Below are 57,671 nucleotides of genomic sequence, written 5' to 3' on the forward strand. Positions count from 1 at the left end.
AATCTCACCAGTGTGAGTGGTTGCGATTCTATTGCTACATTGGTATTAACAGTGAGCCCAACACTCACCAGTACTACCAATACCGCCATCTGTACGAACCAATTGCCATATATATGGAATGGCCAAACTATAAATGCGACTGGTACTTACACTGCTAATCTCACCAGTGTGAGTGGTTGCGATTCTATTGCTACATTGGTATTAACAGTGAGCCCAACACTCACCAGTACTACCAATACCGCCATCTGTACTAATCAGCTACCATACAGTTGGAATGGACAAACAATTAATGCACCTGGTACATACACCGCAAATCTCACCAGTGTAAGCGGTTGCGATTCTATCGCCACATTGGTATTAACAGCGACCCCAACACTCACCAGCACAACTAATACAGCCATCTGTACTAATCAATTGCCATACACCTGGAACGGACAAACCATTAACGCGGCTGGTACTTACACTGCTAATCTCACCAGTGTGAGTGGTTGCGATTCTATAGCTACATTGGTATTAACAGCGAGCCCAACACTCACCAGTACCACCAATACAGCTATCTGTACTAATCAATTGCCATACACCTGGAACGGCCAAACTATCAACGCGGCTGGTACTTACACCGCCAACTTAACCAGCGTAAGCGGTTGCGATTCTATCGCCACATTAGTTCTAGCAGTAAGTCCAACACTCACCAGCACCACCAATACAGCCATCTGTACGAACCAACTACCATACACCTGGAATGGTCAAACCATTAACGCGGCTGGTACTTACACCGCCAACCTGACCAGTGTAAGCGGTTGCGACTCTGTCGCCACATTAGTTCTGGCTGTAAACCCAACTTTAACAAGCACCACTAATACAGCCATTTGTACGAATCAGCTGCCATACACCTGGAACGGACAAACTATTAATGCTGGTGGTACTTACACTGCCAACCTGACTAGTGTAAGCGGTTGCGATTCTATTGCCACATTAGTTCTGACTGTAAGCCCAACCTTAACCAGCACTACCAATACAGCCATTTGCACGAATCAGCTGCCATACACCTGGAACGGACAAACCATTAACGCGGCTGGTACTTATACTGCTAATCTCACCAGTATGAGTGGTTGCGATTCTATTGCTACATTGGTATTAACAGTAAGCCCAACCTTAACCAGCACTACCAATACAGCCATTTGTACGAATCAGCTGCCATACACCTGGAACGGACAAACCATTAATGCGGCCGGCACTTATACTGCTAATCTCACCAGTGTGAGTGGTTGCGATTCTATTGCTAAATTGGTATTAACAGTGAGCCCAACACTCACCAGTACTACCAATACCGCCATCTGTACCAACCAACTGCCATATACCTGGAATGGTCAAACTATTAACGCGGCCGGCACTTATACCGCTAACCTGACCAGCGTAAGCGGTTGCGATTCTATTGCTACATTGGTATTAACTGTAAGCCCAGTTTTAAGCAGCACTACGAATACCGCCATCTGTACAAACCAATTGCCATACACGTGGAATGGCCAAACTATCAACGCGGCTGGTACTTACACTGCTAACTTAACAAGTATAAGCGGTTGCGATTCTATTGCTACATTAGTTCTAGCGGTAAGCCCAACCTTAACCAGCACTACCAATACAGCCATTTGTACTAATCAGCTGCCATACACCTGGAACGGACAAATCATTAACGCGGCTGGTACTTACACTGCTAATCTCACCAGTGTGAGTGGTTGCGATTCTATTGCTACATTAGTTCTAGCGGTAAGCCCAACCTTAACCAGCACTACCAATACAGCCATTTGTACTAATCAGCTGCCATACACCTGGAACGGACAAATCATTAACGCGGCTGGTACTTACACTGCTAATCTCACCAGTGTGAGTGGTTGCGATTCTATTGCTACATTAGTTCTGACTGTAAGCCCAACCTTAACCAGCACTACCAATACAGCCATTTGTACGAATCAGCTGCCATACACCTGGAACGGACAAACTATTAATGCTGGTGGTACTTACACTGCCAACCTGACTAGTGTAAGCGGTTGCGATTCTATTGCCACATTAGTTCTGACTGTAAGCCCAACCTTAACCAGCACTACCAATACAGCCATTTGCACGAATCAGCTGCCATACACCTGGAACGGACAAACCATTAATGCGGCTGGTACTTACACTGCCAACCTGACCAGCGTAAGCGGTTGCGATTCTATTGCTTCATTAGTTCTGACTGTAAGCCCAACCTTAACCAGCACTACCAATACAGCCATTTGTACGAATCAGCTGCCATACACCTGGAATGGACAAACCATTAACGCGGCTGGTACTTATACTGCTAATCTCACCAGTGTGAGTGGTTGCGATTCTATTGCTACATTGGTATTAACAGTAAGCCCAACACTCACCAGTACTACCAATACTGCGATCTGTACCAATCAACTGCCATATACTTGGAACGGCCAAACTATTAATGCAGCTGGAACTTACACCGCCAACTTAACTAGTGTGTCAGGTTGTGATTCTATTGCTACGTTGGTATTGACTGTGAGCCCAACGCTGACTAGTACTACCAATACAGCCATCTGTACCAACCAATTGCCATATACTTGGAATGGTCAAACCATTAACGCGGCTGGTACTTACACCGCCAACTTAACCAATGTATCAGGTTGTGATTCTATTGCTACGTTGGTATTAACAGTGAGCCCAACACTCACCAGTACTACCAATGCCGCTATCTGTACCAACCAATTGCCATATACTTGGAACGGCCAAACTATTAACGCGGCCGGTACTTATACCGCTAACCTGACTGCGGCCAGCGGTTGCGACTCTATTGCTACATTAGTTCTAGCGGTAAGCCCAATGATAACAAGCACAACTAATACAGCTATCTGTACCAACCAATTGCCATACACCTGGAATGGACAAACTATTAACGCAACCGGTACTTATACTGCCAACTTAACCAGTGTATCAGGTTGCGATTCTATTGCTACATTAGTTCTGACTGTAAGCCCAATGATAACAAGCACAACTAATACAGCTATCTGTACCAACCAATTGCCATACACCTGGAACGGACAAGCTATTAACGCGGCCGGTACTTATACCGCTAACCTGACTGCGACCAGTGGTTGTGATTCTGTCGCTACATTGAATTTGACTGTGAACCCAGCTGTAACCAGTACGACTAATACGGCTATCTGTACAAGCCAGCTGCCATATACCTGGAACGGTCAGACTATTAATGCTGCGGGCAATTATACCTCTAACCTGACTGCGGCCAGCGGTTGCGACTCTATTGCTACTTTAGTACTGACTGTAAGCCCAGCTGTAACCAGCACCACCAATACAGCCATCTGTACCAACCAACTACCATACACCTGGAACGGACAAACCATTAACTCTGCGGGCACTTATACCGCTAACCTGACTGCGGCCAGCGGTTGTGACTCTATTGCCACATTGGTATTAACAGTAAGCCCAACACTCACCAGTACCACCAATACGGCCATCTGTACAAATCAACTGCCATACACCTGGAACGGCCAAACTATTAATGCGGCTGGTACATACACCGCTAATCTTACTAGTGTGAGTGGTTGCGATTCTATTGCTACATTGGTATTAACAGTGAGCCCAACACTCACCAGTACCACCAATACAGCTATCTGTACTAATCAATTGCCATACACCTGGAACGGCCAAACTATAAATGCGGCTGGTACTTACACTGCCAACCTGACCAGTGTAAGCGGTTGCGACTCTATTGCCACATTGGTATTGACAGTGAGCCCAACACTCACCAGTACTACCAATACAGTCATCTGTACTAATCAGCTGCCATACACCTGGAACGGCCAAACTATAAATGCGGCTGGTACTTACACTGCCAACCTGACCAGTGTAAGCGATTGCGACTCTATTGCCACATTGGTATTGACAGTGAGCCCAACACTCACCAGTACTACCAATACAGCCATCTGTACTAACCAGCTGCCATACACCTGGAATGGTCAAACCATAAATGCAGCTGGTACTTACACCGCTAACTTAACTAGTGTAAGTGGTTGCGATTCTATCGCCACATTGGTATTAACAGCGACCCCAACACTCACCAGCACAACTAATACAGCCATCTGTACTAATCAATTGCCATATGCCTGGAATGGTCAAACCATTAACGCAGCTGGAACTTACACCGCCAACCTGACCAGCGTAAGCGGTTGCGATTCTATTGCTACATTAGTTCTGACTGTAAGCCCAACCTTAAACAGCACTACCAATACAGCCATTTGTACGAATCAGCTACCATACACCTGGAATGGCCAAACCATTAACGCGGCTGGTACTTATACTGCCAACCTGACCAGTGTAAGCGGTTGCGATTCTATTGCCACATTGGTATTAACAGTAAGTCCAACACTCACCAGTACTACCAATACGGCCATCTGTACGAATCAACTGCCATATGCCTGGAATGGTCAAACCATAAATGCAGCTGGTACTTACACCGCTAACTTAACTAGTGTAAGTGGTTGCGATTCTATCGCCACATTGGTATTAACAGCGACCCCAACACTCACCAGCACAACTAATACAGCCATCTGTACTAATCAATTGCCATATGCCTGGAACGGTCAAGCCATTAGCGCTGCCGGTACTTATACCGCTAATCTGACTGCGGCCAGTGGTTGTGATTCTATAGCTACATTGGTATTGACAGTGAGCCCAACACTCACCAGTACTACCAATACAGCCATTTGTACGAATCAGCTGCCATACACCTGGAACGGACAAACCATTAACGCGGCTGGTACTTACACTGCTAATCTCACCAGTGTGAGTGGTTGCGATTCTATTGCTACATTGGTATTAACAGTGAGTCCAACACTAACCAGCACTACGAATACCGCCATCTGTACAAACCAATTGCCATATACTTGGAACGGCCAAACTATTAACGCGGCTGGTACTTATACTGCTAATCTCACCAGTGTGAGTGGTTGCGATTCTATTGCTACATTGGTATTAACAGTAAGTCCAACTTTAACCAGCACCACCAATACAGCTATCTGTACGAACCAACTACCATATACCTGGAATGGCCAAACCATTAACGCGGCCGGTACTTACACCGCTAATCTGACAAGTATAAGCGGTTGCGATTCTATTGCTACATTGGTATTAACAGTAAGTCCAACACTCACCAGTACTACCAATACGGCCATCTGTACAAATCAACTCCCATACTTATGGAACGGACAATCCATCAATGCTGCCGGTACTTACACTGCCAACTTAACCAGTGTTAGCGGCTGTGATTCTATTGCAACCCTCATCCTTACTGTAGTAACCACTCTTACCAGCACTACCAATACAGCCATCTGTACCAACCAACTGCCATACACCTGGAACGGACAAACCATTAATGCCGCTGGTACGTATACGGCTAATCTCACCAGTGTATCGGGTTGCGATTCTATTGCGACTCTCATTCTTGATGTATCAACAACGCTCACCAGTACCATCAATACAGCCATCTGTAGCAACCAACTACCATATACCTGGAACGGGCAGTCTATCAACACTGCCGGAACTTATACGGCTAATCTTATAAGCATCAGTGGTTGCGATTCCATTGCTACATTAATTCTAACCATTAACCCTGTTTCAACAAGCACCACCAATACTACAATTTGCAGCACCCAACTACCCTATTCATGGAATGCTCAAACGATCAATACCGCCGGTACTTATACTGCCATGCTCACCAACTCCGTTGGCTGCGACTCTGTTGCAACCCTGGTATTGACGGTTAATCCGGCCGCAGTCAGTACTACCAATATCACGGTCTGCGCCAACCAGATTCCTTATACCTGGAATGGCCAGGTTATTAATTCGGCTGGCACATATACTGCTACCCTAACCAGTCAAAACGGTTGCGACTCCATTGCCACATTGATATTTATAATAGTACCAACTGTGACCAGCACTACGAATATTACCATTTGTAGCAATGAACTCCCGTATTCCTGGAACGGACAAAGTTTAGTTTCCAATGGTACATACACTGCTTTTTTGCTAAGTGCAGCCGGTTGTGATTCTATAGCTACATTAAACTTAACAGTAACATCAACACTCACCAGTACCACTAATACTACTGTTTGCGCAAACCAATTGCCATACAGCTGGAATGGTCAATCCATCAATGCAGCAGGTACTTATACTGCCAATCTTACCAGTGTCGGTGGTTGCGATTCAATAGCTACATTAATATTAACCGTTACTCCGGTATTAACCAGCACTACCAATACCACCATATGCACCAATCAGCTGCCTTATACGTGGAACGGACAGAGTATTAACGCTGCAGGAAATTACACAGCCAATCTGATCGGTGCCAGCGGTTGTGACTCCATCGCTACCCTGGTATTGACTGTGTCTGCAGCGCTTTCAAGCACAACAAATACAATAATCTGTTCAAGCCAATTGCCTTATTCCTGGAACGGACAATCTATTAATGCGGCAGGATCTTACACTGCCAATCTTAAGAGTATTAGTGGTTGTGATTCTATTGCCACACTGGTGCTGAGCGTGAATCCGGTTACAGCAAGCTCATCGAGCGTCACTATTTGTTCTGATCAGTTGCCGTATAGGTGGAACGGACAAACCATCAATTCAGCTGGTTCTTATACCGCTCATTTAACCAATGCAAATGGTTGCGACTCTATTGCTACCCTGGCATTAACAGTTGAACAAAGTTTGCAAGGGCTCCGCTATCCCGCTGTTACCACTCAAGTTAATGTTCCGGTTCAATTATCTGCAAGGAATTTAGGAATCAATTACACCTATAACTGGAACCCGGGTGTTGGTTTAAATACCTATACTATTTATAATCCAATTTTCACTTACGATAAACAAACCGAATATAGGATCACTATTACATCGAACGCCGGCTGTACCACAGTAGATACATTGCTTGTGAGAATACCGACACCTACGGCCCGAATTGAGTCTGCCATATATGTGCCTTCAGCCTGGTCGCCTAATGGAGACGGATATAACGATAAACTTACACCGCTGCCCGTAAATATTCAGGAATTGAAATACTTCAGGGTATTCAACCGCTGGGGACAACTGTTGTTCGAAACAACTATACTTAACGATGGTTGGGATGGCACATACAAAGGAGCTCCACAGGTTTCTGATACCTATACATGGACGCTGGAAGCTGTTGGCATGGATGGAAAAGTGTATAAAGAAGCCGGTAATGCAGTTTTACTACGTTAAAAGGTATGAACATGAAAACACTTAATTCATATAGTATTCTTATCGCTTTAATGATAACGGTACATGTTGCAAAAGCACAGGACCCGAATTTTTCTCAATTCTTCTCCTCGCCATTAAATATAAACCCGGCATTAACAGCCAATATCAATGCCGACTGGCGCCTTATTTCAAACCTTAGAGATCAGTGGATTGGTCCGGCCAGCCCCTACATCACCGGAACGTTGTCATTCGATACTAAACTGATCCAGAATCGAATGGAAAATGTACCGGAAGATAATTATATGGGAATTGGCGGCATGCTTATGTTCGATCATAGTATGAATGGTGTGGTGAAATGCTCGTATGGATCTTTGAATTTATCATATAGTATAAAACTTACCGAAACGGATTATTATACAGAAAGGCTGGGCATTGGTTTTGGAACAACTTATTGCAACAGGCGTATTGATTTTAGCAGGATCGATTTTGAACATCAGTTCACAGGGGTAGGATTTAACAGAAACCTTCCTACCGGAGAGTCGGGTATGAATAATATGAAATCCTATTTTTCAACAAATGCCGGCATTGTTTATACAGCCACAACTGAAAGAACAAACTTCGATCTGGGCGTAGCTGCATTTCACTTCAACAAACCCAGGCAAACGTTTTTGAAGGATGAAAATCAATTTGTGCCAATAAGAGCAGTAGTGCATGCAAATTTCGAATCTATAATTAATGATCAGGTGGTATTTAACACCAATGGTGTTTATCAGTTCCAGAAAAAGGCACAATACTTCTCCATTGGCGGCGCATTAGGTTATTATTTAGGAAGCAATGAGGCCGAAACTTTGGTAACAGGGGGTGTTTGGTATTGGTCGAAGAATGCAATAGTGCCTTATATTGGCATTTCTTATCAAAGTTTTCAGGTCGGTTTTAGCTATGATTTCACCATTTCAAAACTTAGCCAGGCAGAAAGAAAGCCCAATACATGGGAATTGTCAATGATCCTTAGGGGAGATAGAAAAGCAAATGGGTATATACCATGTCCATGGAAATAAACTGGCTCAGAGCTTAAACATCACCTTTAGCAGAACGATCCTGCCGGGAAGCGTATATGAGCTGGCCGTAAATGTATTTGCGGAAAGATTAAACGACCTGTAGACTTTTACATTCAGAATATTAACAGCACTAAGTTCGAAGCTGGTTTTCCATTTATAGGGCTTGAATTTTATTAAGCCATCGGCAAAAAAATACTTCAGGTTGGGGTTGCCTGTTCGTTGTGTAAGATAATGCTGGCCCAATAGTTTGAATTGCACATTGGTTAAGGGATTGTATTCAACCGAGGCTTGCTGTTGTAGCTGGTTGATATGATTGTCAGATGCGTCTGCCGAAGAATGACTGGTGGTTTGAATAAATGTGGTCATATAATCAAGAGCCATATGTTCTCCCACTTTAATGTTAGCGCCGAGTGAACCGGTTTTTGTGATGGTATTGTATGGCAATAACTGACCATTCTGCAATTGTATTGACCGGGTGCTTTGCCATTGCAAACTGGTGCTAAAGGTGGTCTTCAAAGCAAAGGAATATTTGCTTGCCGTGCTGCTTACAGACCATGAACCGGTAGCATTGGTATAAGGCAGCAGTATCTGTCGCTGCAAGGTATTTGTAATGATCTCTGATGCAATCTTATTCGCGGTAAAGTGGTCATAACTAATATTCAGGCTGGCAAACAACAGGAGAAGCGATTTGCGGTAACTAAAGCCTGCTGAGACTTTCTGGTTGCCTTTTTCAGTCAGTTCTGCACTGTTTGCATAAAGCGTGAGGTAGTCTTTTAAAATATAGCCCTGGTAAATGTCTTCTATGGTCCCCGGTTGATTTCGGTAATAGTATAAGAGATAAAGATGATTTTCGGCGCTAACCTGGTACTTTATTTTTAACTGCGGGTTACAATATAAACGCGTTAACTGTTTGTTCAATGTAAAGCGGCTATCGGAATATTTGATCTGCTGCAGGCTTAAAGGCAGGCTAAGACTTGCCTTTAGGATAGTTCCCGGTAGGTCATAGTCAGCTTCCGCATATATTTTCGTCCGGTTCCAGCTCAAATTATTCATGGAGCTGTCAGATACCTTATCTATCATGTTATCAAGCTGGGCTACGCTAAGGTCTGAACCTAACTTTTGAGATTGTACGCTAAATCCCACCTTGAAGCTTTGGGTGATGAGGTTAGATGGTATTTTAAGCGATACATAATTAGTAGTGAACCAGGTTGGGGTATTTACTTGCTGAATCAGTTGCGCATATGGGTTATTGCTGTTAAAAATGGTCGGTTTATAATTCCGGCCAATGGTCCTGTATTCCGGTTGGGCCGAATGAATGATATAGGAATAGGCCTGTATGATATGTTTTGACTTTAATGTTCTTATCAGGTTAAATTCATTGGAGAAGCTTTTCGGCTTATCATGAAGTACCTGTTCCACCGTAGCATTATTCGTGTTCAGGTCCGAATAATAAGCAGTCAGGTTGCCATCGATCACTAAAGCATTATTAAGATAATAATTGTCTCTGTTAATGTTCAATGTAAGCTGGGTATGCAGCAGATCGGAGCGGGAACGGTTGTGTTGGGTCTCGTAATACTCAACGGTATCGCCCGGTAAAAAAATGGTGTTTAACCGGCTGTAATTCTGCTGCTGATTGTCATGAAAATACCAGGCGTTTATCCTTAACTGTACGTCGTTACGTAATTTCAAGAGGTTATTGAGGTTGAGAAGCCCGCTTTGATTGAACAAATACCGGCTGCGCAATAAGGCCGGGTTGTTTACCGTACCCAGGGACAGCTGCGCAGCCGGCATATAGTTATCGATAAGTTGTTCGTGATTGCTTACGTTGTGGGCAACCAGTTCCTGCTTCAGGTCGAACCCGGAATTGTTGCCTTTCAGGTAATTAATGGCCTTGTAATTGTCCTTAAACATCATTGCGTTCAGGTCAACGTCATAATTGTGCGGCAGGCCCCCACCTATACTCTCCTGCCCTACCATTTGCATTTTTGCATCTTTTTTTATGGTCAGGTTCAGGGCCACATCATCGCTCATTACCTTGTTTCGCAATACTTTTACAGGCTGGTCATTTTGTATAACCTGCACCTGCTCCACAACGCCTTGCGGAATAGTGTTAGTAGCGATATTGTATTTATCATCGAGCAGGTTATCGCCATCAATATACAGGTTAGAGATCGCTTTGTTATTATAATAGATCGCTCCATCGGAACCTACCGTTATGCCCGGCAGTTTTTTTATTACATCACCTATCACCATATCCTGGGCGCCTGCAAAGGCCGACACCCTGTAGGCAAGCGTATCGCCATGTGTTCGCAAAACAGGCCGGCTGCTTTTGATCTCAACAGTCTGCAGCTGGTTTGCCGAAACGCTCAATGTAAAGTCATAGGCAAGGCGTACGTCTGTTATTGGCCGGCTCATGGCTTTGTAACCGATACTCGTTACTTTTATTATCAGTTTAGTTAAAGGCGTGTTTGCAGGGATAGGTAACGTATAAGCGCCGCCTGCATCCGCAACAGCATAACCGATAATACGATCGTTGTCGGAATTTATGAGGTTCACGCTGGCATAGGCAACAGCCTTTCCGGCATTATCCGTTACCCTACCCTTTATATTTTGCGCCTGGCCTGAAATTGAAAACAATAAGGCGATAACCAGCAGGTGCAGGACCTTTATGCTTCTTTTTGTCATTTCTCGGGCAGTTCTATGGGATTATTCATTACAGGGCCGCTATCCCCTTTAGGCGGCTTTCTCACTATAACATGATCCTGTTTAGGTCCATCGGTTCTGTTATTGGCCGCGTTAATGGCCTGAGCAAATGCTTCAGGATCTTTTTCCATGACTGCCCGTAGCTTATCGAATTCCTTTTGTGTGGTTTTGATCGCCTTAGCCGGTGGCTGAATCAAATTGTGATCAACATTCAATCCCTGCAATATGGGTGGTAGATCTTTTTCATCGGTATTGTTGCCTACCCCATGGCCTTTTGGTAGCGACGGAACTGTTTTCTCTACCCCATCAAAGGCAAACACCACTTCGTTTTTCGTATCACGGGCATCTACAATAACGCCGGGTAAGCCGTTTAATTTCCATGGGCCGGTATGCACCGGCAGATCGGGGCAGAACCATACTATGTAATCGCGGCCCTTGAAATGACTGGTGGCTTTCTGACAATGCAAACCACCAAAGGTTGCCGTGTCGTTGCTTATTGTCCAGTTTATGACGGGCATTGTTCCTTCGATCAGGTAGGCGTTAACCATCACGTAATCCTTTGTGATGATTTTCTGCTCAGCCGGATATTGAAAATATTGGGTGCGTGAACCTCCGAAACTCCGGTTGATCCCTCTTGGTTGCCCGTCCGGACTGCTGGCTACCGCCTCGGCATACGCCTTTTTAAATTGTTGATTGGCTACTATCTCATCATAGCTTTTGTAAGCGCTTGCGCTTTTTCCTACAAAAAGCACCATGTTTTCCGTGCGGGTGAGCGCCCGTTTTGTAGTGTCCATTATATGTATAAATTTATAATGCACCATCAACCACGCCGTATCGGTTTTTTGCGCTTCAGCGCCAATATATGCCGCCAATAAACTTACGGCCAATAGTAATTGCTTTTTCATGGTTCGTGTTATTTTCAACAATACTATTCCCGGGGCGCCACTTTATGAAAACTTTGGTATGAATGAGGGTTAGGGAGGCCTGAAAACCGATTATTTGTTATCGGGGATTTCAAAAACGCTTCGTTTGGTCATCAATCTGACCCATTGATCACCTTGTGTTTTGATGGTAAACCTGATCTTTTATCTTTGTCAATATGCATTCAGCCAAAAAAAGACTTTGGATAGAAATATTGCTCCATCTGATGTTTTGGGCAGGCGTTTTTTATGTGCTTACCTCAATGGACAATTCGCATATCCAGATATACGCCAGGCGACCGGGGCCCCATATTGCCAGTGATCACGTTGGTGAGGCCGGCGTCTCCGCCTACGTGTATATTATTCTGCTTTCCCTGGCCGTACTTTTTTATGGCAATGTATTTTGGGTGTTCAGGAAAGTTATCCGGTATAAAAGTGGTGTCATTCGGCTGGCCATCTGCGCCGGATGGTTTGCGGTAGTTTTTGGTGCCAACTACCTTATCGATGGCCCCTTCTTCGCCCGGGCTAACCCAGACCCCGTGCCGCCGCCCCCAAAAATGAGAGCAAGAATAGACAGCTTAATGAAGGCTCCTCATGCTGATACTGTTTTCACCCGTCCCCCTTTCAATGCCATTAGCTTCACCGTTGGTAACTGGCTGCACATGCAGCCCTATATAGCGTTTGCTTTTCTTGTTATTCAGGGTTTAGCTATCGCCTATTTCTTTCTGAAAGCATGGGCAAAAAGCGAGCTCATGCAAACCCAGCTACAGGCCAACCAGTTGAGCACCGAGATCAAGTTCCTTAAATCGCAGATCAATCCGCATTTCCTGTTCAATACGCTCAATAACCTGTTTTCGATGGCGCAAGCCAAAGAAAACGACGAGCTCGCCGACGGTATTTTAAAACTTTCCGGCATGATGCGTTATATGCTGTACGACAGCAATGAGGAAAAGGTGCCGCTTGCCAAGGAGATCGCTTATCTTGAAGAGTGCATCACGCTTAATAAATTACGTTATGCCGATGACGAAGTGTTAGTAAAGTTCGATCATCCCGGGCACACCACCGATGCAAGCATAGCACCGATGCTGTTTATACCCTTTGTAGAGAATGCTTTTAAACACGGTGTTGCCATAGGGCAAAGAGCGACAATACACATCGGCATAGTTGTTATAGAGCAAAAGCTCATCTTTGATTGTGTAAATACAGATTATAGCTTTATCAAGAAAATGGAAATGGAGATAAACGGCATCGGGCTTGAAAATGTTAAACGCAGGCTGCAGCTGGTTTATCCGGGGAAACACCAGTTAAGAATTAAGAATGAATCCGGTAAATTTATGGTTAACCTTGAAATCGATATGTAATGATAACCTGCATAGCCATAGACGACGAACCAAAAGCCCTGGAGGTGATAGAACGGTATTGTCAAAAGATAGGATCAGTAAACCTCAAGGCTACCTTTCGGGAACCACTCAAAGCGATCGAGTTTTTAAATCGCGAAAAGGTTGACCTGATCTTTCTCGATATCAATATGCCAGACATCAACGGAATGCAGCTGCTGCAAACCTTGTCGCCGCGGCCCCTCATCATTTTTACTACCGCCTACAGCCAATACGCCGTAGAAAGTTATGATCTGAACGCGGTGGATTATTTACTGAAGCCAGCGACTTTTGAGCGTTTCCTTATGGCAGTAAATAAAGCCATAACTGTATTGGCGTCAAGAAATACTGCAGCTATAAATGAAGGCGCTGCTGTATTTATTAAAAGCGGTCCGCAAACCTACCGGGTTAACGTAAACGAGATACTATACCTTGAAAAGAACGGCAATTACCTTACCGTTCATCTGAAAAACGGGACTATACTTATCCGCGAAAATATGGCTGACGTTTTTGATCTCCTTCCTGCTTCAGATTTTATCCGGGTACATAAATCATATGTGGTTGGCATCAGGCATATCAGCATGATCGAAGTTCATCAGCTTATTGTAAATGGCGAAAAGATCCCTATTGGCAGCACCTACCGCGATTCGCTCCGTGACCGGCTTGGTATCAAATAATTGTTTGTATTGTGTAATTTTACATTATGAACAAACGGGAAGATATTTCTGGCTTTTATGCACGTATCGATTATTCGGCGGCGGAAAGGATCCGGGCAGACATGCCTCATATTAATGTTTTTGAGCGGGCATCCTGCATAAAAGCAGTTCCATTTCGTCGTAGAGATTATTATAAAGTGACTTTGATATTGGGCACCGGAAGGCTTGATTATGCCAGTCAGTCTATTAATATCGATCGCCCGGCGCTCGTGTTCTCAAATCCCATGATCCCTTATAATTGGCTTCCGCATTCAACTGATCAGGAAGGATGGTTTTGTATATTCAACCAGGCTTTCGTTCAACAAAGGGATGGATTGCTTAATGATCTGCCGATGTTTCAGCTTGACACAGACAAGGTTTTTTTCCCCGATGCAGATAGTGTAAACCAAATAGCGACTTTCTTTAAAGCTATGATGAGAGAGAATAGGGAGACCTATGTTCACAAACATGATGTATTGCGAAACTACCTTCATCTAATTGTTCACCATGCGTTAAAGTTGCAGCCGAGCCGGGATTATGACCGGGACCTGAATGCTGCTGCCAGAATAGTCAGTTTATTTTTAGAGCTTTTGAACAGGCAGTTCCCTATCGATTCGCGTCAGCATGTGCTGCAACTCCGCTCTGCAAAGGATTTTGCCAAACAACTTTCACTACATACAAACCATTTGAACAAGGCGGTAAAAGACATTACCGGCAAAACAACTACCGAACACATAGCTGCGAGAATATTGTTGGAAGCCAATGATCTGCTGCGCAATACAGACTGGCCTGTTTCGGAGATCGGGTACAGCCTTGGGTTTCAGTATCCGGGCTATTTTAATAGTTTTTATAAAAAACATGCCGGCACAACGCCAAATGAACTAAGAAAGCATGCCCTTTGAATTTTAGAAGTATCCGTTTGAATAGTTTTATTGGGTCATTGTTCGGCTCACTAATTTTGTTTCCTGATTGTAAATATAAAACACATGGAAACTACAACAAACAAGACCGTGGAAAACCAGGCGATCCTTATTCCCATAAACGATTATCTTGAAGGCCGTCCTGTTAAAGACATTGAACGACTCCGGCGCGCCTTCCACCCAGATGCCTTTATTAGGGCGGTGGTGGAGGGAAAACTGGTTCAGTGGACGGTGCCGCAATATCTCGATGCAGTTGCAACGGCTGCGTTACAGGAATGCCAGCCCGAAATCCTTTCTTATAGCTGGGATGGAGACACCGCTTCAGCTCACGTACAATTGACTTTTGCCACTTTTCGGTTTATTGACCGGTTTAACCTGGTAAAATTAGACGGCAAATGGCTGCTTATGGATAAGATCTCTTATCGCCAACCGCTGTAATATATTGTTCGTGGTGATTTGCTGTGGGCGGTTTATCTTTGACCGTAAACCTGCCATATGATCACTACTTTACATAAATTAATATTTTGTTCCTTCCTGTTGGCACTGTCATGCCTTACGCAGGCTACTGTTATTGGGGCCTACCCAGGCGGTGATCGTTCACAAGCGATAGAAATAGTATATGGAGCTGCTGCACACCCCGATATCAAAAAGTTAAAAGACTTTTGCAGGAGCCTTCATATTCCCCAATCGTCGGTTTACCAATGGCAAAACCGGGCGGTCATATTTGGTCAAATACCCGATGTTCGAAATAATCTGCAACGTTTGCAGCGGCTGTTCCCCAACGCAACGGTTAAATTGTATGAAAATCCTTTTTACATCTTCAGTAGTCAGAACAACTGCAAGGATAAAATAACACAGACCGGGGAATGGGAGCATATTATACTTACCGCCAACCTGGTGTCTGATACTATAAAGCAGCGGGAGTATTTACAGTATCATGCTACGCAATTTGAACAATGGCCCGAGGTGTCGAAGGGCTTTTGCAATGCCGATTTTCAACAGTTGTTGATCTATAAAAACGGCAGGCAGTTGATGCTTGTTATCAGCATTTCCAAGGGCGCTGATTTTCAGAAACTGAATAGCAGGACCACTGAAAATAATCCACGTGTAAATGACTGGAACAAGCTGATGGCCCAATACCAGGAAGGTGTTAGCGGTACGAAGCCTGGAGAAACCTGGGTGTTTTTTGAACATGTGAAATAGGTAAGTCATAAAAAACTGATCTCAACATATCATCAACAATCTATACTGTCCGGATTTTTCTGTTGGTGCACGGTGAAGACAAGGCGGAACCTGACTTTCGGGATGATCAACTGCCAGCCTCCACAGATGGCCAATTCCTAAGCTTATTAAATGTGCATTAGGTTCAGCCTGATAGTGGAGATCAAAAAAATGTTCACTTAAGAATGTTTCAAAACCTTCTTCTGTCCCATGATATAGTTTTTTGAGTTCTTCACGTATTTCCGGAATAAGTATTTTTTGCTTGCCTTCAGAATTGGACAGTATTTCACTTGAATCGCCATAGTAAGTACATAAGAAGGTATCGGTTGGTACAGGAGACCGATCTACATGAAAGGAATAAACATCGGTTGGAAAAAACGGGTAAGTTTCATCCCGATCGTAGTTTTTGATCACATTAAGAACCGGCGATGCGCCATGGGCTTGCAATAGTTTAAAATCGTTTAAAATAATTTCACGGGCAAAATGCCCTTGTTCACTCAGTTGAAGTTCATAAAGGTCTTCCTGTTCAACTACCGTTATATTTCCACTTAGCTCTACCTTTTTTACAATCTCAGAAAAATCGCCTGTTAGGTTACGAGTCCAACAAATGGCATTAATTATTCCACTAAATGGCGTAGAAACAAGATCATGAAAATTAGTGACATATTGGATCTGATTGTCGGTATGAGGTAAATCTGTCATAATACTAAATTAAATATAAGGGGCTTTCAACGAAGATCATAAACCGGGATCAACGAAGTTTTCCAGTTCAATTTCATGCAGTTCTCCAAATTCAGCATAAATTTTTTTCCCCAATACAATTTGCGTAATATTCTCAATAGTGTCACAAACATCCTCAAATGGATTTTTGGGTTCGAATGGATATTCATCTGGTAAAACATCGTTTTCGTTTTTTGCTAACTCTGCCCACAGATACATTTGATTCTTATTTTTTTGGATAATTAGTTTTGCAGGCCCAAAATAAAGACAAAGAGTGGTAAAAAGAAACAGGGAGCACAACCAATTTTGTGCTCCCTGTTTCTTTTTAAATCCAATATTATAGTTTCACATTCAAGGTAAGACGATAGGCTGCGCCCTTACCTTTTGTATAACTATCATTAAATGCACCCCACTGCGAACGGGCAGTGAAATAGTCTTCATTGAACATATTTTCAATACCTAAGTTCAGCGATGTAGTTTCACTGAAATTGTACCCAACCGATGAGTTGAACAGGTTATATGCTTTTACGGGTGCTTTGTAAGGGTCGTACGAGTCGCTGCTATTTCTGGCAAAGCGGTTTCTCTTCATTATCCCTGTATATTGTAATAATACATTTAGTTTGCCGGGGATCACGGTATAATCAACATGACCGGTAAGTTTAGGAGGTGCAATACGCTGGCCGGGCAGGTATTCATCTTTCTCGCCGTTATATTTTCCATCGTTGTCAGCATCAACTTTACCTTCCGTATAAGTGTATGAAACACCAGCCTGTAAATATTTTGTCACCTGCATATCCGCAGCCAGTTCATACCCGTAAATGCGCTCGGGGGTTCTCACCACTACAAACTCACCATTGTCATATACACTGTTTGCACCCAGGCTCGACTTACTAATATACCCCGTAGCTTCAAAACGGAAGTTCTTTATTTTACTTACAAATCCTGCTTCGTAGTTATCTACAATTACAGCTTCTGTATTGATCTTTGCTATATCATTCACTCTTGCCGAGCGCAATACCAGCCCTATATCAGAAACACTGAACCCTTGTGAAAAACTCACGTAAGGAGAAAAATAATCGGAAAGATTATAACGAAGTCCAACATTCGATACTACAGCGTTGTACTTAATATCACCGCCTTTTACATTCATGGAGGGCGTTACGGCTCCTGTTGTTGTATTTCTGCTTGGAAGTGTGGCATAATCATCAACGCCGATATTTATCTTTTCATACCGCACCCCACCTTTAAGCACTATTTTATCGAATAATGTAAGTTTTGCCTGCGCAAACGGAGCCAGGTTAAACATATCCATTTCGGGAACCCAAATGCGTCCATCTACCAAAGGTTGTGAGGTTACATCTCTTTGCGCATCTAACCCATAGGTAAAATTGAAAGCCATGTGGTCCATCGTAAAGGGGGTATTCAATACCAGACGGGCACCGTTCTTTTTGGAAAGTATGCGGGAGATCCCTCCATCAACAAATGCTTCGGAGTAGAAAAATACATTGTCAACACTCTGATAATAAACATCGGCATCATAACGGGTATTGGCAACCCCGGTTTCACCTGAGAATTGCACACCAAGGTTATGATTGCCTTTTACACCTTGCGGAACACCTTTGTTTTGACCTAAAGCGGCCGTAGTTTTTATTCCATTCTTATAATCTCCATTTACTGTAAGGTAATTGGTCGTTTGGCGGCTGCTATAAAAGTTATAGGTAGCCTGCACCTTATGACGGGCATTTATATCGTACGCAAGTTTTACAAATCCATTATAAGAATCGGTTTCGCTTAAACCATATACCGGGGGCAATACATCGCCATCAGCATCTTTTTGCTCGCCTGTTTGTTCATATACACCGCTTACTACATAGCTGAATTTCCCTTTATCGCCATAAAAAAGCTGGCTTAATCTTCCGCCCATGCTGTTGGCGCGTTTTATAAGCGAACCCGTTGTTCCCACCGAAGTGTGACTATTCAATAGTTTATTGGTTTTCGGATTACGGGTAAAATAATTAATAAGTCCCCCTGCTGCCCCATTTCCATATATGGCGGTAGCTCCTTTAACTACTTCAATTCGCTCTATAACAGCCGGGTCCAAAGCACGCAGGTCCATGGCACCGTTGCGAAGCGGTGTACTTTGTGGTACTCCATCTACCATAATAAGCAGGCTGCGGCCGCGAAGGGTTTGGCCAAAATTGCTACTAAGACCTGTGCTTGGAGCAAGGCCCGGTATCCGGTTTTCAAGAATATCTCCCAGATTGGTGGTAATATTAATGTTTTGTTGTAATGTCTTTATGCCTACAATGGAAACGGAAGAAGGTACCTGGTCAATAGATTCCCTGGTGCGCCCGGCTGAAACAACTACTTCTGTGAGTTGGGTCTTTGCCTGAGATAATTGAACGGAGACTTCGGTTGAACTACCAGCTACAACCACTACTTCCTTTTCCTGCAGCTGATGCCCAACGCTTGATATGCTGAGCGTATAATTACCCGGTTGAATATGTTCTATAGTGAAAAAGCCTTCATTGTTTGTTAAGGCAGCCTTTTTGGTCCCTTTTAATCGTACAGTTGCGGATACAGCAGGGGTATTATCGCTGCCTGTGATCGTTCCTTTTATACTTCCTGTTTGTACATCACTTTGTGCAAACAAACGGGCCGATACTACAAGCAGAAAAAAAATCATAAACAGTCTGGTCATCTCCTATTGGTTTTTATTTCGTCTTTTGGCCGCAAAATTGGTCAGGTAACGACTGTTTATTTGCTTTAATCGGGAAAATAAGTTGCGAAAAGCGGAATTTTACCCGTTATCGTTTTGTTGTAATGACAGCTTTACCCCCCTTTTTTGGCATTTACCACCCCTGTCTTCTTTTGCAGGGTCATCTAACTTAGTCATTTATAAAACCGGAAACTAACAGATGACACGATGCTTGCCAACTCCAATGCTATGGGTAGTTATTTTTACCCTTTTGGTTTGTAATAATGTAAATGCACAACGCTTCACACATCCGGGTATACCTTTTACCAGGTACGACCTTGACCAGTTAAAGGCTAACATTACAAAAGAACCCTGGTTATCGGCCTATAATGCCTTTGCCGCTGACGATCACTCAAAGCTTTCTTACTTTACGCCGGGGCCGTCTGCAACGGTGACCCGTGCTCCCAACCTGAACAACACACGATGGATAAGTGATATGATCGCAGTTCGTAACCTGGCGTTCATGTGGGTGTTTACCGGTGATTCGGCCTATGCCCGTAAAGCCACCAACCTGCTGGATGCCTGGGCTGTGACCAATACCGTGTGGGGTGGCAATGAATCGATGCTTGATATTGGCGATTATGCCGACTACTGGGCCACAGGGGCCGACATTCTTAAGTCTACTTTTCCCGGCTGGTCAGATTCCAATACGGTGCATGTAAAAAATTATTTCCTCAATGTGCTCTACCCTACTTCCTGGGTGCCCTATCAACTACGCGATGCCAACAAAGGCGCCCTGCAGTTGAAAATAGCGCTGGCGGCGGCAGCTTTTTGCGACGATGCTGTAAGGTTTAACCAGGCCATAGATGTGTATCGTATGGATGCCGGTGGTGGTATGCGCAACTCATTGGCCAATGGTGAAGTGGGCGATGCCGGCCGCGATGATCACTGGCGGGTACAGGCTGCAGCCCTTGCATGGGGCGCCGAAGTAGCATACAAGCAGGGTATAGATATGTATGAAGAACTGGACAAACGCGTACTGGCCATAGCAGAAATGTATCACCGGTACAATTTCGAAGGCGATACCATGGCCTTCATTCCTTTTGGCGGTTATGCATCCTTTTGGACAGGCTGGGGCATTCCAACCAATTACGCCAAAGGTGATATGACAAATATCATTCTTGGCGCTTACAAATTACGCAAAGGCATTCCAACACCGTATACCGATAAATTACGAACAGTTCTTGGCGGAGCAGGCGGTAGTTTCCTATATCTTAAATCTTCCGACACTTCTACCGCTACCGTATTACCGCCGGTATTTTACCCTGCCGAACATACACAGCCGGTGAGCTATTTGACCAATACAGATATTGGCAGCCCCGGTATTGCCGGCAGTGCTACCTATAGCAACGGCGCCTGGACCATAAAGGCGTCGGGCAATTCAAGAAGCAATGCGGTTAATTATACTTTTAAGAAAATAAGCGGCGATGCGGGCCTGGTGGTGAAAGTGAACAGCATGTCTCTCACTTCCGCCGGCAGTGGTGTGATGATCCGTCAGTCGCTGGCGCCGGGTGTGCCCTATTGGGACATTTACCTGGCGGCTACAGGCGGTGTTGGCCCGCACTACCAGGCAAAGGCTCCCTGGTGGTTGAAGATAGAACGTGTGGGTAAACGCATTTTTACTTATCACTCGCAGGATGGAGTGAACTGGACCGGTCTTAATTGTTTTTATTCCGACAGCGGGTACCCTACTGATCTCTATTATGGCTTCTATACTATTTCCAACAATACGTCGGCGCTGAATACCGCCGTTTTTACCAATGTAGGTTTCAGCCAGGCATCGCCTGCCGGTTCTCCGGAGATCAGCAGTGCCACTACGGCTACAGTTAAAACCGGTACTTCTTTCAGTTACAGCATAACGGCCAGTAATAATCCTGCAACTTATAGTGCCAGCGGGTTACCTGCAGGGTTGACCTTAGACGCTGCCACAGGTATTATTACCGGTACACCCTCCACCCTGGGAAAAACTGAAGTAACCCTGGGCGCCACCAATGGCAACGGTACAGGAACTGCAACCTTAATACTCAATGCCACCAGCAGTACGGCGCCAACAGCGCCGGATTCTGCAGTTGCTGCAGTTGTTAATACCACACAAATTAAATTAACGTGGAAGCCATCTGTCAATGCAACCAGTTATTCGGTAAAACGTTCTCTTTCTTCCGGCGGGCCATATTCCACGCTGCAAACCGGTATTACCGGCGCCAGCTTTACAGATGCCGTTCCTGCTCCGGAGGTGAAAAACTATTATGTGATAACCGCTCTTGCCAATGAACTGGAGAGTGGCATCTCTAACGAGGTATTTGCCACAGTGCCGCCAGCGGTACCGGGCAAACCCATTGTAACTAATAAGAATGCACAGGTTGATCTGAAATGGGATACAGCGTATGGCGCTTCATCGTATAAGGTGAAACGTGGTACTGTAAGCGGTGGCCCCTATACGACTATCGCTACGGTAACTTCAAACAGTTACTCTGATATGAACGTTACCAATGGCAGTCCTTACTATTATGTGGTTGCTGCTGTGGGCGCCACCAAAGAAAGCGCCGATTCGCCGGAGGCTTATGCCGTACCGGGATCCAATTCTAATACATGGAGTGCAGACCCGGATTCTGTCATTTGGAGCCAGGCATCTGGTTGGATAGAGAACAGTGTACCGCAAAGCCCTGCCATTCTCACATTCAGATCTTCTGCCGATACTTTGATCACCAATGATCTTACCAACCTGGCAGTTTCGCGCATACAGTTTGATACTGATGCCAGCCAATATACAATTGGTGGAAACAGCATGGCCATAAACAATGACCTGGTGAACAATTCTGCCAAATTGCAAACCATTACTACACCGCTTGTTTTAAACAGCCAGTTAAGTGTAGCTACCAATACGGCAGATGTTATATTGTCCGGCGCAATAAGTGGAACAGGTAGCCTGCGCAAAACAGGAAGTGGCATTCTTACCCTTTCAGGAAACAATACCTATTCCGGCGGCACCACTATTGCCGGATCAATAGGCGCATGGCCGCCAAGCAATGGTATTGCTGTTAGCGGTAACGGTACCGGTACACCTTCTAATGCTACCTCAGGCCCCCTGGGCGCCGGTAAGATCACTTTCAACGGTGGCGGTTTATGGGCAGTAGGTGGCGATGTAACTATATACAATGATGTAGAAGTGCCTGCCGGACAAAGCGGCTGGTTCTTTGAATGCTGTAATGCGCTTAACCTGAGAGGAAAGTTAACCGGCACCGGTACTTTTATTCACGATGGAAACGTGTACGCTGGTTTGCATCTGTTTGCTGATAATAGCGACTTTAGAGGCACCTTTATTTCCAAGCTGCGCAGCGGCAACTCCCGTACGTGTTTTGAAGTGCCGGAGTCGGGCAGCGCAAAAGCTCATTGGTTGTTAGATGCTAACGGTAATGACTGTCACCGCATTCTTTTTAGCTCCGGCACCCTGAATTTTGGCGGGTTAACCGGCAGAGGTTTTCTTCGCAACGATGCAGGCGGCTCACCGGTAGTTAGCATTGGTGCGCTCAATACAGACTGCAACTTCTCGGGCATCTTTGATAAATATTTCCTTATTGAAAAAGTGGGTACAGGCACCCTGTGGTTTTCAGGCAACCATACCTATGGCGGTACTACTACTATTAAGAACGGAACATTCATGGTAGTTAACAACCCCACCAGTGGTACGTTCCCCAGCCCGGTGATAGACAGCAGTGGTACATTCGGTGGTACTGGTCTTAGCCAGGGCTCCGTTACCATTGGTACAGGAACAGCAGCAACCGCTATTCTGGAACCAGGTAATAATGGTATTGGAACATTCACTACTACAAGCAGCCTTACAATAAACAGTAACGGTATTTATAAAGCGCAGATAAGCACCAAAAATGCCACTGCCGATAAAATGAAAGCTGCCGGCGTTAGCCTGGTGGGCAATCCTGTGTTATCGGTTGTTGATATCGACTCTGGCGCATTGGCCCTGGGAGCTAACCTTACCATTATTCAAAATACCGGGGATGCGGCTAATAGCGGTACTTTCAAAAACCTGCCCGAAATGAGTGTTGTTAAAGTGGGTAGTTATGATCTTCGCATTACTTATAAAGGTGGCGATGGTAATGATGTTATGCTAATGGATGAACGGACCACACCTATGGTCATAACCAGCGCCAAAACTGATACGGCGCTTATAGGAAAATTGTATCAATACACTATAACTGCTATTAAATCTCCTGCCCGTTTTAATGCATCGGGATTGCCTGGCGGATTAAGTGTTGATACAACAAACGGCGTAATATCGGGCGTACCTGCGGTATATGGCAACTTCAACGTAGTTGTAATGGCAGCGAATGATTCATTATCGGCAACAGATACCCTTCACCTGGTGATATTGAATAATGTAACGGGCAATATTACCGTAGCAGAAGGTGACGCAAAGGTTGTGGTTGAATGGAATTCAATATTGAACCTCAGCTACAGGATAAAACGTGCCACATCGCCATCAGGTCCGTTTACTGTTATAGGTAATACCACCACCGCAAAGTATGCAGATTCACTGCTTATAAATGGTACTACGTACTACTATACAATAGCAGCTGTAAACGGAAGTACCGAATATTCCGAAAGCGCTCCTGTAGCAGCTACGCCTAAATTGGGCCAATGGGATTATTGGAAATTTAACGACAGCTCCGGCACAAAAGCAATTGATTCCTGGGGCGCCCGTCATGGTGCACTTACAGGCGGAACCAGCGTTGTAACCGGTCTTCAGGACAAGGCTGTACAATTAAACGGCAGCAATGGATATGTAGCCCTTCCATTGGGGTTAATGGTGTCAGTGAACGATTTCACCATCGCCGGCTGGGTAAAATTAAATACCGCCTCCTCCTGGTCAAGGATCTTCGACTTTGGCACCGGTACAACTAATTACATGTTCTTAACACCTGTGAGTGGTAACAATACAGTACGCTATGCCATTAAAGTGAATGGTGGCACCGAGCAACAGATCAACAGCGCTTCGCCACTGCCGGCGGGTGAATGGCACCATGTGGCAATAACTTTATCGGGTACTACAGGTACGCTTTATATTGATGGCGTGTCGGCAGGTACCAACAGCAGCATGAGCAACAAACCATCTGCCCTGGGCGCCACTTCACTGAATTATATTGGTAAATCGCAATTCAGCACAGACCCTTATTTGAATGCGATAGTAGATGAATTCAGGATCTACAACAGGGCGCTGAGTGCAACGGAGGTTAAATCAGTGTACACTCAATATGCTCCACCGCTGCCACCAACAAACCTGGTGGTTACAACAAGCAATAGCAAACCGGTTGTAAGCTTTACTGCATCTGCCGGCGCCACCAGTTATAATGTGAAGCGGGCAAACACGCTGGCGGGGCCTTACACCACTATTGCTACAGCCGGCGCAACAAGCTTTACCGATTCCTCCGCTGTAAGCTGTGCTACATACTTTTATACGGTATCGGCCGGCAACAGCAATGGAGAAAGTGCTAATTCTTCTGTAGCAACGGCTGTAAGTAAGAAGCTAACGGGGACACTTATTGGAACCGATGGTTCGTGGAATAATAACGCCGCTGTAACAAAGGCAGCCGCGGTGGATGGCAACATAAATACTTTTTTTGACGGCCCCACCGCAAACGGTGTTTGGGTGGGCTATGATCTAGGCGCAGATAGTACACAAGCTGTTTACAAAGTGCGGTATGTGCCACGTTCAGGTTTCGGTTCACGTATGGTGGGCGGTGTTTTTCAGGGTTCTAACGTAGCCGGTTTCAGCACGGCAACTACCCTGTTCACCATTACCGCAGCACCTGCCAATGGTGTTTATGCAGAACAAACGATCACAAACACTGGGGCATACCGTTATATTCGTTATCTATCGCCAAACAACGGATTTGGCGATGTGGCCGAAGTTGAATTTTATGGAATACCTGCCGCTGCCGTACCACAAATAACAAGTAAGGCTGGAATAAAAAAACTTCCCTATGGAGCAGCGTTTAGCTATACCATTCAGGCCACCAATGTAAACAACTTCAGCGCTGCCGGTCTTCCGAACGGATTAAGTTTGAACTCGTGCACAGGTGTGATATCGGGCAACCTGAACGCTGCAGGAACATTCCCCGTTATTCTTACGGCTTCCGGTACGCTGGGCTCGGTAAAGGATACCATGCAACTGATCGTATATCAACTGCCAACGGTTAAAACAAAGAACATTCAGGTGTTATTGGATGAAAGTGGAAATGCATCTGTTACGGCCCAACAGGTAGACGATAGTTCTGTAAGCTATTCCGGAGCCCTGAGCTTTAGTTTGGATAAAACCAACTTCACCTGTGCAGACATTGGTACGCCGGTTGTTGTAACGCTAACAGCAACAGATGCCGATGGACATTCAGGCACAGAAACGGCACAGATAACAGTTGTTGACAATCAACTACCCGTGCTAACTGCTCCTGCAGGCCAGTTTTTTTGCTATGATCCTTCTGGTTCTTACGCCGTGCCGGTGCTCAATGTTTCGGATAACTGTGGCATAGCGGTTATAAGTTATATTGTAAGCGGAGCCACATCCCGAAACGGTAATGGCGCCGATGCCAGCGGAACGTTTAACGCCGGGCAATCGACCATTACCTGGACTGTAACGGATGTACACGGTAATCAAACAACTGCCGGCACGGTGGTTACTGTTAATTCGCCCATCATTGCTTCCATTGCCGATGTATATGCAATGAACCCGGCGGTTGACGCTAAAAATACCATCTACATTGGCTATGGGCCAGCTTCTTTAAGTGTTCAGGCTACAGCAAATGGTGGTACGTTACCTTACAGCTACCAGTGGAGCACGGGTGAAACTACGCAGGCAAAAACGGTGAGTGCGGGCAGTACATATTCGGTTATTGTAACCGATACCAGGGCTTGCACGGCTACAGCTTCGATCGTTATGCAAATCCTGGATGTAAGATGTGGCAACAACAACGATAAAGTGAAGGTCTGTCACAATAACAATACCATCTGTGTAGCTTCGGCTGCGGTGCAGGAACACCTTAATCACGGCGATTACCTGGGCACATGCGGTACTGCTGCTACAGCCCGGGCTGGTGAAATACCAACGCTAAGTGCTGAAGCTTCTGTGGCTGCGGTTTATCCCAATCCATCTAATGGACAGTTCGTGGTGGAGCTAAACAATTTCAAGGCTGGAAAAGTGGCGCTCATCGTTGTGGACCAAAACGGCCGCAAGGTGCAGGAGCAGTATCTCGTCTGCGCTCTTAGCCAGCAACAGGTAACAGTGGACCTTGGTAGCTGCACGGCAGGGGTATATTTCCTTAGAATTGCAAGTCAGGAGGGGCTTCAAACCAAAAAGCTCATCATTCGACGATAAAAGAAGGTTGTTATCTATGAGTAGTCAATTGTAAATTAAAAGTCCCCCAATGTATCGGGGGACTTTTTTTATAGGTAATACTTTCAGAACGTATTATATGTTACAATCCAAATAGTTGCAATGATCATTACTGCCTGATAATAAGGCCAGACAATACCCATGTCATTCTCCTTTTCATATTTTGCCAGGCAGACAAACACTCCAATTATGGGTATCCAGTATAATAGTTTATAAGTCATAAACTAATCATTCCTCAGGGCAAAGTTAGGGCAATTGCCAACGCTGCTAAATAAAATCTTCAATAAGCTCTTTGCTCAGCGTGCCGGTACAGATCTCACGAACTTCTCCAGTCATTCTAATGGCATAATCAGCAGCCACATGAATTTTCAGTTGTCCACCCAGCATCTTGATAGTAACATCTTCATCAACCAGGCCCTTTTTTCTTAACACGCTGGCTACTGCACAGGATGAAGTTCCCGATGCCAGGGTAAATCCGGCGCCCCGCTCCCAGATCAGCACCTCCACCTCATTGCGGTTGATCACTTTTGCAAACTGTACATTGATCCTGTTGGGAAACATTTGGTGGTTTTCCAATAATGGGCCAAACTGCTTTATCTCTTCAATTACTAATTCCTGTTTAAGAATAACACAATGCGGATTGCCAAGGGAAACACAGTTTACCTCATAGGGTCTTTCACCGGCATAAATAATCTCATTGTCAACCTGGGGCATTTCAAAATTGGTAGGAATAAGTTTCGAGTCGAATATGGCATGTCCCATATCTACCGTTATAATTCTGGCCTTGTTATTTACTACTTCATCAATATTGGCCTTTACGATGCCGCCTTTTGTTTCTACGGTGAATGCTGATTTGTTAACTATGCCAAAATCAAAAACATACTTGCAAAAAATGCGCAGTCCGTTCCCGCTTTTTTCGGCCTCGGAGCCATCAGGGTTAAATATGCGTAACCCAATGTCGGCTTTATCAGATTCAACCAGTAAAAGGATGCCATCGGACCCAATACCAAAGTTCACGTTGCAAATTCTTTGAATGGCTTTATTCTCTATTTTAAAGCTAATATGGCGACTATTCAATACAATATACTCATTACCCAGCCCATGAATTTTTACAAAGAAATTCGAGTCCATATCCTGTTTCATTTAATTTCCGTGCAAGTTGCGATTTTACTTTTAAATTGTCAAAGTACTGATAGGCTCGTTTTTTTTATTATACGTGTAAAACGGAGGAGGCAATTGATAAAGAATAGATCCCTCGTTAAATAATCCATAAAATACCCTCCCCGCCAGCTGGTTTTTTCTTTCAAAAAAATATAAGACCTATTTTGAAAGACCAATCCTTCTGCATGTTTAAAAACTACCTTGCTACCGCCTGGCGTAATATCACCCGGCATAAAACGTTTGCTGCTATAAATGTTATTGGCCTTTCACTGGGTATAAGCGCCTGCCTGGTCATCTTTCTCATCGCCAGGTTCGAATTAAGTTTCGATAATTATCATCCAGGTAAAGAAAGAATATTCAGGGTCGTTAGTGATTTTTATACAACAAATTTTGGCGAAAGTCATACGGGTAGCATCAATACGCCTGCTCAATTTGCCATCCGCAACGAGGTGCCCGGCTTTGAATCGGCAGCGTTGTTTTATAATTACGAGGCAACAGCTGCCATTCAGGATAAAGAACAGGTAAAAAAGTTTGCAAAGCCGCCGTTTGGTGAAGAACAAAAATCTGATATTATAGTTGCTGAGCCGCAATACTTCAACATCTTTCACTACGAGTGGCTGGCCGGAAATGCCCGTGTGTTAAATGATCCATATACAGTAGTTCTTACTGAAAGTAAGGCCCGGCAGTATTTTGGAGCACATGATCCGGCTGAATTTTTGAATAGAACAATTGTCTACAATGATACGCTAACCGTTAGAGTGGCCGGTATTGTAAAAGATGCCGGTAAAAATACCGACCTGTTTTTCAGGGATTTTATTTCCTATGCTACCATTAAAAAAGATATTGCTTCTGCCTCATGGGATGATGGATATACGAATGAGCAAATGTTTGTTAAACTGGCAAACAACGTTACTCCTGCTCAGATCAATGCCCAGCTTGCAGATCTTAGAAACCGGCATTGCAAGCCAGGTAAAGGCATTAAAACAACCTATGTGTTGCAGCCTTTATCAACCCTGCATTTTGATGCCCGGTATGGGGATGCATACACAAGAAAAGTGCATTTGCCTACCATGTATGGGTTAATGGCCATTGCTTTGTTTATTCTGGTCATTGCCGTAATTAATTTCATTACATTATCCACTGCGCAATCTATTGACAGAGCTAAGGAAACCGGCATTCGTAAAATTTGCGGAAGTTCAGGGGGGGCACTTGTGGTAAGATTCCTGGCTGAAACTTTTATTTTAACCCTGTTAGCGCTTGTTTTGTCAATGGCCGGCATTTATCCCCTGTTAGCCGTTTTTAGATCATTTATACCCGAAGGGGTTAGCTTTTCTTTTTTTAGTTCATCAACATGGTTGTTTTTATTGGCAATTGGTTTGTTCACTACTTTGTTGGCTGGCCTATACCCTGCAAAGGTTTTGTCTTCTTCAAAACCTGTTATCACCTTAAAAGGCGCCGGTATGCAAAAATGGAACCGCCGTGGCTATTTTATAAAAGGATTGATCATCTTTCAGTTTACCATCTCCCTGGTGTTTATTATAGGAACACTGATCACCGGAAGCCAGATCAGGTATATGCTGCATAAAGACCTTGGTTTTAATAAAGATGCTATCATTACTGTTAGAACAAATTTTGAATATGCAGCTGATAAGAAAGAGGTACTGGCAGAAAAGATCAGGCAGCTAACCGATGTGGAGGCAGTAAGTGTAAGTGAAGGCACACCTGTAGCAAAACTGCATTTTTTCAATCCCCTTACCTACAAAGGAAAAGAAGAAAAAGGGGTGGCAACAATACTCGAATGGGGTGATGAGCATTTTACATCCCTTTATGGTATAAAAATATTGGCAGGCCGTAATATTCAACCAAGCGATTCAATAAAGGAATTCCTTGTTAGTGAAAGCTGTGCTAAAGCATTGGGTTTTGCGAAACCGGAAGATGCTGTAGGCAAAATGGTAGAAACAATAATTCCACCGGGTATTGTTAAACGGCCCATTGTTGGTGTAATGGCCGATTATCATTCACAGTCGTTACACGAACAGTTAATGCCTGTTTTTTTAACTACCTCCAGGGAATTTACAAGGCTTATAAATATAAAATTAAAAACCAGCGGAAAGCAGTTGAGCCATTTTAAAGCTACGATAGCAAAAATTGAAAAGTGCTGGAAACAGGTTTACCCGCAGGAGCCCTTTGAATATAATTTCTTTGATGAAACAATTGCGAAGTTTTATGAAAATGAGCAACAAACTGCCAAATTGATAAACATCGCCATGGTGCTTTCCATTAGTATCTCCTGCCTGGGTTTGTTTGGGTTGGCCACGCTTACGATCAGGCAACGCGTTAAAGAAATTGGCATCAGGAAAGTGCTGGGCGCAGGGGGCGCGCAGATCGTTTACATCCTGAGTAAAGACATTATAAAATTGGTTTTAATAGCTATTGTAGTTGCCTCGCCTATTGCCTGGTATGGGATGAACCAATGGTTGAATGGTTTTGCTTTTCGTATTACTGTAAACTGGTGGCTCTTCATGCTGGCTGGTGCTATAGCTGTTCTTATTGCATTTTGTACCGTAGGCTATCAATCTATCAAAGCCTCTTTACAAAACCCGGTTGATGCTTTGCGAAGGGAATAATTTATTTAACCATGACCAAAACTATTTTGCTTATCCTGGCCTTTTCTTTACCGATTGGTGCTTATTCGCAGAACGGTTATCTGGTTTTAAAAAAACGGAACCGGCCGCTGCGTTATTTCTGGAAAGACTCGCGGATAACCTTTCAGCGGAATGACGGCGAATGGGTACATGGGATCATTACTGGTATTCATAATGATTCGTTCTCTCTTACCCGTGAAATGATCAGGTATACTTTATCGGGGATAGACACCACTCATTATCGGGGGTATAAATTCAGCGTGAAGGACGTATGCGCCCTGCCTACAAAAAAAGAAATGATCGTTCATGATAACAACCGGGTGCGGGTAATACTGGGACACGAAAAATTTGTATGGGTACGTAATGGTTTTATATTCCAGGTGGCAAGTGCAGGATATATAGGTTTAAATGTTGCCAATGACCTCATCAGGAATGAACCGCCTTTTTCGAAAGAAAAATTAAAAGGTCTTGGTATTGCATCGGCGGTCTTTGTCATGGGCACCATATTACATTACTGTTTTTACCCGCATCTTCGTGTAGGAAAGAAATTTCATCTGGAGGCTATTGGTATTTCTGGTTCTTAGTACAGATTGTGATAAAATAACGTGTCTACATAAAACGATATAATAATTGTTAGTATAACCACTGAAGCATATACGATAGCCCTGGTGTATCTTTTTCTAATCAAATTTTTTACAGATAAATAACTAATGAAAATGAAAAGAAGCGTCCAGCAGCTAAAATATATTACAGCTTCACCATCGCTTAAATATGCCCTTTGAGAATAAAAGGTGTATTGTCCGGTTGCTCGTTTTACTATTTCAGTCAAATTAACCGACGAAATCCATAATGTTCCACCAATGCCAATGAAACAAAAAATATAACCAATAATTTCCAGGGGTTTCGATTGCATAATTGTATAACGCAAAATATTACTATTTTGTATTGATGTTTAAAGAAACGCCAGCACCAACAAATAATTCTATAAATAAGGCTGTTCAAAATTGCTTTGAACAGCCTTGCTGCTTTTTGTTGGTAAAATAACTTATTCCTTTTGTGAAACCAGGCAGATCAGCATTTCATTAATTGATCCTTACCCAAAAAGCATCAGTGGCCAGCGGCGGATAAATACGCGTTTTACCGGTGGTGGAGCCTGCCGCCACATTGATAGTACCCACCTGGTTGGTTGATCCACTGTTGTAGATCCTTGCTACGGCATTTCTTGTAAGAGGTGCACTAAAGGTGATCGTAATGGTTACAGGATCTGCGTTGTCGAACTGAAGTATTCCCGCACTTGTGCCACCGAAAGGAGCGACATTGGATAATGTTACATCGTCAAGATTTGAATTAAAATTAGCCGAAGCCAGATTCTGATCTGTATTGTTTTCAACCCACAGGTCACAGGCGGTTGGGGTAACCTGATTAGATGAAACCGGTATAAAACTGCTGCATAATATAAGGCCGGCAAAAAACACAGATAAGGTTCTTTTAATTTGCATAGATAAAAGTTTTTGGTAATAGAAATTAATAATTGGGCCAATCAATGATCTATGCTGAACGGTTTTTAGCAGTGTAGAAAATGCAGGTTGCAGATGCTGCCTGGTAATTAAAAATAGTGCTTTTTCAGGTAAGTGAGTTACAACGGCCCCTGGGCAAAACAAACACTGTCGGTGTTTTCTTTTTTGCTATATGTTATATAATTTCACGGCCGCAATCCCTACCCTACGCATGAAATATTTCGTTTATCTGTGCCTGCTATTATTGTCGCTTGAAAGTGCTGCTCAACCCGCTGTAAAAGCCATTTCTGTTCCTGCCAGCATGTGCGGGCACTGGCTAAAAACGGATGGAAGTAACGGCTTTGTTATTGGTATTTATCCCAATGCTGTTTGTTATGAGAATGAAACCTGGCGTATAAAGGCTGCAAAGCAAATTCAGCAGCGATGGCAGCTACAGCTGGAAAATGATAACAGTAAAAAGATCATTGTCACAATACAGCGAAAAGATAGTACCACGCTGCTTCTGGGCAACATCGCTCAGCAGGAATTAAAGAACATCTGCACCTTTAATTCAAACTACCGTCCAAAAGAGGCTACTTTCCATTCTCCCCTTTTTACAGGGGGCAACGCCCTGTTGAAGGGCCAGTTGCATTGGAAAGAGAATGATAATGAAAATAAAACAAATTTTGTTCAGCTGTCCTACACCGATGTATTTACCGGCGAGGAAGAATACCTGTATGCCGATCTCGATAACCAGGGCCGCTTCAGTCTTCCCATTCCTCTGCGCATGCCCGTAATATGCAGCCTCATTAATGGCAGGCAGCAACTGGGCGCCTTTCTGGTACAACCGGGTGACACACTGTTGCTGGCTTACAATTTCGTTACTGACCTTAACGAAAATAAACAGGATTACAGCAAATTAATGCAAAGCGTTTGCCTAATGGGGTCAGAAGCTGCCTTCAATAACCAATATCAGTATTTTAAACGGTATGTAACTAATGATGAGGAGAAAAAAAGCGACGCTGTTACTGAGCAATACGACAATGTGCTTCGTGGAATTGACCGCGTATACCCTGCTCATGTGGCCGAACAGCGATTCATTGATTTTGTAAAAGCAGATGCCCGTTACAATTATGTATTGAAATTGCTTAAAAGCAGCAGGATGGGGTTAGATAGCACTGCCTTGCAGAAAATATATGAGCAATACCTTTCTCAGGAAACGCCGCTTGCCTTCATACACGACAACTTTTACAAGCTGGCGGGCTCTTTTGATGATTACCTGCGTCGCAGCCGTTCTTTCCCGCTGGTCTTCGATGCAAACACCGATATTGCAGGCCGGCTGAAAAAAGATTACAAGCTCTTATTACCACCTAACTTTATAGAGAAGAATGATGAGATACGGCAATACTGGAAATCCAATCCCAATCAGCGGTTAAACGAACCGGTCATTACTGAAAATTTTTTTAATGGTAATAAAAAGGAAGCGGAGCGCTTCATGGATCTCCATAGCAAAATTGTGCGTGAATTTGAGAAGGAAGTATACGATTCCGTTGCTTATGGATTATATGAGCGGTTAATTCCCAATGCAAGCATGCGTTTTGCCCTTAACCTGCAGCAATTACACGGCAATTCCCTGTTGCAGGAAGATATTGCAATGCCTTCAAAATACCGGATAACAATATTTGAAAATCATAGCCAGCTTTCGGGATTACCTTATCACCAGGTAGCCCAAATTAAAACAGCCAGGATAATGAAATTTCAAATAGCTGCTTTTGAGCCAATGCAGGATTCCGGCAATCTCCTCCAGATCGATCGTGAGCTGGAATTACAGAAAGCATTGAAGGCCTACCGCGGTAAAACGGTGGTTATGGTGCCTTTCAGTCATTACTTCGAAAAGGAAAATGTGGCTCAGAAGATTTACAGGCTAAAAAAAATACAAGAGCGTTATCGTGCAAAAAATGTTGTATTCGTGAAATGTATTCAGCCGCGCAACCGGAGCGACTGGGAAGCAATATTATTTAAATACATTGAATATTTTAGCGGGCAGCAGGAGTTAAATAATGTGCTTTATTGCGAAGGCCTTGCCAGTTGGAGGGCTTTGGAGCGCGAGACCAGAGAAGGTATTATTATTTATAATTCTTCGGGACAGTTGCATCATCCACAATATACCTATGTAACCCATGAGCAGCGTAGAAAGGAAAATTTCGTTTTGATGAGGGAACTGGACAGTGTTATTGCAGGTAAGGGACGTTACTACGAACAATATGCCGATCTTTTAATGCGGGGTGATGGCAAAAAGGAACAAACATGGACCTTGTACGATTCTACAGGCAACTATTTTTTTTATGTATTAAATGAAGTTAACGAGCCAATACCTAACCGTTCCGACTCGGTATTTCATCTGCTTTCTGTGAAAGACTCTTTGTACCGCGAAAGCGATCTGGTTTTACACCGGCTGCCCCAGACCGATGGAAGCCGTTCCTCTAACAATAAACCTGCATATACCAAAAGTTACCAGCATGCAGGCCCTGCGTGTACATACAGGTACGATCGCAGTACCCGGTTACTTCGAATTTATGATGATAATAAAAAATTGCTCCGGACTTTCAGAGTGCTCCTGATCACCGATATTTACCTGGAGCTGGAATTAATACCGTTACAGGGGCGATGAAGACCCGATTGTCACATTTGCGTACTTCCATGCCTTGTTGAAGCGGCTCTTCGTGGCTGCTGCCTCGTTATTTTTTTTCTGCAATGTTTGCGCGTTATATAAACCAATAAGCGCCCAGCCATTATTTCGCCAGGTTTGCAGATCGCGGTTGTACACTTTTTCGGCTTCACTGTATTTACCGGCCTTTAGTAATACGGCGCCCAGGTGATGACGTACAGAAAAAAGCCAATCGGGCGGTTCATTGTAATTTAAATTGTCTTCAATGGCAATGGCTTCTTCCAGTAACGTGATCGATTGTTGCCATTGTTTTTGTTTTGAAGCGATCTCTGCCGCCAGTACCTTGCTTGCAATTTGAACCAGGTCGGCGCTGGTGTTAATGTTCCAGATCGTAAGGTGTTTTAAAGAAGTGTCTTTGGCCAGTGTGCTTAAACTGCTCATTTCCTTATTGGCGCTGCTTAGGTCGTTCTTTCCTAAAAAAGCCATGCCTCTTGCAAAATGCCAAACGGCCCGGGGATAAATGAGGTTGGCCGCAGGCGATGGAAGTTGTAGAATGGTATCCCACATGGCGAATTTCACACCAATGTAATAAGGCATGGTATAATAATGTTGCAGTGTACCCCACCCTGGCATGCGCATGATGCCCGAATCGGAATCTTTTTGCATTTTACCGGCAGCCATCCAGGCTAAAGTGGCGTTGCCTTCAAGCGTGGCTGTGGCCACCAAAAAATGATAGTTATGGGGATAGTACGACAATGGATACGCGCCCTGTGCATGGCAGGTAGTAATATAATTGCTGTCGGCCGCTATTGCGGCCAGGTTTACCTGTGAGCCCTGGTGATAGTCGCCGGTATTGATGTAAATATGAGAAGGCATATGCACCAGGTGTCCTGAACCGGGCACCAGCGTTTCTAATAATTTTGAACTGGCAAGCCCTTTTTCAGGATGCGCCGATGCTTCTACTGCATGAATGTAAAAATGATGGGCGCCGGGATGCCTGGGGTTTACTGTCATTAAATGCTCCAGAACAGCCAATATGCCCGGTGTCCATGCCTTCGGTGCTTTTGTTTTTTTGTCGTACAGGTCCCAGGGGTGTACATCCATTATGCTTTCGGCATATAAGGCGCCGATATCGGCATCTGACGAATACGCATCATATACTTTTTTCATAGCATCTGCATAGGCAATATCCAGCGGGCTTCTGTCGGCCGGTGCAGGTTTTGCATACCGGGTGGCTAAGGCCCGGATAAGCGCTTTTTCTTTAGCGGAGGAATTAGCAGATAATGCCACCGCTTTTGTTGCGGCATCATAGGCCCGTTCAAAATTGTCTTCCTCCATACCGGCATTGTAATTGGGCCCCAGCACGTACGCAAAACCCCAATAAGCCATGGCACAGGTAGAATCGAGCCTGGTAGCCTCATAAAACGATCGGGCTGCCTCGGCGTGATTAAAGCCGTATGCGAGCATCATACCCTGGTTAAAATATTCCTGGGCTTCCTTCCTATTTGTTGTAATACGAAAATCAATACCCTGCAAGCCCTTTAACACCGGCGCCTTTTTCCCTTCACTATACCAGGCTTTGTCGGTTGTTTTGGCATTATAACAGCTATAAACAGTTGTTGACGCTGTTTGAGATGGTTGTTTGTTTGCAGGCGGGTTGTTTTTGCAAGCTGCCAGAAGAATGATAAGAGCGGAATACGAGGTTAGGCGTTTCATCCTAAAATATACAACTTTATTGGAAAAAACAGCTATTTGATCCTAAATTGCCGGCGCAAATAGCATATCTATGAAAAAACTGATCATCTGGCTCGTATTGGTATTTACCCTGGTATTGGTGTTTTGGCTGGGCCAACGCTCCGGCGCCCGCATAGTAAATGATAAAACGCTCGCTAACAGCCTTATTGTGCGCCAGATTGCTGAGCTCGCCAGCCTCGAAGTGCAGGGAACGGCCACCATTAAAAGAAGTAACCTGGCCAACGATGGCAGCTGGACGGATAACATGCGTAAAATGTTTGCCGAAAATACCATTTGGGTAACGGTGCCTTACACTGCCAAATTTGGGGTAAATGTTGACGAAAAGAATTTTACCGTGGCAGTGGGTGAAAAAGAAGTGCTGGTAGCCTTACCCGCAACACAATTACTGAGCTACGAACTGCGTCTCGACCAAATGGAAACGGCCAACAAAAAAGGCTGGTTCATGTTCTCCGACGATGAAACATATACCGACGTGCAAAAGAAACTGTATACCACTTCCCGTCAGGAAATTGAACAGAATAGCGCTTACCGTGAGCAAAGCAAAGAAAAGATCCGCAAGATCATTGCGCAATATTATGCTCCTTTTAACCTCACCATAAAAGTGAAGTTTGGTGATGAAGCGCCTCAGGCATTACCACTCAATTAACCGGTGCTATGAAATTGCATATGAATTTAACTTTACCGACGAAAGTCATTTGAACAGGACGTTTAAAAAATACAAAGGCATGAACCCTTCGGAGTTCAGAAAAGTAAACAGTTTGGAATTGAAATGATGTTTTGTTTTAGTTGGCAGCCAGTTCCCTGATCTGTTGCGCATTTGGCGGCACATCTAATTCTAACAACAATTTGCTATGGCGCTTCAGGAAATCAGGGTCTTTTTCGCCCAGTTCCGCCAACGCCAGCAAGGTATTCCTGCTTCCCTCTGTTCGTACTTTTTTATAATCAATATATGTATCAGCAAACATTACCAGGCGTATGGCCAGCAACAGTGTTTCCTGGTATGAATGATCATGTGTAGGCATTGCCATTATTACTGTTCTAATGTGCCTTGCCATTGCAGCCGGGTCAGTGTTTTGAAGAAAATTTACCAGGAATTCCGGCGAACCATCCTCGCCTATCAGGGCCTGCATACTATCAAGATCTAATAATGCGGCATCCTTATTTACTAAGGTGTTTATTATTTCGGTCACCCAGCTATCTTCTGCATTGTCTTCGGAGATTTTTATCAGAAAGATGGCCAGAATTACACGCAGCAGGGTATTTGTTTCTGTATGGAATGCAGGTATGAATTGTGCATTTATTTTTTCATCGTCTTCGGCCAGGTAATATAACCACCCCAGGCAATAGAGCGCATACCCTCTTCTTACATCAGGATGTGTAGTGTTTTGCCATTCCCGTTGTAAAAATGTTTCTGTTTCAGGCAGGTCTTTTCCAACGTGGATCAGTATATGCTGCGCTTTACGTGCTGTTTCCAGGTCTGCACCTCCGGCCCATTGAAATAGCTGCGGAATTAAAAACTCCATGGTGGCGATCATTTCGCTATAACCCTTGTTGCGAAGCCCCGTTTGTATCATTATCTTATATAGTAAACCCAATAAACGTTTTTCTACAGCCGGCGTATATTTATAAAAAGGCAACATGCGTGCAAAAAGGGTGGCTGTTGCATAGGTGGCTTCGTATAACTGCCCATGGTAGGCCATTTCCCACCAAATAAACTTTTCGCATTCACTTCCAAGTTTTGCATCGTCCAACAACAACCCATAGATGGCTGACGGCAATTCTTCGCCTCTTCCCCATGCTGTTTGAATGTTTTTCCAATCTACCTTATCCAATTCCACCTGCAAATGTTCCGGCACCGGCAATACTTCCAACCAAACCGCTCTAAATTCTTCATCTTTCAACACATCCGAAAAATCATATTCATAATATTCAGTAGTAAACGTCTTTTTGCATTCCTGTAAAATAGCGAGGCATTTTTGTTTGTCGCCCAACTTCAACGCAACTTTTGCCAATGATAAAAACGGGCGACTATAAAACCCCTGCCCTTTTTCTTTGGCCGCCAGCAATTTTGATTCTGCCTCCTGCAGAATTTCGGGAGCGTTAAAATTATACGCCACGCGGGCATAATCAACCAGGAAATCGCCCCAGTAGCTCATTAAGGTAAATCCCTGATCGTATACAGAGGTAGTAGCAAAAGCCATTTTCCCTGCTTCAAACAATGCGATCACTTTTGCCTGGTCGTTAGTACGGCGATAAATGCGGGCCATGGCCATTTGAGCATTAGTGGCATATACGGTAAAGGTCCAGGCGGCCGGGTTTATGCTATGTCCTTGCAGGTAATATTTTTCAGCTGTTTCAAAATAGCGGAGTTTTTCGGTTGTGGCATCGGCCGGCATTTGTTTAGCCGCTCCTTCAAATGCAGTCCCTAACTGGTTCAGGCGCTCTGTATCGGTGGTTGTATAGTCTTTTACATGCTCCAGTAATTCAGTTGATTTTTTGCTTAATTCCTCAGCGTAGGCGGTTGATAAGGCATATTGATTATACTGAAGCGCTCTTGATAATTCGTTTGACCAGGTGAGATAGATTATAGGATCTGTTTGAGCAAATGCGGTAAGCGATTCCTCCAATTGTCTCATAAACTGCAGATGCCAGTGGTGGTTATCTTTACAGGGATAATTAAGCACCTTAAAGCTGCTATGCAGGAAAACATTAAAAACCGGTTCACACCAGGTAGCAAAGGCGCTTGTAAACAATTGAAAAGCGGCCATAAACTGATCTTCGGTAAATTGCTGTGTGATCTGCATCCTTTTCAACAGGGCACTGCCCAGCCGGGCCTGCATTTCGGCGGATGTTTCCTTTTGCAGGGCGGTCTTATATTCATTTATAGCAAGCTGAATATTTTGTAGCCTGATCTCCGGCGCCGTTTTCGATTGGGCAAGATGTTCATACAACCATGTTCGCAGATCATGCTGGCTGTTTTCCGCATCTATTTTCTCAATACACAACAGGATGGCAAAGAGGTCTGAAATAACAGCATCCTCATGTTCCTTATTTATTTTTTCAAGCTCAACGTCCTGGTACCAGCTATAAAAAACCTGCTGGCAGCCTTCAATCAATTGGGTTTTATGTGTATGAAGATCTTCTGCATCCATACTTTGGACCAATTGTTGAAGCCCGCCGAGGTCTTCATTGTTTACCAGCGTTTCAATTTGCTCAGCAAGTGTAGAACCGTGCAACATGTTATTCTTCCAGTTTATTCGTTACCATTTTTATCAGCTTCAGTTTGTCAATCAGCAACAATATAATAAATGCAGCTGCTACCAGTGCCAGTAAGGAGATTATTAAAATAGCGTAATATTTTATTGTCCATTCCAGGGCCACTTTAAGCCGGCGCATAAAGCTTATTTTTTTATCGGGGGCGCCTTCATACAGGGAAAAACGCACCGTACAGAATTCATTCTCTGTATCAAAATTGCCGAGCTCAACACCCAGTTCCTGCAGTTGTGTTTCTATTTCCAGTATCTTATCGTGCAATGAAACATAGTCGCTGATGGCTCCGCCCCTTGTTTTCAACTCATTTAATGAGGCCAGCGTTTTCTCCAATGAAGTTTTTTTTGCATTCAATTGTCTGAACTCATTTGTTTTGTCAATTTTCGTGATCTCCATCGATCTAACCTGCCCAATGCCCTGCACCTTCATATAGAAACTGTCGAACCTTGCGGGGTTAATACCAATGAGCCAATGCATTTGCCGGTTGCCTTTATTGCCTGTATTTTGTTCGTACTGTATAACGCCGGCAAAAGCGGTGGTCAGTATTTGAACGCTCTCTACATCTTTTTCGAATTGGGCCGTTTTTGATTTAACGGTGGCCGTTTTCTCATATTTCTGGGCAGATGCAATACTTGCCTGTTGGGCCACATCTGCTTTCATCTTTATATTGTTATCACTTGCGTAGTTCTTTCTTAAATTATCTACACTGCTGAAAAAGTTATTCGAATAGTCGTTGCCTAGTGTTATGTCTGTAGTAACATAGCCATAGATCAATCTGAATAAGAATAACAGGAAGAATAATGCTAAGAACCATTTCCCGGTTTTCCAAAGACGTTGTCTGAATGTTTGTTTCATGTTTTATTATCGAATTATTAACGCTTTCAAGCCATCCATAAATTGTGGATCGTTTAACTCTTCACAGCAAATGTTAAGGATATGTATTTTATCTTTAAGATCCTCTTCAGGGTCTATGATAAGGCTTCTGCTCATTAGATCGCGTACGAAGTGGTATAACGTATTTGCGTCAGTGACAAAATCAAGTAATTTACTATCTGGTTTTGCTGCCCGGTATAAAAAACGTGCACGCCGCTTTTTAAATTCAGGAAGCTCCGTAAGGTTTCCATGAAAACCAAGGGGGGTTAACTCCTGGGCAAAGGAATGAAACAGCTCATTGTTGTCAGGGCCCAATTGAATTATCTCATTAATAAGATTCTCATCGGTCAGCGCCGTGGCTACCAGCAGCCACCACACGGCCAAATGCACATCTTCTTTTAGAAATGGCTTCTCCTCATCAAACATTGGCTGTATATTGTCAATACCACCGGTAGCATTTGCAAACCAGTTATCGGCAAATGCCATCCAGCGTTCTTCAAAAGCCGCATCTTCTGTTTTGCCTGGCATACGGCCAAAGAACCAGACCGTCCATTGATACCGTTCGGCCAGTTCCAACGTAGATACAGCCCTTTTGCTTTCCGGTTCTTGTGTTAATATTGGATGGCCGGAACTTTGCTGCCGAAATGCCCGGTATGCTTCCAGCGATTGGAAGCAATTCGTAATTCTACGATCAATATGGCTCATGCAATAGACCCAGCCGGAATCACGCGCATCAAATAAATAATAATCATCACCAGCGACTTCTAAAATAACAAAGCCCGACAGCGTTTTATCCAGGGCGCCAGACAAGGCATTGTTGATATGCAAATGAGCGGCAAACAGATTGTCTGCTTCCATATTGGGTATCTGCTGTTCAGAACAGATCTCCGGCAAAACCGCTGGTATTTCCAGGCTATAGAATCTTTCCAGTCGTGCATTTATACTTAAATTATCCATTGAATTTCCATTGTTTTTCCATTTAAAGCAATTGCATTTTTTCTTTCAAATTCATAAGGACTGGTTCGTTTACGATCTGGTGGCGTTGCGAGGGGTCTAACAACAAGGCCTTTTTAACCATTGCCAATGCTTCCTCTTCACTCCCTTCCTTGTTAAAGATACATGCCAGAATATAAGGCATCCATGGGTCTTCGGGTGTACTCAGGCGCATGGCTTCATCAAGGAATGCATTTGTATCATACATGTCATAACTGATCCTGTAAAGAATAACGGTTTGATACTCCCTGCACAGCCATAACCGAAGCATACCATCTTCCGGATACGAATTGACGATCGTTTCAATATATTTCAGCCGGTCGTAATAATCCCGCGCGCTGGTTTTATGGCGGTAAATATGAAATGTGCCATGCAGGATGATCACTTCGTCAATAAATTCATCCCATTCTGAGGTCACTAAAAAACGAATATTATTGTCGATATATTCACTTAAACGTTCGAGTGCAGTATACAATGCTTCCGGTGAACAGTCAATTGCTTCCCACTCTGACCAATGGCCGAGCTCGAAATGATCGAGCTGATCAAAGTCCGTTTCGGAATATTCTTCATAAATGATTGACTGCTCCCCGTTCCTTTTGTGCTTTTTAAAATATTCGGTTGTTGTTTTATCCAGCGACACATACAGGTCGTGGACGGCTTTTTTGCTGTCGGGCTTAAATATTAGCCGGGTATTACCACCTGCCGGGTCTACCGATGCAAATTCCCTTTTGCACCACTTGGTTTGTGAATCCTTTGCGTGCACTATTTCGACGATCGATGCGTTTCCCAGGGCATTTACCACAATGGCATCGGTTGATATTTTTTCTTTGTATGCGGCATCAATATTCCAGCAAATGAAAAAATGCTCCTTAAAGCGATCAACGTTATTGGTAGATGCATAATAAAGAGCCAATTTATAATGGGCCTGTAGCCGGTAAGGATCGTGGCGGAAAGCGTCTTCGAAAAGAGACTCAATTACATCATTGCGCTGCTGCTGTAATGCATCATAGGCCTTTTGAAAAAGCCGGTTGATCTCTTCTATGGTTTTGAAATAGCTATTTATTGTCATTTTTTATCCGCTAATGTTGTTTTTTCATTTCACAAATGTATCAATCAGTTAATGTGTATGCAATATACAGGCGTGCTAAAATTCGTTAATGTTTTTCATACGGGCCTTTGGCGAAATGGGGTGTGTGGGTACTGGTGATTTTAAAAAAATATCATTATACTTTTTTTCAATCCATTTTTAATATTAACTTCCAACCCCACTAACTAAATACCTATTCCCATGCCGTCAATTTATGCCTTACTTGTTGGTATCAATAATTATCCTGTTAAGCCTTTACAGGGCTGTATAAACGATGTGGTCGCTTTCAGGGACTACCTTACCACACAATATGGCAATAGCTCGGAAATAGACCTCCAAATTAAAACCCTGACAGATGATGATACGGAAAAACCTACTCGAAAACATCTCGTAAATGCTTTTAATTTTTTTGACCAGGCTCAAAACGGTGATACCTGTCTTTTTTATTATAGCGGCCATGGATCGTTTTCTCCTGCCCCGGCCGATCTGGACAACAACGGTAATATAAACGTGCAATCTTTTGTTTGCCTCGACAGCCGAACGCCTGGGGGCTTCGACCTTGTTGATAAAGAAATGAGCTTTTTGATATGGAAAACACTGGAAGGAAAACCCGACCTGAATTTTGTGGCCATTACCGATTGTTGTTATTCTGGTACCATTACCAAGGCATTGATCGACGATAGTGGTATTACTGAAAGAATGGTTTCAGGTAGCAATGGCCATGTACCTGCTGCGGTAAACGACTATGAAGGATTTTCTGAAATAATTAATAATAAAAGAGGATATGTTGAATCAGTCGTTGCCGGAAAAAAAACATACACGGTAATGCAGGGTAAACATTTGCACCTGGCAGCTTCAACCGATAATCAAACTTCCAAAGAATTATACATCGATGGAGAAAAAAGAGGCGCCTTTACCCATTCATTGTTGAAAAACCTGTGCACTTCCGGCGGACAAATAAGCTACCAGGACCTGATAGATAAAACAGCGGCCCTTGTAAAAAACCTGGTCAAAGATCAAAGTCCCGATATAAATGTGAACGGCGGACTACCGGGCTCTGAAAGGGAAAAAATATTCTTAAGCCAGGAAACCACTGTTAAATCAGACAGCTATTTTGTTTATCACGACCCAAAATTCAGCTGGTGTTTAAAAGGCGGCGCTCTTCAGGGCATTACAAAAGGAGACGTTGTGCTTATTGAAACCGGGAAAGGTTTGTGTGAAACTATTGTAACGGCCTCCCCTACTGCCGATATTTCTGTTATTGCCCCTAAACCCGAATTGGAAGACACCAGTAAAAACTATAGAGCCACTATAGAACGCCAGCCAAACCAGGAATTAAAATTGTCGTTTGCTACCGGTTTCCCTGATACGCTAAAACTACTGCTCATAAATGCCTACAAAAAATCAAAACCAGCCTTTATTACCATTCCCGTAGAAGGAAGCGGACAATATATAATCCGCTGCCAAAACAATAATGAAGTTTTCATTACGCTGCCCGGTTGTGAGCAGCCTGTTTTTACACCTGAGGCCGTTACAAATGAACAAAGCGCTGTTGACTTTTTAGAAAAAACAGAAAGGGTAAGCAAGTGGGTGCACCTTTATGAATTCAATAACCCCGGCAGTTCGTTAACCAACCAACATTATAATATCAAATTGTACAGGTCGGTGCTGGCAAATAATTATAATTCTGAAAACTTTGAACAGGTTGACATCACGCAACCGGCCAATGAGCTTTATTATAAGCAATTTGACAGCGAATGGTATAAACCGTTGTTCAGGCTGAAGATCACTAATACCAGTTCATTTGAACTGTATATTACCAGCGCTTACCTGCAATTCAGTTACGGCATTAATACTGATTTTTTTGAACCAATTACATTAAGTCCAGGAGAAGATGCCTGGCTGGAAGTTAGGGACGAGGGTCTGCGAGATGATGTAATATCCATGGATATTGATGATAAGTATCAAAAACTCGGATACAATGAGATCACTGAATATCTAAAGCTTTTCATTTCAACACAAAAGATCGATACCCACTCACTGCAACAGGAGGGGCTTGATATGCCTGCACAAAAAACAAAAAACATATCGAACGTAACTTTGAAAGGACCTGGTAGTGCCAGAAAGCCAGGATCACAAGTTCCCTGGAAAACAGAAACGATCGGCTTTACAATAATACACCCACAAAGTGAAACAGATCTTCTTCCTGGTAAAAGTTGTAGCCTAGGGGGCGTTATAATTGAACCGCATAGCGCCTTACAAGCAAAAGTGCTTATTTCAGGTTCGCAACATATTACCCGTTCCGCCGATGGCATTATTGCGCCGCATGCTGCCAACGGTAATTCTTTTCTGGAACCTTTCGATCTTATACCAAATACCCGCTCTGGTGCGACAATGGATGTGCTGGAACTGTTCGATGTAAATGACAGATCGGTAGTAACACCCGATACGCCGCTGATCATTCAAACAGCAGGCCTTGATGCTGAAAACGTATGGCCCATTGGGTACGATGAAAAGGAAAAAATATACTATCTCCTTGGCAGAATGCATGACGATGGTAAAATTCACATTGACACCTTACCTGAAGAAACAGCTTCTGATGCCGCCATTACACAACGCAGTTTTACAGGTTCCATAAAAATATATTTTCAAAAGATCATTGGGCAAAAACTGGGGTTCAGCTATTCCTACCCAAGGCTTGCCATTCCAACAATTCAGAGCGATGATACTGTCACCTATGAATCAGATACTGCTGAAATAACCAAAAAGGTAAAAAATGCCGGCTCAATTTTATTATTTATACATGGCATCATTGGCGATACTGAAGGAATGGCGAAATGCATACAAACGTCCCTTGATGGAAATGGCGCTCTGCTTAAAAATAAGTATGACCTGATACTGACATTCGACTATGAAAATCTTAATACAGAGATTGAAAAAACGGCAGCTTTATTAAAAGAATGTATGGAGAAAGTGGGATTGAAAGAGGGACATGGTAAACAGCTTGTAATTGCCGCCCATTCAATGGGTGGACTGGTAAGCAGAGTTTTTATTGAGCAACTGAACGGCAATAAGATTGTTACAAGACTTATTATGCTGGGCACTCCCAACAATGGCACGCCCTGGGCCGATGTAAGAGACCTTGCAGAAACCCTGTTAACCTTTGCCATCAACGGTTCTGCATGCCTAAAACCCTGGATGTTTGTTATATCCTTAGCTGGTAAATTAGCTAAAGGTACCCAGATAACGTTAAAACAAATGGATGCCAGTACAGGCATTTATTCAACATTAAATACAGGAAAAGATCCGGGCATACCGTATGTCATTGTTGCAGGTAATACCCAACACATTATTGTATTGTACAATGAAACTGCCGGCAAGATCCGAAAACTGTTTACCAAAGTAAAACAGCGGGGCCTATACACTACGCTTGATGCCATTTTGTTTAGAAAAGCCAATGACATTGCTGTTACAAACGAAAGCATAATAGCCATTAAGGGATCAGAGTCATGGAAAATAAAGCCTGTATCAGTTGAGGTGGCATGTGATCATATGAATTACTTCACAACATTACAGGCAATACAAAAACTTATTTAATTAATCCTTATAATAAAAAGCATCAGGGTACCCTTGCTGCTGTTGCAAGTCAAGCTCTAAAGTGGTGCCATCGGGTAAATAAACGCCTACGGTAAATGCCTCATAGGCAACAATGCTAAGTTTTACTTTACCGTCGAACGATCGGCGGTAAAGTATTTTATTATAAAAGGAATTATGAAGAAAGAAGGCTGCATCGCCGGTAAATGGTTTTTGGTCATTGGTAGATGATACCTCAAAAGTAACATTGTACCAGCCCCGAATAAGTGAGTCTTTAACGGTTGCTTTCACCTGCATGCCATTGGCTTCAGACTGCCCGCCCCATCTGTTCTTTTGCGGGTCGTCGGGAACTGTTATTTTTCTTGATTCGTTTACATGTCCTGCTTCTTCTTTAAACTTTTCAGAAATGTAATTAAACCCTTTGGCAAGGCGCGGTATATCATTAAAATTCCGTTCCAGCACAGTACCATCTTCGGTATAGGCGGCCACAGTAAAGGGCTCATGGGTTGTAATTTCCAGTTTTGCCATTCCTTTTTCTGCAATGGTATATTCAATCTCCTGTTCAAGGGAATTATGTAAAAAAAATGCCACATACCCACTCAGTTCTGTTTTATCGTATGAACTAACACTTAAGGTTAGCTTAAAAACGTCGGGGTCTTTAGTACTCTTTACCTCAACATATAATCTCTTGCCGTTGTCCCTGTCTTGCTGGCCCCACCTGCCACGCTGCAAATCATCTGCAAACAATACCTGCCTCTTCTTATAGAGGTCTTCAACCGCTATACGAAACTCCTGTAGCGATAATCCTTTCTTCACTTTTTCAGGAATGGTATTCAAAATATCAATTACAGCCATCGCAGTTTTTTCAGCATCCTCCCTTGAACTAAGAGGAATTTGAAGAGTACCTAATGTTTTTATGTCGATATTTTCAAACGCTGAAACCGGCGTTTCGTTAAATAGTCTTTGTGCATCCCCGCCTGTTGATGGAATGGGGATCACCGGAACGCCTATTGATTGTGCATACACCGCATTGGTATACGTTCCTCCTTCTCCCCCGATCATAACAACAGCAATGGCCTTTTCGGTGGTGTAGTGATTCCATTCTTCATCATTTTTTACCTTTATTTTTTTCCCATAGGAATAATCCGGCTTTTGATCGTTGGTTATAACCTGCAATAACCGGTCTTCTACTTTAAGCTCGTATGATTCCAGGCGATCGTTAAATGCCTCTGTAACCGCCTCGTCTATATATGGCCAACCGCCGGAGATTAAACCATACCCTGCATGGGCCAGCGCTTTTCCCAACGCTTCGGCTACCTGCAGTTGTTCTTCACTTACATCTTTATTACCCGTACCAACCACTAAAACCCATTTTTCATTAAACGGCTTCGGTTGCTTACTTTCATTAAAGACCAACCCAATTGTTACACTATAGAATATATCATCGGCATTGGCCGTAATTAGTTTATAAAACTCAGGTGGAACGTCTGTAGCCGGGAAATTGCTATATCTTTCTTTCGTGTCATTACCAAAACCTTCATTAACCACAAAAATTTTGCAGTAATCGGCTTTTTGTATAAAGTGCACCTCACCATCGTCTTCCGGGCTTTTTTTATCACTGAACAAACCTTTAGAATCGAGCGACCAAATATTTGACATGCCAATAAAAAGCTCCTGGGTTATAGCTACCTGTAAATTACGGGAAAAGAATGCTGCTATGATATAGTACGGTTCCTGGGTTGGTGCTATAAATTGAATTGGTATACGGACTGCAGAATCTTCAAAAGTCATTGTACGATCCGGTTGTATAAAAAACTCGGTTTTGCTTGGCTTCTCCAGTTGTTCAATGCTTTTCCATTCATCCCCAATATTAATTTGAAACACCCGATCCAGATAGTGATTCATAGATTGCATGCGCAACAGCATGAACCAGCTGGTAAATTGCCAAAACGGCGTATTAATAACATTGCCTCTTGCTGATGCTAACGAATGAAAATGTACCATTTCCCTGTTTGTTGCCTGTTCGTATAATGATGCTCCATTCCCTTTGCGAAAAAGCTCAAGGTCAATTGCATTGTTATCGATCATGCAAAAGGGATTATAAGGCAATAGGGAAATAAGCCATTCATCGAAACAGCAAATCCTTATTATCCGTTCTGAAATACTTCTTAATACTTCAAGCAATTCCGGGCTTTTTTCAAGGGAAGTAACATTGTAAGTGGAATTTATAAAATGTAGTGCATGTTCCGATTCAGGCCCCCAAATGCCATCAACCGTAATACTAAATGGCTCTTTTAGTTGCGGGGAAACAAACGTTGCCAGTTGCATTTGCAATTCCCTATTCAGGTGATTTTCGGCTGAAGATTCATCCTTTTTCTGGACCTGCCACCATTTTTCAACCGCAGTCCGTAGGTCGTTGGTATTATACTTAAGCTGATGCAAATGCGCAATAAATAGTCTGAACTGGTTAAAACTCAATTTACCTGTTTCTATTTCCGTCTTTTTAACCAGGTTCAAGGCCACCAGATTGTTAAGTATGTCGGGTATATACAAACCCGGTATACCCCAGGTACTATTGGTATCCATTTGTACGGGGATATCAGCAACATCCCATCTTTTATTTTCCTGTTGTTGCATTGGACGTTGAGTTTATTCCGGTTTGTGAAAAATCAACGATCACCGGGGTTAGGCTGAACAATACTTTCAGGTGTGCACTGCCGCCCGATGAAAATACATTCAGCAATGCCTGATTCAGCCGGATAGATTGGTGAAACATTCCAAGAGGGCCGATCTTATCCCGTGTTAACAACGTAATGGCAAAATCAGTAGTAAGTAAATACACACTATAAAATACATCCACCTCCTCTTTAGATTCTATACGTAACTCCAGCTGTTTTAACCTAACCTGCCCGTCTTCAATTAGTATAGCATTTTCATTAAAGGTTAGTTTCCCGCGAGTAGCCTTACTGGAGGCCGTGTGCCACTTGCAACTGTAGTTAACCGAAAAGGAAGTGTATTTCATGGAATAACCATCACCCGATGGCCGTGCAAGGTCCATTACATACTGGTACCGGTTAAATTTCTGCAGCGATTCTCCAATTGATTCAAGACTATTTACCTTCCAAGAAAACACTTTGCCTCCAGACTTATTTTTTTTATTGTAACTGAGATTGTAAACAACCTTATCTTCAACGTCGTTGTGTAACAAATAAATTGTAAGCGAATCTTCTTTTACCTGGTCTGCCTTCGTAACCGAGTCATTTTCCCGAAACACTTTGTCTAATAAAAATCCTAGCCATTTTGAAAAGCCACTAAAAGGCATTTTCAGGAATAATTCCGTTAAATATTGTCCTAATTCCTCCGGATGGTCAACCAATCTCACCCCGGCTAAATACACGGGTAACAAAGGTTTCTTGGGCTTTACTATATAGAGCTGACCATTTTTTAAGGCATCTAATGGTCCGTCAAAGCGCAACGCGCCATCGTGTATATATACCTCTCCTAATACATCGGCAACCGGCCTACCTTCATAAGTAAATGCCACAGTGTTCAAGTTTAAAGGTACCGGATCAAAATCTTCGTCCATGACCTGCCAATACTGAACATGGTTATTGTATGCTGCCAGGTAGCCGGTATCATATGCCTGTTTGCTGTTTTTGGTTAAGAATTGATTGTCCCATTGATCGTCTAAAGCAATAATAAATGGCAGCCTGTTATTATAATCAACGGCTGATTTTAAAAAAGTCTGCAGATCCCTGTATGTGATTTTGAATCGTGATAGTTGCAGGATTTCTTTTAGCAAAGTGATCGGTGAAAAAAACTCAGATGTCTGATTGATGTGCCTCAGGGTTATCTGTATGTCACCAGTATTCACCCAGCATTCAGATTCAACTGCACGGGTATCAAGAATTAATACAGTCTGGCACACCTTATTTCCGCTTCTTTCTTTTAACCATTTCTGGAACACCATGTGGTTGATTACCCTCCCTGTTTCTTTTTTAATATCCGTATTATAAGCCTTTCTGTGATCTGAAAAAAGTAGCAATACAATATCATCGTCAAAGGCATACTGATATGCTGCATTGATGGCATCTTCTATTTCAATATAACCATGAATTTGTCCTGTAAGCTCAGGCGGATAACTGACCTCAAACGCCTCACGATCCATATTGAATAATATGGAATTCATTTCGTCTGTATAGGGTAAAAAATTACCATCTTCATCAATTGTAATTGCCAACGGTATAACCCGCTGCACATTATTCTTTTTCCTGAGTAACCGTTGGCCTACGCTAACTTTCAGGGGTAAATGCACGATCTTTTCATCCGTCACATTACCCTCAATAAAATCCTTATCTACTTCATCATAAAAACTGAACAGGTCGGGACGGTCTTCGTTTATCAATCGTGCGGCGTTGGCCCGGCTGTACTTTTGAAAGTTCAAAAACAATCTGCCGCCATTGGGAACTTTATTATGAATATTCAGATCAATTTGCCGGCCCAACCGCTCGGCCATTATATTTAAACGAAGCTGACCCCACTCATTCTCTTTAGCCCCATTGGCGGTGCTCTGCATTTGCTTTAAGGAGTCGGCCATTTGTAATGCAAGATTATCAGGATCGAGATAAGCCGTAGCGGCCCACTGGTTCAACTGTTTGAATCCAGACGCATTGTTTTCACGTTTGGCTACTGCATGCTGCAAATACGACTCAAGGAATTTGGCCAGCTCATGGAGCCGTTTGTTGCCAAAAGTTTCAATGCCAAAAAGACTAAACCAGCGACCATCCTGCAACAGGTATAAAAGATAGCTTCTTACTTCGGGTATAACTTCATATTGCCTGTTGGCCACTGGCCGAACCAGGGGCGACAACAAAAAATCAGTAACAACCTCACGTTCTATTTTTTGCAGCGAATTTCCACTTGTATAGGTATTAAAATTCTGCCAGATGAAATTAGCCAGTTCGGGCGATAGGATCAGGGGAAAGCTTGCATGGCAGGCATATACGATATGCTGCAGGCCGTACAAAGCCCGGTTCTCTCCTTCACAAAAACGCCTGTGGTATAAGTCGAGCTTCAGCTTCGACTCTTCACTTAATTTTTTTGTTCCTGCTCTTACCGGTAACATACAATATTGCTTGGTTTAACACATCAGTTTTCCTTTCAATGCCGCCATGGCGCGCTCAAATTCGCTTCTGCCTGTTTTACTGTTGCCCGTTTCGAACATAGGCACCTCTTTATTCAATTTTCCGGCGTTGGTACCTGACCAGCGCTCTTTGGGAGCGGGATTTAACCAGGCCAGGTATCCCGATTTCCTATAGAGATGATTGATAAATGCTTTTGTATCCTTTAACCGGTCCTCGTCTGTTTCTTTCTTAAAAGCCCCCGCATCGCTATACAGCAGAACAACAATATCTTTTTTAAAATAAGGGGCGAACAATTTACCAAGGGTCTTAAAAGCGGTTACGTCTTCATTAAAAAGCAAATAATCATTTCTTTGCTTGTCTTTAGCGGGCACTTTGTTAAAATATAAAGGCTCCAGGCCCGGGTACATATTACTAGAGATGGCAGCGGCGCATATTTCCCGGCCAAACTCTTCTTCGGCCACCATAGTTTCAGACTGATCGATAAATACAAATAATTGCAGCTGGTTCACCGTTTTCTTATTGTATACAAAACCGGAAAAATATCCCTGGCGGGCCATACGTGTAATGGTGTGGGGGAAATTAATGGCGGTATCAGTTCCTGCGTCCTGTTTGTTTTTCAGGGTTCGCCATGCCTGTTGCATGTGCCGGTTTTTTACCGGGAAATAATCATTGGTAAATACATAAGGTCTGTTTATAAGGGACTCTTCCGATTCCTTATTCACTTTCAGCGGCATGGTAAGGGAAAACACGGGTTGTAATGCCCCATCACCGTTAGTTACTTCCTCTGCCGGTGCTGTTGCTGTTTTTATAGCATCTTCAGTTGGCTTGTTATTCTGTACTACAGCTGGTGATGCACCTTCAGTACGCTCCTGATCTTTATCTTTTTCTTGCTCTTCCAAAGGCTGATGTGCAATTGTTGCCGCAACAGTTTCAGCCGTTTCCATTCTTTTCAGGTCTTTCACCCATTCTTCCAACGCTTCTGTGATAGCCTTCCGGCGGTCTTCAAGCATCTGCCTGAACCGTTCTTTTGAATTAGGCGAGTTATGCGATTTAAACCACATGGTTTCCAGGGCAAAGGCAAGGTCTTTAAAGCTGGTGGGTTTAAAATGCTCACTTTTCATTAACGTATCCAACAAAAAATATTCCTCCATGCCCGGATTGATCCATTGCTGATCCTGCATTATTTCACTAAAAAAATCAAATAGGAATGGTTTGTGCATATATTATACTGCTGTTGATACTTCCTCTTTTGCAAATAGCTGAATACTCTCCACATCTTTAAGTAAGGCCTGGTAATACGGAGGCCGCACATCATGGTCAAGAGCCAGATTTTCGCCCGGTTTTACATAGTGATCTATCAGCCTGATCCAATCGAGGAGCTCACTAGTAGAAATGTTTTTATTGGTGGTGCCTTTGTTTGCAATTTTTTCCCGCCACGATTTAAATGCACCAACCGATTCTTCTACTAGCATTGGTTCAAGCATTGGGAATTTCGATCGTACAATGTCCGTAAGTGCGATCTCTTTAAAATCAATATAATGAAACAGGCAACGGCGCAGGAATGCTGCCGGAAGTGGCTTTTCGTCATTGCTGGTAATGATGAACAATGGCCGCATATCTTTATTAGCGCTAATGACCAACGGCTTACCATTAATGCTGATCTCGGGTATTTGAAATTCCATGCGGTCCAGCTCAAGCAGCAGGTCGTTGGGGAAATCAATATCTGCTTTATCTATTTCATCGATCAAAACTACCGGGGGCGCTATTAAGCCTTTTTGGTTGCTCATGATAAATGCCTTTCCCAGGTAACCCAGCTCAATATAATTACCCTTGGTTTGGCCATTTTCGTCTATATGCAGTTTAATATCCAGGTCTGGTTTGTCGCCTTCCTGATATTTGATATTGGCATCGCTCAGGCGTTGCAGGTTGTTGATGGTATATAACCCGTCCTGTGCTTTGCTGGCCGACTTAACATTCCATTCAAAATAATAATTCCTGAATTCTTTGCCGAAGAGTTCAGCTGCAATGGCTTCGGCCAGCCTGCTTTTTCCACAGCCCGGCTCGCCTTTTACCAGCAATGGTCTTTTAAGGATCTGTGCCATATTCACAGCCTTTACCAGGTCGATGGAAGGAAGATAGGTTTCAACATCCAACTCCCTCTCCTTAATGTCGCTTTTTGTACGCAGCGCATTGCCTTTGTATAATTTCATATCTGGCATATTTCAAATATTAATTAAGTAGTTCATCAGCTAATTCAGGGCAACCGGAAAGGAGGCATATTTGCCTGATCACATATCCGGGAGGCATCTCTTTGGATTCAGGAAATATATCCTTTACCTGGTCATAAAGGATTTTATCGAAAAGAACACAAAATTCCTTTTCTTCTCCAGAGAAGATATTACACCGCTGCTGTGCCTCATCGTACCAGTCTAAAAAATCTGAGTCGGACAGTTTTTTTACTTTATCAAAAATGATAGCTTCCGTTTGGGAGATTTTTTTATTCTGTATAATAGCAGGATAGTCAGCATTTTCAAAATCGATGATGAAAATGTAGAGGCGTTTATCCCCGCGCGCTTCACTATTTACCGTTTCAGAAAATTTAACCAACTCTTCAATAAAATCTTTACGCTTTTGGGTAACGTCGCCTAATGACTCAGTTTGAGCATTAAATCTGATCTCGATAACGTGATCGGCATCCTGTAATTTTTTAATTAAATGCTTTTTCAGGTCATCAATTGTATGGAATACCTGTTCGCCTTTTCCGGCCAATTTAAAAAGGTTGATCAACCGTTGCTCATTGTCGCCGTCTACCAACTGTGCATTAATAGGCCAGGGTTTAGGTAAAGTAAAATATTTAGAATTTTTTAGTTGATTGATCACATAATTCAGACCACAATCGGGCGTACCCGACAGTAAAGTAACAAGAGCAGGTTGGGCGCTGCTAAATTTTTTAAACTGTTTTCTTTGATCGTCATAATTTAAACTAATAAATTCCTTTTTAAGATAACTATACCGCAGTTTGGCTTGGAGGGGTTCTTCCTTTGCATATAAAGTATATTCTCCCGTGTTATTATTCGAAACATGGAGCTTCTCATATTTTACCCTTTGCATTCGGTCTGCACTAAATACCTTCTCTAATTCAAGGGCTATTTCTTTAAAAAACACCTTTTGTGCCGAAACCTTTTGTAAGGCCTTTATAAGTTCTTTGGTAAAATTGCTATTTCCTCCGGTTAGTCCAGCACCCGACACTTCATTTTTACGGCTTGAAGCAATACCCCATCGCGAGGGCTCGAAATCTAATGCAACTAATTTGTCGGTTTTAAGTCCATTAAATTCGGCAAAAATAGTAGTATTGTTTTCAAACATACTTGCAGAAAAGCAACAATCTGCTATTACCAGCAAATGAAGCGTTTCAACATATTCCAGTTTCGATTTCAGGTCTTCAACGGTCAAAAATTCATCCTCATCCTCATCATTTTCAAAATCGTATGGGAGCCAGCTTCCGACCTTTCTGCCAGGTTTTTTTACAAATTCACCATGACCAGAATAATATATTACCAGGTTATTAAGTACATTGTTAATTGATTTGTCCTTATAGAAAGATTTGATGGCTTCTAATATGTTTTTCTTCGTAGCCTGGTCGTTATAAAGTTCTTTATATACCTCAAACTTATCAAACTTTGTCTGAAAACTTTGGATCACATCTTCGCAGTCTTTTACACAATTGGGCAGGTTGAGTGAGTTCTTCTTATACTTGTCAATCCCTATGGCAATAATATAATTAATGCCCGTTTCTTTTTTTTCATCAAGAACCGACTGCGAACTTTTCTTTTTTGCTGAACCAGGACCTTTATCTATTGTATTATCCAATTCGCCCATAATATAAGCAAGTGATAGATATTATTATAAGCTTTGTGGTTTTAAAACCCACTAACCCATTAAAGTAGTTTAATTCTTAATATTAATAAATACTACTAAGTGATAATACGCTACGTTTGGGGTTCTAAATCAACTGTAATTATAATTAATATTTTCAGAATAAGGTATTTTCATCATGGCATTTGCCCAAGTTTAAAGAAGAGGCACCGGCTGGTAACGCAGTCACGCGTATTTGAAACGCGTTAGGCTATCGTTTATAAGTTACACTAAACGTTTGCACCAGCACAGTATCCGTTGTTAATGTGCCCGGTAATTTTTCATCGAACAAATTGTTTATTTTATAGCTATAAGAGTACGTACTGTAATATTGCCCGTTACGAAGGGTGGCAAAACGCACCACATTCACAAATGGAAAAACCAAACTATTAGCAGCGGTTGAAGCATAGTAATATTGCAAAGTAGTGGTCATATAACCCATAGGGGTTGGCAATGAGATATAGTATGGTTTATACTTTACAAGGTTATATAAAAATTGATCTGGCTGTTGGGTAAAGTAATTTGAGGTATCCTTGCTTCTAAACTCATAATGATCGTCCATTTTGGTTATAACGAACTTCCTTGCCTGGCCGCTACCTGAAATATACAGTGCAGTGTTTTCTTCAACAATTTGAAAAGTGTCGGCGGATGTTATATTCGTGGGCGTGAACTGACTGGAATATTTAGTTTTATACTGCGCTATCAGCTCCTGGTCTTTAACTTCTCCATTTTTTGTATACATACGTACGGAACTGATATCACCCAGTTTTTCAAAAACAAATTTACCGGCTTCTACAGGCCGCAGGCCTTTATCGCTTTTTTTGCAGGAAATAACAGCGAGGCTAAGGAATAAAGTGTAAAATGTAGACTTATTATAACGCAAATGCATATGTAAGGTTTTAGAATGGCGATAAATATAATATCCATTCTTTAGATGTACAAAAAAGCGCCTTCAAATCCGGAGATCTGAAGGCGCTTTTGTTTGAATAAACGGTTAATGCATTTAGTCTTTTTTATAGATCGTCGCATCCAAACGTTCATAAATATCCTGCAGGTGCTCACGGGTGGCCGTATCTGGCGCCGTGGCAATAGCTGCTTTAACTTTGGCGGCAAGGGTTCTTACCTGTGCTTTGACCACCGATATGATATCATTGTTTTTATCTGCAGATGGTACAGAAGGACCTATTGTTAGCATTGCCGGGGCTTTTCCCGAACCTGGAACAAGCCGGATAAGAACTTCCACATACACCTTTTGCAGGTTACGGCGATAAATGTCCACGGGTTTATTGGCTGGCAATTCGCTGAAAATGCCTTTTTGCAGATCGTTCAACATATTTGATGGCGTGTACGCATTGGCGGGGTCTATCAGCTGGTGCTGTATCAGCTTTTCAAGGCGGTTCGTATTTAACAACAGGTTCAAAAACATTTCCTGTTGCTTAATAATGGCGCTATAATCGCCCTCGGTCGAAAGCTGGTACAGCTTATTATCTATAAGCCAGGTGGGCGTGGTAAACAGGTATTCCTGTAAGAATTGCATGGCCTGCCGTTGTTTTTGCACCGGTACAAAGTCAATTGTTACACCCGGTTCTTCTACACTCCGGGGTGTTGTTGTTATGCCGCCTATGTTTTTCAGCACATGGCCTATATAACGGCTATACTGGTTCACAATTTCTTTATGCATGGCGCCTGCGTTCTCATACCCTTCACCAGGAACTTTTGTCCACTCAATAAGATGCGGTTGAATACGCTTCAGGTTTTTGATACCGTAAGCGCCGGCTTTCATGGCGTCATCGCCAAGGTCTTCATTCTGACTGCGCGGATCATTACGGTCGCTTTCCCTGCCAAAGAAGTATTGTTTACCCGAAGCCAGTTTACGAATGATCCACCTATTAAGGGTATCGGCCTCCGATGCCGCTGATGTGGCAGTTGGTATCAGGCTATACCCCCATTCAATGGCCCATTTATCGTAATCGCCAATACGGGGCATCAGGCCTTTCTCTCCTATATTGTCTTCAGGTT

33 protein-coding genes (1 of these 33 running past the window's edge) are annotated in these 57,671 nt (G+C 43.2%); 14 read left to right on the top strand and 19 right to left on the bottom strand.

Going from position 1 to position 57,671, the window contains the following annotated elements; all coding sequences use genetic code 11:
• The first annotated feature begins 12 nt into the window (after positions 1–12).
• Entirely contained in the window at positions 13–7,299 is a 7,287-nt protein-coding gene (locus GGD38_RS36110; protein WP_375303960.1) for a T9SS type B sorting domain-containing protein, read from the top strand.
• Between the two features lie 11 nt (positions 7,300–7,310).
• Positions 7,311–8,336, top strand: coding sequence for a PorP/SprF family type IX secretion system membrane protein (locus GGD38_RS36115; RefSeq protein WP_375300994.1), 1,026 nt, complete (start codon positions 7,311–7,313; stop codon positions 8,334–8,336).
• A 6-nt stretch (positions 8,337–8,342) separates the two neighbouring features.
• Here the strand turns inward: GGD38_RS36115 and GGD38_RS36120 are convergent, their stop codons facing one another.
• Positions 8,343–11,021 (bottom strand): hypothetical protein, encoded by a 2,679-nt coding sequence (locus tag GGD38_RS36120; protein ID WP_375303961.1) that lies wholly within the window; start codon positions 11,019–11,021, stop codon positions 8,343–8,345.
• Entirely contained in the window at positions 11,018–11,944 is a 927-nt protein-coding gene (locus tag GGD38_RS36125; RefSeq protein WP_375300997.1) for a GLPGLI family protein, read from the bottom strand. The genes GGD38_RS36120 and GGD38_RS36125 overlap by 4 nt, the downstream gene beginning before the upstream one ends.
• A gap of 194 nt (positions 11,945–12,138) precedes the next feature.
• Here GGD38_RS36125 and GGD38_RS36130 point away from each other — a divergent pair, with 194 nt between their 5' ends.
• The 5 genes from GGD38_RS36130 (at position 12,139) to GGD38_RS36150 (ending at position 16,153) form a co-directional block, all read left to right on the top strand.
• Positions 12,139–13,320 (top strand): sensor histidine kinase, encoded by a 1,182-nt coding sequence (locus tag GGD38_RS36130; protein ID WP_375300998.1) that lies wholly within the window; start codon positions 12,139–12,141, stop codon positions 13,318–13,320.
• Complete coding sequence (locus tag GGD38_RS36135) at positions 13,320–14,012, top strand: LytR/AlgR family response regulator transcription factor (protein ID WP_375300999.1); 693 nt, start codon at positions 13,320–13,322, stop codon at positions 14,010–14,012. Before GGD38_RS36130 ends, GGD38_RS36135 begins: the two co-directional genes overlap by 1 nt.
• Positions 14,013–14,038: 26 nt before the next feature.
• Positions 14,039–14,932 carry a helix-turn-helix domain-containing protein gene (locus tag GGD38_RS36140; RefSeq protein ID WP_375301000.1) on the top strand — a complete coding sequence of 298 codons (894 nt, stop codon included), beginning with the start codon at positions 14,039–14,041 and terminating at the stop codon, positions 14,930–14,932.
• 84 nt (positions 14,933–15,016) lie between these two features.
• Positions 15,017–15,388: a nuclear transport factor 2 family protein gene (locus GGD38_RS36145; RefSeq protein WP_375301001.1), complete on the top strand. Its 372-nt coding sequence runs from the start codon at positions 15,017–15,019 to the stop codon at positions 15,386–15,388.
• A 57-nt stretch (positions 15,389–15,445) separates the two neighbouring features.
• Positions 15,446–16,153, top strand: coding sequence for an L-rhamnose mutarotase (locus GGD38_RS36150; protein ID WP_375301002.1), 708 nt, complete (start codon positions 15,446–15,448; stop codon positions 16,151–16,153).
• A 21-nt stretch (positions 16,154–16,174) separates the two neighbouring features.
• Here GGD38_RS36150 and GGD38_RS36155 read toward each other — a convergent pair whose 3' ends face one another.
• From GGD38_RS36155 to GGD38_RS36165, 3 genes are all read right to left on the bottom strand, one after another.
• Positions 16,175–16,873: a hypothetical protein gene (locus GGD38_RS36155; protein WP_375301003.1), complete on the bottom strand. Its 699-nt coding sequence runs from the start codon at positions 16,871–16,873 to the stop codon at positions 16,175–16,177.
• A gap of 36 nt (positions 16,874–16,909) precedes the next feature.
• Entirely contained in the window at positions 16,910–17,110 is a 201-nt protein-coding gene (locus tag GGD38_RS36160) for a hypothetical protein (protein WP_375301004.1), read from the bottom strand.
• Positions 17,111–17,228: 118 nt separating this feature from the next.
• Positions 17,229–19,592 (bottom strand): TonB-dependent receptor, encoded by a 2,364-nt coding sequence (locus GGD38_RS36165; RefSeq protein ID WP_375301005.1) that lies wholly within the window; start codon positions 19,590–19,592, stop codon positions 17,229–17,231.
• A gap of 217 nt (positions 19,593–19,809) precedes the next feature.
• Here GGD38_RS36165 and GGD38_RS36170 point away from each other — a divergent pair, with 217 nt between their 5' ends.
• The gene (locus GGD38_RS36170) at positions 19,810–27,033 is read left to right on the top strand and encodes a LamG-like jellyroll fold domain-containing protein (protein ID WP_375301006.1); all 7,224 of its coding nucleotides are present in this window, start codon (positions 19,810–19,812) and stop codon (positions 27,031–27,033) included.
• A gap of 285 nt (positions 27,034–27,318) precedes the next feature.
• On the opposite strand, the gene dapF is transcribed toward GGD38_RS36170, so the two are convergent.
• The gene (gene dapF, locus GGD38_RS36175; protein ID WP_375301007.1) at positions 27,319–28,182 is read right to left on the bottom strand and encodes a diaminopimelate epimerase; all 864 of its coding nucleotides are present in this window, start codon (positions 28,180–28,182) and stop codon (positions 27,319–27,321) included.
• Between the two features lie 215 nt (positions 28,183–28,397).
• On the opposite strand from dapF, the gene GGD38_RS36180 reads away from it, so the two are divergent.
• On the top strand, positions 28,398–30,839 hold the full coding sequence (locus GGD38_RS36180) for an ABC transporter permease (protein ID WP_375301008.1): 2,442 nt from the start codon (positions 28,398–28,400) through the stop codon (positions 30,837–30,839).
• Between the two features lie 11 nt (positions 30,840–30,850).
• Complete coding sequence (locus GGD38_RS36185; RefSeq protein ID WP_375301009.1) at positions 30,851–31,441, top strand: hypothetical protein; 591 nt, start codon at positions 30,851–30,853, stop codon at positions 31,439–31,441.
• Between the two features lie 498 nt (positions 31,442–31,939).
• On the opposite strand, the gene GGD38_RS36190 is transcribed toward GGD38_RS36185, so the two are convergent.
• On the bottom strand, positions 31,940–32,356 hold the full coding sequence (locus GGD38_RS36190; RefSeq protein ID WP_375301010.1) for a hypothetical protein: 417 nt from the start codon (positions 32,354–32,356) through the stop codon (positions 31,940–31,942).
• A 229-nt stretch (positions 32,357–32,585) separates the two neighbouring features.
• Here GGD38_RS36190 and GGD38_RS36195 point away from each other — a divergent pair, with 229 nt between their 5' ends.
• The gene (locus tag GGD38_RS36195) at positions 32,586–35,024 is read left to right on the top strand and encodes a hypothetical protein (protein WP_375301011.1); all 2,439 of its coding nucleotides are present in this window, start codon (positions 32,586–32,588) and stop codon (positions 35,022–35,024) included.
• Here GGD38_RS36195 and GGD38_RS36200 read toward each other — a convergent pair.
• Entirely contained in the window at positions 35,010–36,737 is a 1,728-nt protein-coding gene (locus GGD38_RS36200) for a hypothetical protein (RefSeq protein WP_375301012.1), read from the bottom strand. The genes GGD38_RS36195 and GGD38_RS36200 overlap by 15 nt on opposite strands.
• Positions 36,738–36,807: 70 nt before the next feature.
• Here GGD38_RS36200 and GGD38_RS36205 point away from each other — a divergent pair, with 70 nt between their 5' ends.
• On the top strand, positions 36,808–37,422 hold the full coding sequence (locus GGD38_RS36205; protein WP_375301013.1) for a DUF4230 domain-containing protein: 615 nt from the start codon (positions 36,808–36,810) through the stop codon (positions 37,420–37,422).
• The gene (locus GGD38_RS36210; RefSeq protein ID WP_375301014.1) at positions 37,391–37,549 is read left to right on the top strand and encodes a helix-turn-helix domain-containing protein; all 159 of its coding nucleotides are present in this window, start codon (positions 37,391–37,393) and stop codon (positions 37,547–37,549) included. Before GGD38_RS36205 ends, GGD38_RS36210 begins: the two co-directional genes overlap by 32 nt.
• A gap of 9 nt (positions 37,550–37,558) precedes the next feature.
• Here the strand turns inward: GGD38_RS36210 and GGD38_RS36215 are convergent, their stop codons facing one another.
• The 4 genes from GGD38_RS36215 to GGD38_RS36230 are packed head-to-tail and all read right to left on the bottom strand — an operon-like array spanning position 37,559 to position 42,981.
• Complete coding sequence (locus tag GGD38_RS36215; RefSeq protein WP_375301015.1) at positions 37,559–40,015, bottom strand: hypothetical protein; 2,457 nt, start codon at positions 40,013–40,015, stop codon at positions 37,559–37,561.
• A 1-nt stretch (position 40,016) separates the two neighbouring features.
• Positions 40,017–40,901 carry a DUF4349 domain-containing protein gene (locus GGD38_RS36220; RefSeq protein ID WP_375301016.1) on the bottom strand — a complete coding sequence of 295 codons (885 nt, stop codon included), beginning with the start codon at positions 40,899–40,901 and terminating at the stop codon, positions 40,017–40,019.
• A gap of 6 nt (positions 40,902–40,907) precedes the next feature.
• Positions 40,908–41,876: a hypothetical protein gene (locus GGD38_RS36225; protein WP_375301017.1), complete on the bottom strand. Its 969-nt coding sequence runs from the start codon at positions 41,874–41,876 to the stop codon at positions 40,908–40,910.
• Between the two features lie 22 nt (positions 41,877–41,898).
• Positions 41,899–42,981: a hypothetical protein gene (locus tag GGD38_RS36230; protein WP_375301018.1), complete on the bottom strand. Its 1,083-nt coding sequence runs from the start codon at positions 42,979–42,981 to the stop codon at positions 41,899–41,901.
• A gap of 219 nt (positions 42,982–43,200) precedes the next feature.
• Here GGD38_RS36230 and GGD38_RS36235 point away from each other — a divergent pair, with 219 nt between their 5' ends.
• The gene (locus tag GGD38_RS36235; RefSeq protein ID WP_375301019.1) at positions 43,201–46,596 is read left to right on the top strand and encodes a caspase family protein; all 3,396 of its coding nucleotides are present in this window, start codon (positions 43,201–43,203) and stop codon (positions 46,594–46,596) included.
• On the opposite strand, the gene GGD38_RS36240 is transcribed toward GGD38_RS36235, so the two are convergent.
• From GGD38_RS36240 to GGD38_RS36270, 7 genes are all read right to left on the bottom strand, one after another.
• Complete coding sequence (locus tag GGD38_RS36240; RefSeq protein ID WP_375301020.1) at positions 46,597–49,230, bottom strand: pYEATS domain-containing protein; 2,634 nt, start codon at positions 49,228–49,230, stop codon at positions 46,597–46,599. It lies immediately after the preceding gene.
• Positions 49,211–51,718 carry a hypothetical protein gene (locus GGD38_RS36245; protein ID WP_375301021.1) on the bottom strand — a complete coding sequence of 836 codons (2,508 nt, stop codon included), beginning with the start codon at positions 51,716–51,718 and terminating at the stop codon, positions 49,211–49,213. Before GGD38_RS36245 ends, GGD38_RS36240 begins: the two co-directional genes overlap by 20 nt.
• A gap of 15 nt (positions 51,719–51,733) precedes the next feature.
• Positions 51,734–52,957, bottom strand: coding sequence for a hypothetical protein (locus tag GGD38_RS36250; protein WP_375301022.1), 1,224 nt, complete (start codon positions 52,955–52,957; stop codon positions 51,734–51,736).
• A gap of 3 nt (positions 52,958–52,960) precedes the next feature.
• On the bottom strand, positions 52,961–53,947 hold the full coding sequence (locus tag GGD38_RS36255) for an AAA family ATPase (protein ID WP_375301023.1): 987 nt from the start codon (positions 53,945–53,947) through the stop codon (positions 52,961–52,963).
• Between the two features lie 19 nt (positions 53,948–53,966).
• Positions 53,967–55,616 carry a caspase domain-containing protein gene (locus GGD38_RS36260; RefSeq protein ID WP_375301024.1) on the bottom strand — a complete coding sequence of 550 codons (1,650 nt, stop codon included), beginning with the start codon at positions 55,614–55,616 and terminating at the stop codon, positions 53,967–53,969.
• Positions 55,617–55,863: 247 nt separating this feature from the next.
• Positions 55,864–56,541: a hypothetical protein gene (locus GGD38_RS36265; RefSeq protein ID WP_375301025.1), complete on the bottom strand. Its 678-nt coding sequence runs from the start codon at positions 56,539–56,541 to the stop codon at positions 55,864–55,866.
• Between the two features lie 114 nt (positions 56,542–56,655).
• On the bottom strand, positions 56,656–57,671 hold the end of the coding sequence (locus tag GGD38_RS36270; protein WP_375301026.1) for a zinc-dependent metalloprotease. The gene runs 1,459 nt beyond the window's last position; 1,016 of the gene's 2,475 nt are visible here — the last part of the coding sequence; its start codon lies beyond the right edge, outside the window; it ends in the stop codon at positions 56,656–56,658.

The sequence above is a fragment of the Niastella sp. OAS944 genome (genome assembly GCA_024809215.1).
In the GTDB taxonomy this organism is placed as follows: domain Bacteria; phylum Bacteroidota; class Bacteroidia; order Chitinophagales; family Chitinophagaceae; genus Niastella.

Coding starts and splice junctions, on each gene's coding strand:
- GGD38_RS36115 (WP_375300994.1), top strand. CDS start 7,311: ATGAAAACACTTAATTCATATAGTATTCTTATCGCTTTAATGATAACG.
- GGD38_RS36120 (WP_375303961.1), bottom strand. CDS start 11,021: ATGACAAAAAGAAGCATAAAGGTCCTGCACCTGCTGGTTATCGCCTTA.
- GGD38_RS36125 (WP_375300997.1), bottom strand. CDS start 11,944: ATGAAAAAGCAATTACTATTGGCCGTAAGTTTATTGGCGGCATATATT.
- GGD38_RS36130 (WP_375300998.1), top strand. CDS start 12,139: ATGCATTCAGCCAAAAAAAGACTTTGGATAGAAATATTGCTCCATCTG.
- GGD38_RS36135 (WP_375300999.1), top strand. CDS start 13,320: ATGATAACCTGCATAGCCATAGACGACGAACCAAAAGCCCTGGAGGTG.
- GGD38_RS36140 (WP_375301000.1), top strand. CDS start 14,039: ATGAACAAACGGGAAGATATTTCTGGCTTTTATGCACGTATCGATTAT.
- GGD38_RS36145 (WP_375301001.1), top strand. CDS start 15,017: ATGGAAACTACAACAAACAAGACCGTGGAAAACCAGGCGATCCTTATT.
- GGD38_RS36150 (WP_375301002.1), top strand. CDS start 15,446: ATGATCACTACTTTACATAAATTAATATTTTGTTCCTTCCTGTTGGCA.
- GGD38_RS36155 (WP_375301003.1), bottom strand. CDS start 16,873: ATGACAGATTTACCTCATACCGACAATCAGATCCAATATGTCACTAAT.
- GGD38_RS36160 (WP_375301004.1), bottom strand. CDS start 17,110: ATGTATCTGTGGGCAGAGTTAGCAAAAAACGAAAACGATGTTTTACCA.
- GGD38_RS36165 (WP_375301005.1), bottom strand. CDS start 19,592: ATGACCAGACTGTTTATGATTTTTTTTCTGCTTGTAGTATCGGCCCGT.
- GGD38_RS36170 (WP_375301006.1), top strand. CDS start 19,810: ATGACACGATGCTTGCCAACTCCAATGCTATGGGTAGTTATTTTTACC.
- dapF (WP_375301007.1), bottom strand. CDS start 28,182: ATGGACTCGAATTTCTTTGTAAAAATTCATGGGCTGGGTAATGAGTAT.
- GGD38_RS36180 (WP_375301008.1), top strand. CDS start 28,398: ATGTTTAAAAACTACCTTGCTACCGCCTGGCGTAATATCACCCGGCAT.
- GGD38_RS36185 (WP_375301009.1), top strand. CDS start 30,851: ATGACCAAAACTATTTTGCTTATCCTGGCCTTTTCTTTACCGATTGGT.
- GGD38_RS36190 (WP_375301010.1), bottom strand. CDS start 32,356: ATGCAAATTAAAAGAACCTTATCTGTGTTTTTTGCCGGCCTTATATTA.
- GGD38_RS36195 (WP_375301011.1), top strand. CDS start 32,586: ATGAAATATTTCGTTTATCTGTGCCTGCTATTATTGTCGCTTGAAAGT.
- GGD38_RS36200 (WP_375301012.1), bottom strand. CDS start 36,737: ATGAAACGCCTAACCTCGTATTCCGCTCTTATCATTCTTCTGGCAGCT.
- GGD38_RS36205 (WP_375301013.1), top strand. CDS start 36,808: ATGAAAAAACTGATCATCTGGCTCGTATTGGTATTTACCCTGGTATTG.
- GGD38_RS36210 (WP_375301014.1), top strand. CDS start 37,391: ATGAAGCGCCTCAGGCATTACCACTCAATTAACCGGTGCTATGAAATT.
- GGD38_RS36215 (WP_375301015.1), bottom strand. CDS start 40,015: ATGTTGCACGGTTCTACACTTGCTGAGCAAATTGAAACGCTGGTAAAC.
- GGD38_RS36220 (WP_375301016.1), bottom strand. CDS start 40,901: ATGAAACAAACATTCAGACAACGTCTTTGGAAAACCGGGAAATGGTTC.
- GGD38_RS36225 (WP_375301017.1), bottom strand. CDS start 41,876: ATGGATAATTTAAGTATAAATGCACGACTGGAAAGATTCTATAGCCTG.
- GGD38_RS36230 (WP_375301018.1), bottom strand. CDS start 42,981: ATGACAATAAATAGCTATTTCAAAACCATAGAAGAGATCAACCGGCTT.
- GGD38_RS36235 (WP_375301019.1), top strand. CDS start 43,201: ATGCCGTCAATTTATGCCTTACTTGTTGGTATCAATAATTATCCTGTT.
- GGD38_RS36240 (WP_375301020.1), bottom strand. CDS start 49,230: ATGCAACAACAGGAAAATAAAAGATGGGATGTTGCTGATATCCCCGTA.
- GGD38_RS36245 (WP_375301021.1), bottom strand. CDS start 51,718: ATGTTACCGGTAAGAGCAGGAACAAAAAAATTAAGTGAAGAGTCGAAG.
- GGD38_RS36250 (WP_375301022.1), bottom strand. CDS start 52,957: ATGCACAAACCATTCCTATTTGATTTTTTTAGTGAAATAATGCAGGAT.
- GGD38_RS36255 (WP_375301023.1), bottom strand. CDS start 53,947: ATGAAATTATACAAAGGCAATGCGCTGCGTACAAAAAGCGACATTAAG.
- GGD38_RS36260 (WP_375301024.1), bottom strand. CDS start 55,616: ATGGGCGAATTGGATAATACAATAGATAAAGGTCCTGGTTCAGCAAAA.
- GGD38_RS36265 (WP_375301025.1), bottom strand. CDS start 56,541: ATGCATTTGCGTTATAATAAGTCTACATTTTACACTTTATTCCTTAGC.